This is a genomic window from Pseudomonas sp. NFX15 (genome assembly GCF_049132105.1).
Classification (GTDB): Bacteria; Pseudomonadota; Gammaproteobacteria; order Pseudomonadales; family Pseudomonadaceae; genus Aquipseudomonas.
Genome location: NZ_JAFMPV010000010.1, coordinates 115,343 through 172,211, shown reverse-complemented (window position 1 = coordinate 172,211; position 56,869 = coordinate 115,343). Strand labels below are relative to the sequence as shown.

At 60.2% G+C, this 56,869-nt stretch carries 53 protein-coding genes and 3 pseudogenes (2 of these 56 cut by a window edge); 36 read left to right on the top strand and 20 right to left on the bottom strand.

The window, feature by feature from the left end:
* A protein-coding gene (gene clpA, locus J1D76_RS13680) for an ATP-dependent Clp protease ATP-binding subunit ClpA (RefSeq protein WP_421138808.1) crosses the window boundary here: on the bottom strand, nt 1-1,521 show its 5' portion. The gene continues 750 nt to the left of window position 1, outside the view; the window shows 1,521 of its 2,271 coding nt (coding positions 1-1,521); the start codon lies at nt 1,519-1,521; its stop codon lies off the left edge, out of view.
* A gap of 30 nt (nt 1,522-1,551) precedes the next feature.
* Nucleotides 1,552-1,935 carry an ATP-dependent Clp protease adapter ClpS gene (gene clpS / locus J1D76_RS13675; RefSeq protein WP_421138807.1) on the bottom strand — a complete coding sequence of 128 codons (384 nt, stop codon included), beginning with the start codon at nt 1,933-1,935 and terminating at the stop codon, nt 1,552-1,554.
* Between the two features lie 223 nt (nt 1,936-2,158).
* Here clpS and cspD point away from each other — a divergent pair, with 223 nt between their 5' ends.
* A complete protein-coding gene (gene cspD / locus J1D76_RS13670) occupies nt 2,159-2,413 on the top strand; it encodes a cold shock domain-containing protein CspD (protein ID WP_421138806.1) in 255 nt (84 codons plus the stop codon).
* Between the two features lie 79 nt (nt 2,414-2,492).
* Here cspD and icd read toward each other — a convergent pair whose 3' ends face one another.
* Nucleotides 2,493-3,749 carry an NADP-dependent isocitrate dehydrogenase gene (gene icd / locus J1D76_RS13665; protein ID WP_421138805.1) on the bottom strand — a complete coding sequence of 419 codons (1,257 nt, stop codon included), beginning with the start codon at nt 3,747-3,749 and terminating at the stop codon, nt 2,493-2,495.
* Between the two features lie 493 nt (nt 3,750-4,242).
* Between icd and J1D76_RS13660 the strand changes: the two genes are divergently transcribed.
* The 24 genes from J1D76_RS13660 to J1D76_RS13545 all read left to right on the top strand — a co-directional run bounded on the left by J1D76_RS13660 (nt 4,243) and on the right by J1D76_RS13545 (nt 32,120).
* A complete protein-coding gene (locus J1D76_RS13660) occupies nt 4,243-6,468 on the top strand; it encodes an NADP-dependent isocitrate dehydrogenase (RefSeq protein ID WP_421138804.1) in 2,226 nt (741 codons plus the stop codon).
* Nucleotides 6,469-6,790: 322 nt separating this feature from the next.
* A complete protein-coding gene (locus tag J1D76_RS13655; RefSeq protein ID WP_421138803.1) occupies nt 6,791-7,237 on the top strand; it encodes an NUDIX hydrolase in 447 nt (148 codons plus the stop codon).
* A gap of 59 nt (nt 7,238-7,296) precedes the next feature.
* Nucleotides 7,297-8,430 (top strand): tRNA 2-thiouridine(34) synthase MnmA, encoded by a 1,134-nt coding sequence (gene mnmA / locus J1D76_RS13650; protein ID WP_008062013.1) that lies wholly within the window; start codon nt 7,297-7,299, stop codon nt 8,428-8,430.
* On the top strand, nt 8,427-9,050 hold the full coding sequence (hflD, locus tag J1D76_RS13645; RefSeq protein WP_421138802.1) for a high frequency lysogenization protein HflD: 624 nt from the start codon (nt 8,427-8,429) through the stop codon (nt 9,048-9,050). The genes mnmA and hflD overlap by 4 nt, the downstream gene beginning before the upstream one ends.
* A gap of 124 nt (nt 9,051-9,174) precedes the next feature.
* Nucleotides 9,175-10,545 carry an adenylosuccinate lyase gene (gene purB / locus J1D76_RS13640; RefSeq protein ID WP_421138801.1) on the top strand — a complete coding sequence of 457 codons (1,371 nt, stop codon included), beginning with the start codon at nt 9,175-9,177 and terminating at the stop codon, nt 10,543-10,545.
* An 86-nt stretch (nt 10,546-10,631) separates the two neighbouring features.
* Complete coding sequence (locus tag J1D76_RS13635; protein ID WP_421138800.1) at nt 10,632-11,804, top strand: JmjC domain-containing protein; 1,173 nt, start codon at nt 10,632-10,634, stop codon at nt 11,802-11,804.
* Nucleotides 11,794-12,222 carry a GNAT family N-acetyltransferase gene (locus J1D76_RS13630; protein WP_421138799.1) on the top strand — a complete coding sequence of 143 codons (429 nt, stop codon included), beginning with the start codon at nt 11,794-11,796 and terminating at the stop codon, nt 12,220-12,222. Before J1D76_RS13635 ends, J1D76_RS13630 begins: the two co-directional genes overlap by 11 nt.
* A gap of 139 nt (nt 12,223-12,361) precedes the next feature.
* On the top strand, nt 12,362-13,123 hold the full coding sequence (locus J1D76_RS13625; protein ID WP_421138798.1) for a secretin N-terminal domain-containing protein: 762 nt from the start codon (nt 12,362-12,364) through the stop codon (nt 13,121-13,123).
* Nucleotides 13,124-13,599: 476 nt separating this feature from the next.
* A complete protein-coding gene (gene aceA / locus J1D76_RS13620; protein WP_095079283.1) occupies nt 13,600-14,925 on the top strand; it encodes an isocitrate lyase in 1,326 nt (441 codons plus the stop codon).
* Nucleotides 14,926-15,538: 613 nt separating this feature from the next.
* Nucleotides 15,539-15,952, top strand: coding sequence for an NADH-quinone oxidoreductase subunit A (locus tag J1D76_RS13615; protein WP_003223812.1), 414 nt, complete (start codon nt 15,539-15,541; stop codon nt 15,950-15,952).
* A 10-nt stretch (nt 15,953-15,962) separates the two neighbouring features.
* On the top strand, nt 15,963-16,637 hold the full coding sequence (locus J1D76_RS13610; RefSeq protein WP_046037844.1) for a NuoB/complex I 20 kDa subunit family protein: 675 nt from the start codon (nt 15,963-15,965) through the stop codon (nt 16,635-16,637).
* 72 nt (nt 16,638-16,709) lie between these two features.
* Complete coding sequence (nuoC, locus tag J1D76_RS13605) at nt 16,710-18,494, top strand: NADH-quinone oxidoreductase subunit C/D (protein ID WP_421138797.1); 1,785 nt, start codon at nt 16,710-16,712, stop codon at nt 18,492-18,494.
* Between the two features lie 2 nt (nt 18,495-18,496).
* Entirely contained in the window at nt 18,497-18,994 is a 498-nt protein-coding gene (gene nuoE / locus J1D76_RS13600) for an NADH-quinone oxidoreductase subunit NuoE (protein ID WP_008053447.1), read from the top strand.
* A complete protein-coding gene (nuoF, locus tag J1D76_RS13595) occupies nt 18,991-20,346 on the top strand; it encodes an NADH-quinone oxidoreductase subunit NuoF (RefSeq protein ID WP_421138796.1) in 1,356 nt (451 codons plus the stop codon). The genes nuoE and nuoF overlap by 4 nt, the downstream gene beginning before the upstream one ends.
* Nucleotides 20,347-20,483: 137 nt before the next feature.
* Entirely contained in the window at nt 20,484-23,198 is a 2,715-nt protein-coding gene (gene nuoG, locus J1D76_RS13590; protein WP_421138795.1) for an NADH-quinone oxidoreductase subunit NuoG, read from the top strand.
* A complete protein-coding gene (gene nuoH / locus J1D76_RS13585; RefSeq protein ID WP_421138794.1) occupies nt 23,195-24,202 on the top strand; it encodes an NADH-quinone oxidoreductase subunit NuoH in 1,008 nt (335 codons plus the stop codon). The genes nuoG and nuoH overlap by 4 nt, the downstream gene beginning before the upstream one ends.
* Nucleotides 24,203-24,214: 12 nt before the next feature.
* On the top strand, nt 24,215-24,760 hold the full coding sequence (gene nuoI / locus J1D76_RS13580) for an NADH-quinone oxidoreductase subunit NuoI (protein ID WP_201190678.1): 546 nt from the start codon (nt 24,215-24,217) through the stop codon (nt 24,758-24,760).
* Between the two features lie 9 nt (nt 24,761-24,769).
* A complete protein-coding gene (gene nuoJ, locus J1D76_RS13575) occupies nt 24,770-25,273 on the top strand; it encodes an NADH-quinone oxidoreductase subunit J (RefSeq protein WP_103395473.1) in 504 nt (167 codons plus the stop codon).
* Nucleotides 25,274-25,275: 2 nt separating this feature from the next.
* Nucleotides 25,276-25,584, top strand: a complete 309-nt coding sequence (gene nuoK, locus J1D76_RS13570; protein WP_007946416.1) for an NADH-quinone oxidoreductase subunit NuoK — start codon at nt 25,276-25,278, stop codon at nt 25,582-25,584.
* The gene (gene nuoL, locus J1D76_RS13565; protein WP_421138793.1) at nt 25,581-27,434 is read left to right on the top strand and encodes an NADH-quinone oxidoreductase subunit L; all 1,854 of its coding nucleotides are present in this window, start codon (nt 25,581-25,583) and stop codon (nt 27,432-27,434) included. The genes nuoK and nuoL overlap by 4 nt, the downstream gene beginning before the upstream one ends.
* Before the next feature lie 39 nt (nt 27,435-27,473).
* Complete coding sequence (gene nuoM, locus J1D76_RS13560; RefSeq protein ID WP_421138792.1) at nt 27,474-29,006, top strand: NADH-quinone oxidoreductase subunit M; 1,533 nt, start codon at nt 27,474-27,476, stop codon at nt 29,004-29,006.
* A 7-nt stretch (nt 29,007-29,013) separates the two neighbouring features.
* Nucleotides 29,014-30,477, top strand: a complete 1,464-nt coding sequence (nuoN, locus tag J1D76_RS13555) for an NADH-quinone oxidoreductase subunit NuoN (RefSeq protein WP_421138791.1) — start codon at nt 29,014-29,016, stop codon at nt 30,475-30,477.
* Nucleotides 30,478-30,823: 346 nt separating this feature from the next.
* The gene (locus J1D76_RS13550) at nt 30,824-31,600 is read left to right on the top strand and encodes an SDR family oxidoreductase (RefSeq protein WP_421138790.1); all 777 of its coding nucleotides are present in this window, start codon (nt 30,824-30,826) and stop codon (nt 31,598-31,600) included.
* A gap of 22 nt (nt 31,601-31,622) precedes the next feature.
* Nucleotides 31,623-32,120, top strand: coding sequence for an SRPBCC family protein (locus J1D76_RS13545; protein WP_421138789.1), 498 nt, complete (start codon nt 31,623-31,625; stop codon nt 32,118-32,120).
* 454 nt (nt 32,121-32,574) lie between these two features.
* On the opposite strand, the gene J1D76_RS13540 is transcribed toward J1D76_RS13545, so the two are convergent.
* The 10 genes from J1D76_RS13540 to J1D76_RS13495 form a co-directional block, all read right to left on the bottom strand.
* Nucleotides 32,575-33,009, bottom strand: coding sequence for a nuclear transport factor 2 family protein (locus tag J1D76_RS13540; protein ID WP_421138788.1), 435 nt, complete (start codon nt 33,007-33,009; stop codon nt 32,575-32,577).
* Nucleotides 33,006-33,395, bottom strand: coding sequence for a nuclear transport factor 2 family protein (locus tag J1D76_RS13535; protein WP_421138787.1), 390 nt, complete (start codon nt 33,393-33,395; stop codon nt 33,006-33,008). Before J1D76_RS13535 ends, J1D76_RS13540 begins: the two co-directional genes overlap by 4 nt.
* The gene (locus tag J1D76_RS13530) at nt 33,396-34,598 is read right to left on the bottom strand and encodes an acetyl-CoA C-acyltransferase (protein WP_421138786.1); all 1,203 of its coding nucleotides are present in this window, start codon (nt 34,596-34,598) and stop codon (nt 33,396-33,398) included. It lies immediately after the preceding gene.
* 29 nt (nt 34,599-34,627) lie between these two features.
* Nucleotides 34,628-35,086, bottom strand: coding sequence for a MaoC family dehydratase (locus J1D76_RS13525; protein WP_421138785.1), 459 nt, complete (start codon nt 35,084-35,086; stop codon nt 34,628-34,630).
* Between the two features lie 2 nt (nt 35,087-35,088).
* Nucleotides 35,089-35,871 (bottom strand): SDR family oxidoreductase, encoded by a 783-nt coding sequence (locus J1D76_RS13520; protein ID WP_421138784.1) that lies wholly within the window; start codon nt 35,869-35,871, stop codon nt 35,089-35,091.
* Between the two features lie 13 nt (nt 35,872-35,884).
* A complete protein-coding gene (locus J1D76_RS13515) occupies nt 35,885-37,078 on the bottom strand; it encodes an acyl-CoA dehydrogenase family protein (protein WP_421138783.1) in 1,194 nt (397 codons plus the stop codon).
* Complete coding sequence (locus J1D76_RS13510) at nt 37,075-38,247, bottom strand: acyl-CoA dehydrogenase family protein (protein ID WP_421138782.1); 1,173 nt, start codon at nt 38,245-38,247, stop codon at nt 37,075-37,077. The genes J1D76_RS13515 and J1D76_RS13510 overlap by 4 nt, the downstream gene beginning before the upstream one ends.
* 149 nt (nt 38,248-38,396) lie before the next feature.
* A complete protein-coding gene (locus tag J1D76_RS13505) occupies nt 38,397-39,806 on the bottom strand; it encodes an ArnT family glycosyltransferase (protein WP_421138781.1) in 1,410 nt (469 codons plus the stop codon).
* Nucleotides 39,807-39,809: 3 nt separating this feature from the next.
* Entirely contained in the window at nt 39,810-40,088 is a 279-nt protein-coding gene (locus tag J1D76_RS13500; RefSeq protein WP_421138780.1) for a lipid-A-disaccharide synthase N-terminal domain-containing protein, read from the bottom strand.
* Nucleotides 40,085-40,825: a glycosyltransferase family 2 protein gene (locus J1D76_RS13495; protein ID WP_421138779.1), complete on the bottom strand. Its 741-nt coding sequence runs from the start codon at nt 40,823-40,825 to the stop codon at nt 40,085-40,087. Before J1D76_RS13495 ends, J1D76_RS13500 begins: the two co-directional genes overlap by 4 nt.
* Nucleotides 40,826-41,132: 307 nt before the next feature.
* On the opposite strand from J1D76_RS13495, the gene J1D76_RS13490 reads away from it, so the two are divergent.
* Nucleotides 41,133-41,777 (top strand): YceH family protein, encoded by a 645-nt coding sequence (locus J1D76_RS13490; RefSeq protein ID WP_421138778.1) that lies wholly within the window; start codon nt 41,133-41,135, stop codon nt 41,775-41,777.
* Between the two features lie 180 nt (nt 41,778-41,957).
* On the opposite strand, the gene J1D76_RS13485 is transcribed toward J1D76_RS13490, so the two are convergent.
* Entirely contained in the window at nt 41,958-42,776 is an 819-nt protein-coding gene (locus tag J1D76_RS13485) for a shikimate 5-dehydrogenase (protein WP_421138777.1), read from the bottom strand.
* A 246-nt stretch (nt 42,777-43,022) separates the two neighbouring features.
* Between J1D76_RS13485 and J1D76_RS13480 the strand changes: the two genes are divergently transcribed.
* The 3 genes from J1D76_RS13480 to J1D76_RS13470 all read left to right on the top strand — a co-directional run bounded on the left by J1D76_RS13480 (nt 43,023) and on the right by J1D76_RS13470 (nt 44,116).
* Nucleotides 43,023-43,382, top strand: a complete 360-nt coding sequence (locus J1D76_RS13480; protein WP_421138776.1) for a hypothetical protein — start codon at nt 43,023-43,025, stop codon at nt 43,380-43,382.
* A 232-nt stretch (nt 43,383-43,614) separates the two neighbouring features.
* Nucleotides 43,615-43,809 (top strand): hypothetical protein, encoded by a 195-nt coding sequence (locus tag J1D76_RS13475; RefSeq protein WP_007976845.1) that lies wholly within the window; start codon nt 43,615-43,617, stop codon nt 43,807-43,809.
* Nucleotides 43,810-43,924: 115 nt separating this feature from the next.
* Entirely contained in the window at nt 43,925-44,116 is a 192-nt protein-coding gene (locus J1D76_RS13470; protein ID WP_421138775.1) for a hypothetical protein, read from the top strand.
* Here J1D76_RS13470 and J1D76_RS13465 read toward each other — a convergent pair.
* The gene (locus J1D76_RS13465) at nt 44,113-45,174 is read right to left on the bottom strand and encodes an AI-2E family transporter (RefSeq protein ID WP_421138774.1); all 1,062 of its coding nucleotides are present in this window, start codon (nt 45,172-45,174) and stop codon (nt 44,113-44,115) included. The two genes, J1D76_RS13470 and J1D76_RS13465, sit on opposite strands and share 4 nt — an antisense overlap.
* A gap of 121 nt (nt 45,175-45,295) precedes the next feature.
* Between J1D76_RS13465 and J1D76_RS13460 the strand changes: the two are divergent.
* Nucleotides 45,296-45,482: pseudogene (locus tag J1D76_RS13460) on the top strand (U32 family peptidase); the annotation flags it as partial.
* Here J1D76_RS13460 and J1D76_RS13455 read toward each other — a convergent pair.
* Complete coding sequence (locus J1D76_RS13455; RefSeq protein ID WP_421138773.1) at nt 45,470-46,333, bottom strand: LysR family transcriptional regulator; 864 nt, start codon at nt 46,331-46,333, stop codon at nt 45,470-45,472. The pseudogene J1D76_RS13460 and the gene J1D76_RS13455 overlap by 13 nt on opposite strands.
* Before the next feature lie 95 nt (nt 46,334-46,428).
* Between J1D76_RS13455 and J1D76_RS13450 the strand changes: the two genes are divergently transcribed.
* Entirely contained in the window at nt 46,429-47,340 is a 912-nt protein-coding gene (locus J1D76_RS13450; protein ID WP_421138772.1) for a DMT family transporter, read from the top strand.
* Between the two features lie 147 nt (nt 47,341-47,487).
* On the opposite strand, the gene J1D76_RS13445 is transcribed toward J1D76_RS13450, so the two are convergent.
* A complete protein-coding gene (locus tag J1D76_RS13445; protein WP_150715864.1) occupies nt 47,488-48,198 on the bottom strand; it encodes a FadR/GntR family transcriptional regulator in 711 nt (236 codons plus the stop codon).
* A gap of 280 nt (nt 48,199-48,478) precedes the next feature.
* Here J1D76_RS13445 and J1D76_RS13440 point away from each other — a divergent pair, with 280 nt between their 5' ends.
* From J1D76_RS13440 to ampC, 3 genes are all read left to right on the top strand, one after another.
* The gene (locus J1D76_RS13440; protein ID WP_421138771.1) at nt 48,479-49,825 is read left to right on the top strand and encodes an MFS transporter; all 1,347 of its coding nucleotides are present in this window, start codon (nt 48,479-48,481) and stop codon (nt 49,823-49,825) included.
* 12 nt (nt 49,826-49,837) lie between these two features.
* Complete coding sequence (gene gudD, locus J1D76_RS13435; protein WP_421138770.1) at nt 49,838-51,181, top strand: glucarate dehydratase; 1,344 nt, start codon at nt 49,838-49,840, stop codon at nt 51,179-51,181.
* Nucleotides 51,182-51,323: 142 nt separating this feature from the next.
* A complete protein-coding gene (gene ampC, locus J1D76_RS13430) occupies nt 51,324-52,433 on the top strand; it encodes a class C beta-lactamase (RefSeq protein WP_421138838.1) in 1,110 nt (369 codons plus the stop codon).
* A gap of 188 nt (nt 52,434-52,621) precedes the next feature.
* Here ampC and J1D76_RS13425 read toward each other — a convergent pair whose 3' ends face one another.
* The gene (locus J1D76_RS13425) at nt 52,622-53,182 is read right to left on the bottom strand and encodes a DUF4174 domain-containing protein (protein WP_421138769.1); all 561 of its coding nucleotides are present in this window, start codon (nt 53,180-53,182) and stop codon (nt 52,622-52,624) included.
* Nucleotides 53,183-54,082: 900 nt separating this feature from the next.
* Here J1D76_RS13425 and J1D76_RS13420 point away from each other — a divergent pair.
* Together J1D76_RS13420 and J1D76_RS13415 are read left to right on the top strand one after the other, a co-directional pair.
* Nucleotides 54,083-54,797 (top strand): annotated as a pseudogene (locus J1D76_RS13420) (sensor histidine kinase); the annotation flags it as partial.
* Nucleotides 54,798-54,919: 122 nt separating this feature from the next.
* Complete coding sequence (locus J1D76_RS13415) at nt 54,920-55,276, top strand: AbrB/MazE/SpoVT family DNA-binding domain-containing protein (protein ID WP_421138768.1); 357 nt, start codon at nt 54,920-54,922, stop codon at nt 55,274-55,276.
* A gap of 178 nt (nt 55,277-55,454) precedes the next feature.
* Here J1D76_RS13415 and J1D76_RS13410 read toward each other — a convergent pair.
* Together J1D76_RS13410 and J1D76_RS13405 are read right to left on the bottom strand one after the other, a co-directional pair.
* A pseudogene (locus J1D76_RS13410) lies at nt 55,455-55,783 on the bottom strand (hypothetical protein).
* A 741-nt stretch (nt 55,784-56,524) separates the two neighbouring features.
* Nucleotides 56,525-56,869: the final stretch of a thiolase family protein gene (locus tag J1D76_RS13405; protein WP_421138767.1), read on the bottom strand. It continues 837 nt past the right edge of the window; 345 of the gene's 1,182 nt are visible here — the last part of the coding sequence; its start codon lies off the right edge, out of view; its stop codon occupies nt 56,525-56,527.

Sequence of the window (56,869 nt, the reverse complement as noted above, 5' to 3'; positions counted from 1 at the left end):
TTCGGTTTTACCGACCCCGGTCGGCCCGGCGAACAGGAACGAACCGACAGGCTTGTCAGGCGACTTGAGGCCGGCACGGGACAGCTTGATCGCAGTTGCCAGTGAATCGATCGCGGCATCCTGGCCAAACACCGTCAATTTCAGGTCTCGCTCAAGATTACGCAGTAGCTCTTTATCGGAACTGGTGACGTGCTTAGGCGGAATCCGCGCAATTTTCGCGACGATGTCCTCGACCTGCGGCACCTCGATGCGTTTGACGCGCTTTTCGACCGGTTGCAGGCGCTGGTAGGCACCCGCCTCGTCGATAACATCGATGGCCTTGTCCGGCATGTGCCGATCATTGATGTAACGCGAGGCCAGCTCAGCCGCTGCGCGCAGGGCCTCATCGCTGTACTCGATGTTGTGATGGCTCTCGAACCGACCTTTCAGGCCGCGCAGAATGCCAATGGTGTCTTCTACCGAAGGCTCCGACACATCGACCTTCTGGAAGCGCCGGGCCAAGGCACGGTCCTTCTCGAAAATCCCCCGGAACTCCTGGAACGTAGTCGATCCGATGCAACGGATATCACCCGAGGACAGCAACGGCTTGAGCAGGTTCGAGGCATCCATGACACCGCCCGACGCAGCACCTGCACCGATGATGGTGTGGATTTCGTCGATGAACAGGATCGCCTGCGGACGTTTTTTCAGTTCATTGAGCAACGCCTTGAAGCGTTTCTCGAAATCGCCGCGGTATTTGGTACCGGCCAGCAAGGCACCCAGGTCGAGGGAATACACCACGCTGTTGGCCAGCAGGTCCGGCACCTGGTTATCGACGATGCGCTTGGCCAGGCCTTCGGCAATCGCGGTTTTACCCACGCCCGCCTCGCCCACCAGCAGCGGATTGTTTTTGCGGCGGCGCGCCAGGATCTGCGCAACGCGCTCGACTTCCAGTTCGCGGCCTACCAATGGATCGATTCGACCCTGGCGCGCAAGTTCGTTGAGATTGCTGGCATAAGCATCCAGCGGATTGCCTGAAGAAGAAGACTCACCGCCCTCGTCGTCCTGCATATCTTGCTCACCTTCAGAGTGATCGCCGTGCCCTGGCACCTTGGAAATGCCGTGGGCGATGTAGTTGACGACATCAATACGGGCAACGCTCTGCTGTTTCAGCAGGAACACTGCCTGACTCTCTTGCTCACTGAAGATCGCGACCAGCACGTTGGCGCCAGTCACTTCGCGTTTGCCCGAGCTCTGTACGTGGAACACAGCACGCTGCAGTACACGCTGGAAGCCCAGGGTTGGCTGGGTTTCGCGATCCTCGTCGTGTACGGGGATCAATGGCGTGGTGGAGTCGATGAACTCCTGCAGGTCATGCTTGAGTTTGTCGAGGTTTGCGCCGCACGCACGCAATACGGTGGCGGCAGCCTCATTATCCAATAGGGCCAGCAAGAGGTGTTCGACGGTCATGAACTCATGACGTTTCGAACGGGCTTCCTTGAAGGCAAGATTGAGGGTGACTTCGAGCTCGCGGTTTAACATAGCTTCACCTCATACCCAAGTGGTCGGCGATTAACCGTCCTTCTCGATTTCACAGAGTAGCGGATGCTGGCTTTCCCTGGCGTACTGGTTGACCTGCATGGCCTTGGTCTCGGCGATGTCGCGGGTAAACACTCCACATACTGCCCGTCCTTCTGTATGGACGGCCAGCATGACCTTGGTCGCCAGCTCGCGATTCAGGTTAAAAAACACCTCGAGCACTTCGACGACGAAATCCATCGGTGTGTAGTCATCGTTGAACAAAACCACCTTGTACATCGGCGGCGCCTGAAGTGCAGGCTTTGCCTCCTGAACAGCAATGCCTGCCGAATCGTCGTCGTGTACCTCCGGGCGATCTTTCTGGAGAGTCGGGCGATCCTGATTGAATGTTAGTCGAATCTGGCTGATTGCATGCATGGAAAGAAAGGTTCGTCAGTTGTTCAAATACATGGTGGGGACGGCTATCAGCGTTTTCAACTCCGACTGCCGGGTCAGCTTGACTATCGGCAAAACGGTGTTACAACCAATAGAGCCCACAGTGGGTAAAAAAGGTCCGCGGAGTCAATCTTATTTACAGATTCGACTGCGGATGAACTGGATGATACTCCAGTGATGGAGTCTGTTGCAGAGGGAGTTGGGTATGGCAGTCGGCAAGGTGAAGTGGTTCAACAATGCCAAGGGTTACGGTTTCATCAACGAGGAAGGCAAGACAGAAGATCTGTTTGCTCACTACTCGGCCATCAAAATGGAAGGTTATAAAACCCTGAAAGCCGGGCAAGCTGTCGTATTCGATATCATCCAGGGACCTAAAGGCCTGCACGCGGTCAACATCGGCGACCCTGTAGATGGCTCGAATACCGTGACACTTGCCGAGCAACAGACCGTGACGGCCTGATACCGCCACGTCACCCAGCCATAAAAAAACCGCCTGGCTCAACTTGTTGATCCAGGCGGTTTTTGTGTGCCTGCGTTATTTACATATGCGAGATCAGCGCGTCACCGAAGCCGGAAGACGACACCAGCTTCGCGCCATCCATTAGACGCTCGAAGTCATAGGTCACGGTCTTGGCGGAAATTGCGCCGTTGGTGCCCTTGATGATCAGGTCGGCCGCTTCGGTCCAGCCCATGTGGCGCAGCATCATTTCCGCGGACAGGATCAGCGAGCCCGGGTTGACCTGGTCCTTGCCGGCGTACTTCGGCGCGGTACCGTGGGTGGCTTCGAACATGGCCACGGTGTCGGACAGGTTGGCACCTGGCGCAATACCGATGCCGCCCACTTCCGCCGCCAGGGCGTCGGACAGGTAGTCGCCGTTCAGGTTCAGGGTCGCGATCACATCGTATTCGGCCGGGCGCAGCAGGATCTGCTGGAGCATGGCGTCGGCGATGGCGTCCTTGACGATGACGTTCTTGCCGGTTTTCGGGTTCTTGAACTGCATCCACGGACCGCCATCGAGCAGGGTCGCGCCGAACTCTTCAGCCGCCACTTCGTAGGCCCATTCCTTGAAGGCACCTTCGGTGAACTTCATGATGTTGCCTTTGTGCACGATGGTCAGCGAGTCGCGATCGTTGTCGACCACATATTGCAGGGCCTTGCGCGCCAGGCGCTTGGTGCCTTGCAGGGAGACCGGCTTGACGCCAATACCGCAGTTCTCGTCGAAACGGATCTTGGTTACGCCCATTTCTTCTTTCAGGAACTTGATGACCTTGGTGGCTTCCGGCGTACCCGCCTTCCACTCGATGCCGGCGTAGATGTCTTCGGAGTTCTCGCGGAAGATCGTCATGTCGACGTCGCCTGGCTTCTTGACCGGGCTAGGCACGCCTTCGAACCAGCGCACCGGGCGCAGGCAGACGTAGAGGTCAAGTTGCTGACGCAGGGCCACGTTCAGCGAACGAATGCCACCACCGACCGGAGTGGTCAGCGGGCCCTTGATGGAAACCACGTAATCCTTGACCGCGTCCAGGGTTTCCTGAGGCAGCCAGGTGTCCTGATCGTAAACCTGAGTCGCTTTTTCCCCAGCGTACACTTCCATCCAGGAAATCTTGCGTTCGCCACCGTAGGCCTTCTTAACAGCAGCATCGACAACCCTGATCATGACCGGGCTGATGTCGACGCCAATGCCGTCGCCTTCGATGAAGGGGATGATCGGGTTATTAGGAACATTGAGAGAATGGTCTGCATTGACGGTGATTTTGTCGCCGACGGCTGGAACCTGAATCTTCTTGTAACCCATGCTGAACTCCATTGATTGGATTGAACATCTGGCTTGGTTCGAGCGTAACCCAGTTGAATCGGCGCGCAAACCCTATGTTCCATCCATCTGCTGCAAAGCCTTGCAACCCGCGCGCTACAGGCCTGAAAGCAAAGGGAAAAGTGCCAAACTCAAGCACGACGGACGACCTTGCGCCCGGCGCGTCCCTGCGACCTTTAGACCAATGGACGAATCTGGATGCATATGAACCATCGGCAGATTGCCAGCTACCTATGTATAATGCCGCCGCTGACTAAAGGGTCACGTCAGGTCGAACCGCTCTACGACGAGCATTTCCGCCAGTTACGCCGGTCTGTTACCGCATCCCGGCTACTTGACACCCTACTGATGCACCCAACATCACAGCAACGAAACCTCGATATTCGGCTCATGGATGACTTTGAACGAACGCGCTTACCCGGCGCACTCGAGTTTCTGCGCCCGCTTTAGCAAAGAAGAGAGAGTTAATCCGAATATGCCCACCCGCTCGAAGATCATCTATACCTTCACCGACGAAGCCCCAGCCCTCGCCACCTATTCTCTGTTGCCTATCATCGAGGCCTATACCGCTTCGGCCGATATCGCCGTTGAAACCCGCGATATCTCTCTTGCAGGGCGCATCCTGGCCAGCTTCCCCGAGCAACTGGGTGACAAAGCCGTAGCCGACCACCTCGCCGAACTGGGCGCCCTGGCCGTTACGCCTGAAGCCAACATCATCAAGCTGCCGAACATCAGCGCCTCGGTTCCGCAACTGCAAGCCGCGATCAAAGAACTGCAAGCCCAGGGTTACAACCTTCCGGACTACCCGGAAACCGTAATCTGCGACGCCGACAAAGAAGCCAAGTCGCGCTACGACAAGATCAAGGGCAGCGCCGTGAACCCGGTCCTGCGTGAAGGCAACTCCGACCGCCGCGCGCCATTGTCGGTCAAGAACTACGCACGCAAGCACCCGCACAAGATGGGCGCCTGGGCCAAGGACTCCAAGTCCCACGTTGCGCACATGAGCACCGGCGATTTCTACGGCAGCGAAAAAGCCGCCCTGATCGACGCCGCTGACGCCGTGAAAATCGAACTGATCGCTCAAGACGGTACCGCTACCGTCCTGAAAGAAAAGACCAGCGTACAAGCCGGTGAGATCCTCGATTGCGCGGTCATGAGCAAAAACGCCCTGCGCAGCTTCATTGCCGCTGAAATCGAAAGCGCCAAGGCACAAGGCGTGCTGCTGTCGGTTCACCTGAAAGCGACCATGATGAAGGTCTCCGACCCAATCATGTTCGGCCAGATCGTTGCCGAGTTCTACAAGGATGCACTGGCCAAGCACGCTGACGTGCTGGCCCAGATCGGCTTCAACCTGAACAACGGCATCGGCGACCTGTACGCTCGTATCAAGGCCTTGCCGGCCGAGCAGCAAGCCGCGATCGAAGCCGACATCCAGGCGGTCTACGCCGTTCGTCCTTCCCTGGCGATGGTCAACTCCGACAAAGGCATCACCAACCTGCACGTGCCGAGCGACGTGATCGTCGACGCCTCGATGCCGGCCATGATCCGTGACTCCGGCAAAATGTGGGGCACCGACGGCCAGTTGCACGACACCAAGGCCGTGATCCCGGATCGCTGCTACGCGACCATCTACCAGGCTGTGATCGAAGACTGCAAAGCCAACGGCGCGTTCGATCCAACCACCATGGGCAGCGTGCCGAATGTCGGCCTGATGGCGAAGAAAGCCGAAGAGTACGGCTCCCACGACAAGACCTTCCAGATCAAGGCTGACGGCGTTGTTCGCGTCACCGACAGCAAGGGCAACCTGCTGATGGAACAGGCTGTTGAAGCCGGCGACATCTTCCGCATGTGCCAGACCAAAGATGCGCCGATCCAGGACTGGGTCAAACTGGCCGTCAACCGCGCTCGCGCAAGCTCGACCCCAGCGATTTTCTGGCTGGACCCGATGCGCGCCCACGACGGCGTGGTGATCGAGAAGGTTCAGGCTTACCTGAAGGATTACGACACCGCCGGCCTGGACATCCAGATCATGGCTCCGGTCGACGCCATGAAGTACACCCTGCAGCGCACCCGCGACGGTAAGGACACCATCTCGGTGACCGGCAACGTACTGCGCGACTACCTGACCGACCTGTTCCCGATCATGGAACTGGGCACCAGCGCCAAGATGCTGTCGATCGTGCCGCTGATGAACGGCGGTGGCCTGTTCGAAACCGGCGCTGGCGGTTCGGCGCCCAAGCACGTTCAACAACTGTTGGAAGAAAACTTCCTGCGTTGGGATTCGCTGGGTGAATTCCTGGCTCTGGCCGCGTCCCTGGAACACCTGGGCGTGACCTACAACAATCCGAAGGCGCTGGTTCTGGCCAAGACCCTGGACCAGGCCACCGGCCAGTTCCTGGACAACAACAAGTCGCCATCGCGCAAAGTCGGCAACATCGACAACCGCGGCAGCCACTTCTACCTGGCGCTGTACTGGGCTCAAGCCCTGGCCGCCCAGACCGAAGACGCTGCACTGCAAGCGCAGTTCGCGACCCTGGCCAAGACCCTGACCGAGAACGAGGCAACCATCGTTGCCGAGCTCAACGCCGTGCAGGGCAAGCCAGTGGACATCGGCGGTTACTACCACGCCGACGCCGAGCTGATCAGCAAGGCCATGCGCCCAAGCGCAACCTTCAACGCGGCGGTTGCTGCGCTGGTTTAAGGTTGTTAGGGAACATCACACACCCCGGCCCTGTGCCGGGGTTTGTGTTTCTGGCCCAAGCAAGCAATCCTGTAGGAGCTGGCTTGCCAGCGAAGGCAATTTATCATTCAAAGCCTTCATTGACTGACCCACCGCCTTCGCTGGCAAGCCAGCTCCTACAATAACCGGGTCGCACGACCATCCTTGTGGCGACGCATACCCTGTAGGAGCCGGCTTGCCGGCGAATCCGATCTCGAGCCATGCATCGACCTTTCGAACGCCTTCGCTGGCAAGCCAGCCCCTACAGGGGGCGGGTGTCAATATTCTATATTGAGGACACTTCATGGACTGGAAACCCCACATCACCGTTGCCACCATCGTCGAAGACAACGGCCGCTTCCTGATGGTCGAGGAACTCAAGCACGGGCGCGTGGTGCTCAACCAGCCCGCCGGTCACCTCGATCCGCATGAAACCCTGACCGAAGCCGCCGTTCGCGAAACCCTCGAGGAAACCGGTTGGGACGTCGAAGCGACCGGCGTCTTGGGCATTTATCTCTACACCGCCCCCAGCAACGGCGTGACCTATCAACGGGTGTGCTTTATCGCCAAGGCACTCAAACATAACCCCGACTATCAACTGGACGACGGCATCGTCGGTGCCAAGTGGTTGACCCGCGAGGAATTAATCGAGCAGCGCGACAACTGGCGCAGCGAGCTGATCATCCGTTGCATCGACGATTACCTGGAAGGCCACCGCTTCGGTCTGGAACTGATCCGCCCTTCTCTTTAGCCTTGAGGCCGTGAGCCTGATAGAATCGCGTCCTTTTTCAAGACACTCATTGAATCCCTATGCGTGATCCAGCCCCTTCTGACACACAAAAGAAGCGCGTCATTGTCGGCATGTCCGGCGGCGTGGACTCTTCCGTTTCTGCCCTCCTGCTGATCGAGCAGGGTTATGAGGTGGAAGGCCTGTTCATGAAGAACTGGGAAGAAGACGATGGAACGGAATATTGCACCGCCATGGACGACCTGGCGGATGCGCAAGCCGTGTGCGACAAGATTGGCATCAAGCTGCACACCGCCAACTTCGCCGCCGAGTACTGGGACAACGTGTTCGAGCACTTCCTGGCCGAATACAAGGCCGGACGCACGCCGAACCCGGACATCCTGTGCAACCGCGAAATCAAGTTCAAGGCGTTCCTCGACTACGCTATGATGCTGGGCGCCGACCTGATCGCCACCGGCCACTACGTGCGTCGTCGCGACATCGATGGCCGCACCGAACTGCTCAAGGGCCTGGACCCGAACAAGGACCAGAGCTACTTCCTGCACGCTGTCGGCGGCGAGCAGATCGCCAAGACCCTGTTCCCGGTCGGCGAACTGGAAAAACCGCAAGTGCGCGCCATCGCCGAGAAATACGAGCTGGCGACCGCGAAGAAAAAGGATTCCACCGGAATCTGCTTTATCGGCGAGCGCCGCTTCAGCGACTTCCTCAAGCAGTACCTGCCGGCGCAACCGGGCGAGATCAAGACCACCGAAGGTGAAATCATCGGCCGCCACCATGGCCTGATGTACCACACCATCGGTCAGCGTCAGGGCCTGGGCATTGGCGGCCTGAAAGATGCCAGCGATGAGCCGTGGTACGTGCTGATCAAGGACCTGGAGCACAACGAGCTGATCGTTGGCCAGGGTAATGATCACCCGTGGCTGTTCTCCCGCGCCCTGCTCGCTTCGGACATCTATTGGGTCAACCCGATCGACCTGAGCCAGCCGCGCCGGCTGACCGCCAAGGTCCGTTATCGCCAGGGCGACCAGCCCTGCACCCTGGAAAAAACCGCGACCGGTTACCGCGCGACCTTCGATGACCCGCAACGCGCAGTCACTCCGGGCCAGTCCGTGGTGTTCTACGACGGTGAAATCTGCCTCGGTGGCGGCGTGATCGAAGTCGCAGAGCCATGGACGAGCAAGGGCCAGGCCCAATGAACCCGATTCAGGAGCAACTCACGGCACTGGGCGGCGTGTTCCTCGCCGCGGTGCTGGTGGACAGGATTGCCAAAACCGGCCAGACCAACGAGGCCGGCCTGACCTGCATGCTCGGCAGCCTGCTGATTCGCGACCCCAAGGACACACTGGAAGTCTACGGCGGCGACGACATCAACTTGCGCGAAGGCTATCGCGCCCTGGTCGGCGCCCTCGAGCGCGATCCGAGCGCCCTGCAGCGTGAACCGCTGCGTTATGCCTTGGCGATGCTCGGCCTTGAGCGTCAACTGGCCAAGCGCAACGACATGCTCGACGTGATCGGCAAGCGCTTGCCGCAGATTCAGTCCCAGGTCGAACACTTCGGCCCGGCGCACGAAAACGTGATCGCAGCCTGCGGCGCCTTGTACCAGGAAACCTTGAGCACGCTGCGCCAACGCATCCAGGTGCACGGTGACATGCGCAACCTGCAGCAACCAAGCAACGCTTCGAAAATTCGTGCCTTGCTGCTGGCCGGCATCCGTTCGGCGCGCCTGTGGCGCCAGTTGGGCGGTCATCGCTGGCAGTTGGTGATGAGCCGTCGAAAATTGCTCAAAGAGCTTTACCCCTTGATGCGCAACGAATAACTCGCATCGACAGCACCGAACTCAGCAATACGCGTAATACGCCGGTCAGTTGGCGACGGACCGGCGGATTTTTTCATGTATGATACGCGCCCCATTTCGTTGCCCGACTGTCCGAGAACACCCCATGCAGCTCTCTTCGCTCACTGCGGTTTCCCCTGTTGACGGCCGCTACGCCGGCAAAACCCAGGCCCTGCGCCCAATTTTCAGCGAGTACGGCCTGATCCGAGCCCGTGTTCTGGTTGAAGTGCGTTGGCTCCAGCGCCTGGCCGCTCACCCTGCCATCAGCGAAGTGCCGGCGTTTTCCGCCGAAGCCAACGCTGTGTTGAACACCCTGGCGGAAAACTTCTCTCTGGAGCACGCCGAGCGCGTCAAAGAGATCGAGCGCACCACCAACCACGACGTCAAGGCCATCGAATACCTGCTCAAAGAGCAAGCGGCCAAGCTGCCGGAACTGGCCAAGGTCAGCGAATTCATCCACTTTGCCTGCACCAGCGAGGACATCAACAACCTGTCCCACGCGCTGATGCTGCGCGAAGGCCGTGATGACGTGATGCTGCCGCTGATGCGCCAGACCGCCAATGCCATCCGCGAACTGGCCATCCGCTTCGCCGACGTGCCGATGCTGTCGCGCACCCACGGCCAACCGGCCTCGCCGACCACCCTGGGCAAAGAACTGGCGAACGTGGTTTACCGCCTCGAGCGCCAGATCGCTCAGGTCGCTGCCGTTTCGCTGCTGGGCAAGATCAACGGCGCTGTCGGCAACTACAACGCTCACCTGTCGGCCTACCCTGAGATCGACTGGGAAGCCAACGCCCGCGCCTTCATCGAAGACGAGCTGGGTCTGGGCTTCAACCCGTACACCACGCAAATCGAGCCGCACGACTACATCGCCGAGCTGTTCGACGCGATCGCTCGCTTCAACACCATCCTGATCGACTTCGACCGTGACATTTGGGGCTACATCTCCCTGGGTTACTTCAAGCAGCGCACCATCGCGGGTGAAATCGGTTCGTCGACCATGCCGCACAAGGTCAACCCGATCGACTTCGAAAACTCCGAAGGCAACCTGGGTATCGCCAACGCACTGTTCCAGCACCTGGCGAGCAAACTGCCAATCTCCCGCTGGCAGCGCGACCTGACCGACTCCACCGTATTGCGTAACCTCGGTGTCGGCTTCGCCCACAGCGTGATCGCGTACGAAGCCAGCCTCAAGGGCATCAGCAAGCTTGAGCTCAACGAGCAGAAGATTGCCGCCGACCTGGACGCCTGCTGGGAAGTCTTGGCCGAGCCGATCCAGACCGTGATGCGCCGCTACAACATCGAAAACCCGTACGAAAAACTGAAAGAATTGACCCGCGGCAAGGGCATCAGCCCTGAAGCGTTGCAGACTTTCATTGACGGCCTGGACATGCCAGCCGCCGCCAAGGCTGAGCTGAAACTGCTCACCCCGGCCAACTACATCGGCAACGCTGTAGAACAAGCCAAACGCATCTGATCGATCGCTAGACCCTTTGAAGACGCCCGGCCGCGCCGGGCGTTTTTATTCCCGTCTGAAAAGTGCATTTTTTCAATAGGTTACACATGAATCCTGACATTCCTCTTCAACTTCTGGGCGGCATCACGGCACGGGAATTCCTGCGCGACTACTGGCAGAAAAAACCCCTGCTGATCCGCCAGGCGATTCCTGATTTCGAGAGCCCGATCGACGCTGACGAACTGGCCGGCCTGGCGCTGGAAGAAGAAGTCGAATCGCGCCTGATCATCGAGAACGGGGAGCGTCCGTGGGAGCTGCGTCGCGGCCCGTTCGCCGAAGATGAATTCAGCAAGCTGCCTGAACGTGACTGGACCCTGCTGGTTCAAGCCGTGGACCAGTTCGTACCGGAAGTCAGCGAGCTGCTGGACAATTTCCGCTTCCTGCCGAGCTGGCGCATCGACGACGTGATGATCAGCTACGCCGCGCCGGGTGGCAGCGTCGGTCCGCACTTCGACAACTACGACGTGTTCCTGCTGCAAGGCCACGGCAAGCGCAACTGGAAGATCGGCCAGATGTGCAACACCGAGAGCCCGCTGTTGGCCCACGCCGACCTGCGCATCCTCGCTGATTTCGAAGCCACCGACGAATGGGTGCTGGAACCGGGCGACATGCTCTACCTGCCGCCGCGCCTGGCCCACTGCGGCGTGGCCGTCGATGACTGCCTGACCTACTCGGTCGGCTTCCGTGCGCCGAGCGCCGCCGAAGTGCTGACCCACTTCACCGACTTCCTCAGCCAGTTCCTGACGGACGAAGAGCGCTACACCGATGCCGACGCGGTGCCGGCAGCCGATCCTCACCAGATCCAGCGCGACGCACTCGACCGCCTCAAGGGCCTGCTGGCCGAGCACATGAGCGACGAGCGCCTGCTGCTGACCTGGTTCGGCCAGTTCATGACCGAGCCACGCTACCCGGAACTGGTGGTTGGCCCGGAAGACGTCGAAGAAGGCGATGTCATGAACGAGCTGGAGCAAGGTGCGATCCTGATCCGCAACCCGAGCGCTCGCCTGGCGTGGTCCGAAGTCGACGACGACCTGCTGCTGTTCGCCAGCGGCCAGAGCCGTTACCTGCCGGGCAAGCTGCGCGAACTGCTGAAGATGATCTGCTCCGCTGACGCGCTGCACGCCGACAACCTCGGCGAGTGGCTGAACGATGAAGACGGCCGCAGCCTGCTGTGCGAACTGGTCAAGCAAGGAAGCCTGGGGTTTGCCGATGACGAATAAAATTCGCGTGCGTGTCGCCGACTGGCAGAAAGACAACGCCGAGATCCGGCGCATTCGTGAAACGGTGTTCGTGGCCGAGCAATCGGTTCCGCCAGAATTGGAATGGGATGCCGATGATGTTGATGCCGTGCATTTCCTCGCGTACGAAGGCGATTTTCCAATTGGTACCGCCCGCCTGCTGCCCGACGGCCACGTCGGCCGGGTGTCGGTGCTCAAGGACTGGCGCGGCTTGAAAGTCGGCGATGCGCTGATGCAAGCGGTGATTGGAGAGGCCGAAGCGCGCGGCCTGAAGCAGCAAATGCTCAGCGCCCAGGTTCAGGCCACGGCGTTCTATGAGCGCCTGGGTTTCAGCCTGGTCAGCGAGGAGTTCCTGGAAGCCGGGATTCCGCATGTCGACATGGTCCGCCATTCGGCCTGATACCAAAGCAATAGGCAGCACCCTAAAACGCCCCGACATCGCACGATGCCGGGGCGTTTTGCTGTCTACGATTCAACTAGCGGCACACAAGGCCGACAAACTGGCAATATCAAGCCTCTAGAACGCGGAGAAAACGGACATGTCCCTACGCACCCTGCTCACCACCCTGCTGCTCGGCTGCAGTGTTTCGGTGATGGCAGCCACGGAAATCGTGCCCCTCAAATACCACACCAGTGCCGACCTGCTGCCAGTGGCGCAGGATTTCGTCGGCAAGGACGGCCAGGTCAGCGCCTACGGTAGCCAGCTGATCGTCAACGCCGATCAACGCAAGATCGACGAACTTAAAGCCCTTCTCTCGCAACTCGACACCGCCCCCAAACGCCTGCTGATCACCGTCGACACCCGCGACAGCAACGGTCAGGGCGACCAGGGTTACTCGGTCAACGGCGCCAAGCCCAGCCAGACGCACATCATCAGCTACAACACCGACAGCCGCGACGGCGGCACACAACAAGTCCAGGCCAGCGAAGGCACCCCGGCGCTGATCCAGGTCGGCCAGAGCGTACCGATCACCAGCAGCCAGACCGATTCCTACGGCGGTTACAGCAGCGAAACCCAATACCGCAACGTCACCCAGGGTTTCTACGTCACCGCAAACGTCACCGGCGACATCGTTCACTTGTCGATTAGCACCAACCGTGACCGCATGAGCCAGGAACGTCCCGATGTAGTGAACGTGCAAAGCACCGACACAACCGTCACCGGGCACCTGGGCGAATGGATCCTGCTGGCGGGCATGAACGGCCAGACCCAGGCCGACAAACAGGGCCAGACCCATAGCTACTCGACCCAGAGCCGCAACGACATGACGTTGCGGGTGAAAGTCGACACTTTGGACTAAAGCCCCGAAAACTGACCGGCGAGTCGTATTAGACCAAAGATGTAGTGCTCGAAAAAAAGCACTACAAAACGTTTGACGAGGCAAAAAAGCAAAGGCATGATGGCCTCGCTCCCGCTAATCAGGGGCCCTGGCAAGGGCCTTCGAGGCGATGTTCGCAACTTACCCCCGCGAACCGCTTCGTGTCTGTACCGCCCACAAGGTGTGTTTGACGAGGTTGTCGACTGGAACGAAGTTGTCCCGAGGGACGGAAGCGTAATTAGGTAACCCGGCACCACACTGATGTTCGTACTACGGCCCACGACGCCCGAATGCGCCCGCAGTTCGCCTTTACCTGCTCACTTCCCCTCGAGCCCATCGTTCATCTTGTCGCCCTCCCCGCCGAATCCGACTTGACCATCAAAGCTTCTGGTCAGCGAGCGCAGGAATTTTCCACCGCAGAACAACTTTTCATAAAGACGCGACGAGGTTTATCTCCCATGGCACTGACACGCGAACAGCAAATTGCAGCCCTCGAAAAAGACTGGGCTGAAAACCCGCGCTGGAAAGGCGTGACACGCACTTACTCCGCTGCTGACGTCGTCCGCCTGCGTGGCTCGGTTCAACCAGAGCACACCTTTGCAAAAATGGGCGCCGAGAAGCTGTGGAACCTGGTCACCCAGGGTGCCAAGCCGGCCTTCCGTCCTGAGAAAGATTTCGTCAACTGCATGGGCGCCCTGACCGGCGGCCAGGCTGTGCAACAAGTCAAAGCCGGTATCCAGGCAATCTACCTGTCGGGCTGGCAAGTGGCTGCGGACAACAACTCCGCCGAATCGATGTACCCGGACCAGTCGCTGTACCCGGTGGACTCGGTTCCGACCGTGGTCAAGCGCATCAACAACGCGTTCCGTCGCGCTGACCAGATCCAGTGGAAAGCCGGCAAGAACCCGGGCGACGCTGGCTACATCGACTACTTCGCGCCAATCGTGGCTGACGCCGAAGCCGGTTTCGGCGGCGTACTGAACGCCTACGAGCTGATGAAGAGCATGATCGAAGCAGGCGCCGCCGGCGTTCACTTCGAAGACCAACTGGCTTCCGTGAAGAAATGCGGCCACATGGGCGGCAAGGTACTGGTTCCGACCCAGGAAGCCGTACAGAAGCTGACCGCTGCTCGTCTGGCGGCCGACGTTGCCGGTACGCCGACCATCATCCTGGCCCGTACCGACGCCAACGCCGCTGACCTGCTGACTTCGGACTGCGACCCGTACGACCAGCCATTCGTCACTGGCGAACGTACCCAGGAAGGCTTCTACAAAGTGCGCGCAGGCCTGGACCAGGCCATCGCCCGCGGCCTGGCTTACGCTCCGTACGCCGACCTGATCTGGTGCGAAACCGCCAAGCCAGACCTGGACGAGGCTCGTCGTTTCGCCGAAGCGATCAAAAAGGAATACCCGGACCAACTGCTGTCGTACAACTGCTCGCCTTCCTTCAACTGGAAGAAAAACCTGGACGACGCGACCATCGCCAAGTTCCAGCGCGAACTGTCCGCCATGGGTTACAAGCACCAGTTCATCACCCTGGCCGGCATTCACAACATGTGGCACAGCATGTTCAACCTGGCGCACGACTACGCCCGCAACGACATGACTGCCTACGTGAAGCTGCAAGAGCAGGAATTCGCTGACGCTGCCAAGGGTTACACCTTCGTGGCTCACCAGCAGGAAGTGGGCACCGGCTACTTCGACGACATGACCACCGTGATCCAGGGTGGCTCGTCCTCGGTAACCGCGCTGACCGGTTCGACTGAAGAAGAACAGTTCCACTGATCTGCTTCGCTTGAGTAAACGGCCGTTGCGGACCGATTAGAAACCGCAACGCCGCAAATCTGACGCCCCGACTGGTTCGGGGCGTTTTTTTGTCTGCGATTCCAGCTCACTTGTAGGAGCTGGCTTGCCAGCGAAGAGGCCCGAAAGCCATGCATTGAATGATCGAACGCCTTCGCTAGCAAGCCAGCTCCTACAAGGTTGCATTTCGGCCAAAAACCCTGATCCGGAGTGCCTCGACGCCAGAAAAATCCGCCAAAACGCGCCCAGCCGCAACTTGCTGTAACGGGCATATAAGGCAACTTCCCGCGCACTTGCCCGTTAAACAGTTTAAAAATGCCGTCAAATAATATTGATTATCATTTACTAGTAACTACTTTCATTACAGCGTCCACAAAACATAATTGACGAAATGCCGGCTAATGCCCAAGGAGCAAGGCCTGCAGGGGTTTTCACACGCGCTATGTCCTTATTCCCACAAATAATTTCGCTATAGGAATTTTACTTGCCGGGTGTTTAGCCATAAAATCAGCGGGATTGATTGCTGCGACATATCGTCACTGCGTTGTTACTTTTCAAGCTCAGAGACCTTTGCTCTCTGTTAAGGATTACCAGCATGCCCGAAGCGACAGGACTCATGGCCCACAACTGGGGCTTTGCCATTTTCCTTCTAGGCGTCGTCGGCCTCTGTGCCTTCATGCTGGGCGTGTCCAGCCTCCTCGGGTCAAAAGCCTGGGGCCGCAGCAAAAACGAACCGTTCGAGTCTGGCATGCTACCTACAGGTGGCGCCCGCTTGCGGCTCTCAGCCAAATTCTATCTGGTCGCGATGCTCTTCGTGATCTTCGATATCGAAGCCCTCTTTCTCTTTGCATGGTCTGTGTCCGTCCGCGAAAGCGGCTGGACCGGATTCGTCGAAGCTCTCGTTTTCATAGCAATTCTGTTGGCAGGCCTTGTCTACCTATTCCGAGTGGGCGCCCTTGACTGGGCTCCGGAAGCTCGGCGCAAGCGGCAAGCGAAGCTGAAACAATGAGGCTTTGGCAATGCAATACAATCTCACCAGGATCGACCCCGATGCTCCTAACGAGCAGTATCCGATTGGCCAACGGGAAACCGTTTCCGATCCGTTAGAAGATCAAGTCCACAAAAACATTTTCATGGGCAAGCTCGAAGACGTGCTTAACGGCACGATCAACTGGGGCCGAAAGAACTCCCTGTGGCCGTATAACTTCGGTCTTTCGTGCTGCTATGTGGAAATGACCACCGCCTTCACGGCGCCTCACGACATCGCGCGCTTTGGCGCCGAGGTTATCCGGGCATCGCCGCGTCAGGCGGATTTCATGGTTATCGCCGGTACCTGCTTCATCAAGATGGCGCCGATCATCCAGCGTCTCTACGAGCAAATGCTCGAACCTAAATGGGTGATTTCCATGGGTTCGTGCGCCAACTCCGGTGGCATGTACGACATCTACTCTGTCGTTCAAGGGGTGGACAAGTTCCTGCCCGTGGACGTCTACGTGCCTGGCTGCCCGCCCCGTCCTGAAGCTTTCCTGCAAGGCTTGATGCTGTTGCAAGAGTCGATTGGACAGGAGCGTCGTCCGCTTTCCTGGGTCGTGGGTGATCAAGGCGTCTACCGCGCCGAGATGCCTTCGGAGAAGGAAAAGCGCCGCGAACAGCGAATCGCAGTCACCAACCTGCGCAGCCCCGACGAAGTCTGATCCAGATCTGCTTCTTATATAGAACGAGACACTGGCTTCATTCTTTACGTTGACCGAAAGCGATAAATAACCATGACTACAGGCAGTGCTCTGTACATCCCGCCCTACAAGGCAGACGACCAGGATGTGGTCGTCGAACTGAACAATCGTTTTGGCCCGGACGCGTTCACCGCCCAGCCTACCCGCACCGGCATGCCGGTGCTTTGGGTTGCCCGCGCCAAACTCGTCGAAGTCCTCAGCTTCCTGCGTAACCTGCCCAAGCCGTACGTCATGCTCTATGACCTGCACGGCGTGGACGAGCGTCTGCGCACCAAGCGTCAAGGGCTGCCGAGCGGCGCCGACTTCTCTGTGTTCTACCACTTGATGTCGATCGAACGTAACAGCGACGTCATGATCAAGGTGGCCCTGTCCGAGAGCGACCTCAGCCTTCCAACCGTGACCGGTATCTGGCCAAACGCCAACTGGTACGAGCGTGAAGTCTGGGACATGTACGGCATCGACTTCAAAGGCCACCCGCACCTGACGCGCATCATGATGCCGCCGACCTGGGAAGGTCACCCGCTGCGCAAGGATTTCCCGGCCCGTGCGACCGAGTTCGACCCGTTCACCCTGAACCTGGCCAAGCAGCAGCTCGAAGAAGAATCTGCGCGCTTCAAGCCGGAAGACTGGGGCATGAAGCGCTCCGGCCCGAACGAGGACTACATGTTCCTCAACCTCGGCCCGAACCACCCTTCGGCGCACGGTGCGTTCCGCATCATCCTGCAGCTGGACGGTGAAGAGATCGTCGACTGCGTACCCGACGTCGGCTACCACCACCGTGGTGCCGAGAAGATGGCCGAGCGTCAGTCCTGGCATAGTTTCATCCCGTACACCGACCGTATCGACTACCTCGGCGGCGTGATGAACAACCTGCCATACGTGCTCTCGGTCGAGAAGCTGGCCGGCATCAAGGTGCCCGAGAAGGTCGACGTCATCCGCATCATGATGGCCGAGTTCTTCCGGATCACCAGCCACCTGCTGTTCCTGGGCACCTACATCCAGGACGTCGGCGCCATGACCCCGGTGTTCTTCACCTTCACCGACCGCCAGAAGGCGTACACGGTGATCGAAGCCATTACCGGTTTCCGCCTGCACCCGGCCTGGTACCGCATCGGCGGTGTCGCCCACGACCTGCCGCGCGGCTGGGAAAAACTGGTGAAAGACTTCGTCGAGTGGATGCCAAAGCGTCTGGACGAATACCAGAAAGCCGCCCTGGACAACAGCATCCTGCGTGGCCGGACCATCGGCGTCGCTGCCTACAACACCAAAGAGGCCCTGGAATGGGGCGTCACCGGTGCCGGCCTGCGTTCGACCGGTTGCGATTTCGACCTGCGTAAAGCGCGTCCGTACTCGGGCTACGAGAATTTCGAGTTCGAAGTGCCGCTGGCTGCCAATGGCGATGCCTACGACCGCTGCATCGTGCGTGTGGAAGAGATGCGCCAGAGCATCAAGATCATCGACCAGTGCCTGCGCAACATGCCGGAAGGCCCGTACAAGGCGGATCATCCGCTGACCACGCCGCCGCCGAAAGAGCGCACCCTGCAGCACATCGAAACCTTGATCACGCACTTCCTGCAAGTTTCGTGGGGCCCGGTCATGCCGGCCAACGAATCCTTCCAGATGATCGAAGCGACCAAGGGCATCAACAGTTATTACCTGACGAGCGATGGCGGCACCATGAGCTACCGCACCCGGATTCGTACCCCAAGCTTCCCGCACTTGCAGCAGATCCCTTCGGTGATCAAAGGCAGCATGGTCGCGGACTTGATTGCGTACCTGGGTAGTATCGATTTCGTTATGGCCGACGTGGACCGCTAAGCATGAACAGCACGCTTATCCAGACAGACCGTTTCACCTTGAGTGAAACCGAGCGCTCGGCCATCGAGCACGAGTTGCATCACTACGAAGACCCGCGCGCGGCGTCGATCGAAGCCCTGAAGATCGTCCAGAAGGAACGTGGCTGGGTGCCGGACGGCGCTTTGTACGCTATCGGCGAGATCCTCGGCATCCCGGCCAGCGACGTTGAAGGCGTGGCCACGTTCTACAGCCAGATCTTCCGTCAGCCGGTGGGCCGTCACATCATTCGCGTCTGCGACAGCATGGTCTGCTACATCGGCGGCCACGAGTCCGTGGTCAGCGAAATCCAGAGCAAGCTGGGCATTGGCCTGGGCCAGACCACCACCGATGGTCGTTTCACCCTGCTGCCGGTCTGCTGCCTCGGCAACTGCGACAAGGCGCCGGCGTTGATGATCGACGACGACACCTTCGGTGATGTGCAGCCAGCCGGCGTTGCCAAACTGCTCGAGGGCTACGTATGACCCTGACTTCCTTTGGTCCAGCCAACCGCATCAAGCGTTCGGCCGAGACTCACCCGCTCACCTGGCGCCTGCGTGACGACGGCGAAGCCGTCTGGCTCGACGAGTACCAGGCCAAGAATGGTTACGCTGCTGCGCGCAAGGCGTTCGCCGACATGGCCCAGGACGACATCGTCCAGACCGTGAAGGATTCCGGCCTCAAGGGTCGCGGCGGTGCAGGCTTCCCCACGGGCGTGAAGTGGGGCCTGATGCCCAAGGACGAATCGATCAACATCCGCTACCTGCTGTGCAACGCGGATGAAATGGAGCCGAACACCTGGAAAGACCGCATGCTGATGGAGCAACTGCCCCATCTGCTGATCGAAGGCATGCTGATCAGTGCTCGCGCGCTGAAAACTTACCGTGGCTACATCTTCCTGCGTGGCGAATACACCACCGCCGCCAAGCACCTCAACCGTGCCGTGGAAGAAGCCAAGGCTGCTGGCCTTTTGGGCAAGAACATCCTCGGTTCGGGTTTTGATTTCGAGCTGTTCGTCCACACCGGTGCCGGGCGTTACATCTGCGGTGAAGAAACCGCACTGATCAACTCCCTCGAAGGCCGCCGCGCCAACCCGCGCTCCAAGCCGCCCTTCCCTGCCGCCGTGGGCGTGTGGGGCAAGCCGACTTGCGTGAACAACGTCGAGACCCTGTGCAACGTGCCGGCGATCATTGCCGACGGCGTGGACTGGTACAAATCGTTGGCCCGCGAAGGCAGCGAAGACATGGGCACCAAGCTCATGGGCTTCTCCGGCAAAGTGAAGAACCCTGGCCTGTGGGAACTGCCATTCGGCGTGACCGCTCGCGAGTTGTTCGAAGACTACGCCGGCGGCATGCGCGACGGTTACAAGCTCAAGGCCTGGCAACCGGGCGGTGCCGGTACCGGCTTCCTGTTGCCGGAACACCTGGACGCACAAATGTATGCCGGCGGCATCGCCAAAGTGGGCACCCGCATGGGGACCGGCCTGGCCATGGCGGTGGACGACAGCGTCAACATGGTGTCGCTGCTGCGCAACATGGAACAGTTCTTCTCTCGCGAATCCTGCGGTTTCTGCACCCCTTGCCGCGATGGCTTGCCATGGAGCGTCAAGCTCTTGATGGCCATCGAGAACGGTGAAGGCCAGCCAGGCGACATCGAGACCCTGCTGGGTCTGGTCGGTTTCCTCGGCCCAGGCAAAACCTTCTGTGCTCACGCACCGGGCGCCGTGGAGCCGTTGGGCAGTGCCATCAAATACTTCCGTCCAGAGTTCGAAGCCGGTATCGCGCCTGTCAGCGCCGCCGTCCCGCCCCTGGCAAGGCCGATCGTTATCGGCGCGTAAATGCTTAAAAAAAGCGAAGGGTCCGTGCTCTTCGCTTTTCGTGTGATGACGCCTTTACCGGCTGTGTTGATTCACGCGAATAACAAGATTCCATTAGCCACGCCCGCTGACACCGGGCCAACGAAGAACTTTGAACCATGGCCACTATCCACGTAGACGGCAAAGCGCTCGAAGTCGATGGGGCAGACAACCTGTTACAGGCATGTCTGTCTCTGGGCCTCGATATTCCGTATTTCTGCTGGCACCCTGCCCTGGGCAGCGTTGGCGCTTGCCGCCAGTGCGCGGTCAAGCAGTACACCGACGAGAACGACACTCGTGGTCGTATCGTCATGTCCTGCATGACCCCTGCCACCGACAACACCTGGATCTCCATCGAAGATGAAGAATCCAAGGCGTTCCGCGCCAGTGTTGTCGAATGGCTGATGACCAACCACCCTCACGACTGCCCGGTCTGTGAAGAAGGCGGTCACTGCCACCTGCAAGACATGACGGTAATGACCGGCCACAACGAGCGCCGTTACCGCTTCACCAAGCGTACCCACCAGAACCAGCAACTGGGCCCGTTCATTTCCCACGAGATGAACCGCTGCATCGCTTGCTACCGCTGCGTGCGCTTCTATAAAGACTACGCTGGCGGCACCGACCTGGGTGTGTTCGGCGCCCACGACAACGTTTACTTCGGTCGCGTTGAAGACGGCACCCTGGAAAGCGAGTTTTCCGGCAACCTCACCGAGGTCTGCCCGACCGGTGTGTTCACCGACAAGACTCACTCCGAGCGCTACAACCGCAAGTGGGACATGCAGTTCTCGCCGAGCATCTGCCATGGTTGCTCCAGCGGTTGCAACATCTCCCCGGGCGAACGTTACGGCGAACTGCGTCGCATCGAAAACCGTTTCAACGGTTCGGTGAACCAGTACTTCCTGTGCGACCGTGGCCGTTTCGGCTACGGCTACGTCAACCGCGAAGACCGTCCGCGTCAGCCACTGCTGGCAAACGGTACCAAGCTGAGCCTCGACGACGCGCTGGACAACGCCGCTGAGCTGCTGCGCGGTCGCAACATCGTCGGTATCGGTTCGCCACGCGCCAGCCTCGAGAGCAATTACGCGTTGCGCGAACTGGTCGGTGCCGAGCACTTCTACTCGGGTATCGAAGCTAGCGAACTGGAACGCATCCGCCTGGTCCTGCAAGTGCTCAAAGACAGCCCGCTGCCAGTGCCGAACATGCGCGACATCGAAGACCACGACGCCGTGTTCGTCCTCGGTGAAGACCTGACCCAGACCGCTGCCCGCATGGCCCTGTCCCTGCGCCAGTCGGTCAAGGGCAAGGCTGAAGACATGGCCGACGCCATGCGCGTCCAGCCTTGGCTCGACGCCGCGGTGAAGAACATCGGCCAGCACGCGCTGAACCCGCTGTTCATTGCCAGCCTGGCTGAGACCAAGCTCGACGACATCGCCGAAGAGTGCGTTCACGCCGCTCCAGACGACCTCGCCCGCATCGGTTTCGCCGTGGCTCACGCCCTCGACGCCAGCGCACCGGCCGTCGAAGGCCTGGACGCTGAAGCCGTTGAGCTGGCCAAGCGCATCGCCGACGCCTTGCTCGCGGCCAAGCGCCCACTGATCATCGCCGGTACTTCCCTGGGCTCCAAAGCCTTGATCGAAGCCGCCGCGAACATCGCCAAAGCCTTGAAGCTGCGCGAGAAGAACGGTTCCATCAGCCTGATCGTGCCAGAGGCCAACAGCCTCGGCCTGGCCATGCTCGGTGGCGAATCGGTCGACGCCGCATTGCAAGCCGTGATCGACGGTAAAGCCGACGCCATCGTCGTGCTGGAAAACGATCTGTACACCCGCACTGACAAAGCCAAAGTCGACGCTGCGCTGGCCGCGACGAAAGTGCTGATTGTTGCCGATCACCAGAAAACCGCCACCAGCGACCGCGCCAACCTCGTTCTGCCAGCGGCCAGCTTCGCTGAAGGCGACGGTACCCTGGTCAGCCAGGAAGGTCGCGCCCAGCGCTTCTTCCAAGTCTTCGATCCGAAGTACATGGACGCGAGCATCCTGGTTCACGAAGGCTGGCGCTGGCTGCATGCCCTGCGCGCGACCCTGCTAAACCAGCCGATCGACTGGACCCAACTGGACCACGTCACTGCGGCCGTTGCTTCCAGCACGTCGATCCTGAACCGCATTGTCGACGCCGCACCGTCCGCCGCGTTCCGCATCAAGGGCATGAAACTGGCGCGCGAACCGCTGCGCTACTCCGGTCGTACCGCCATGCGCGCCGACATCAGCGTGCACGAACCGCGTACCCCGCAAGACAAGGACACCGCGTTCGCCTTCTCGATGGAAGGTTACTCGGGCTCGGCTGAACCACGTCAGCAAGTGCCATTCGCCTGGTCCCCGGGCTGGAACTCGCCGCAAGCCTGGAACAAGTTCCAGGACGAAGTCGGTGGTCACATCCGCGCTGGCGACCCGGGCACCCGCCTGATCGAAAGCACCGGTGACTCGCTGAACTGGTTCGCCAGCGTTCCGCGCGCGTTCAACCCGGCGCCGGGCACCTGGCAGGTCGTGCCGTTCTTCCACCTGTTCGGCAGCGAAGAGAACTCTTCGAAAGCCGCTCCGGTCCAGGAACGCATTCCAGCGGCCTACGTCGCTTTGGCCAAATCCGAAGCCGACCGCCTGGGCGTCAACGACGGTGCCCTGCTCAGCTTGAGCGTTGCCGGCCAGACCCTGCGTCTGCCGCTGCGCATCAACGAAGAGCTGGGTGCCGGCATGGTTGCACTGCCTGCGGGCATCGCCGGCATTCCGCCAGCGATCGCAGGCTTTTCCGTTGATGATCTGCAGGAGGCAGCTCAATGACCTGGTTCACTCCTGAAGTGATCGACATCATCATCGCGGTCCTCAAGGCCGTGGTGATTCTGCTCGCCGTGGTGGTTTGCGGCGCACTGCTGAGCTGGGTCGAGCGTCGTTTGCTCGCCCTCTGGCAGGACCGTTACGGTCCGAACCGCGTCGGCCCGTTCGGCGCGTTCCAGATCGCGGCCGACATGATCAAGATGTTCTTCAAGGAAGACTGGACGCCTCCATTCGCCGACAAGATGATCTTCACCCTGGCACCGGTCGTCGCCATGAGCGCCCTGCTGATTGCCTTCGCGATCATCCCGATCACCCCGACCTGGGGCGTGGCGGACCTGAACATCGGCATCCTGTTCTTCTTCGCCATGGCCGGCCTGTCGGTCTACGCGGTGTTGTTCGCCGGTTGGTCGAGTAACAACAAGTTCGCCCTGCTGGGCAGCTTGCGGGCCTCGGCGCAAACCGTGTCGTACGAAGTGTTCATGGGCCTGTCGCTGATGGGTATCGTGATCCAGGTCGGCTCGTTCAACATGCGCGACATCGTTGATTACCAGGCCCAGCACCTGTGGTTCATCATTCCGCAGATCTTCGGTTTCCTGACCTTCTTCATCGCTGGCGTCGCCGTGACTCACCGTCACCCGTTCGACCAGCCGGAAGCGGAGCAGGAACTGGCCGACGGTTACCACATTGAATACGCCGGCATGAAATGGGGCATGTTCTTCGTCGGCGAGTACATCGGCATCGTGCTGATCTCGGCGCTGCTGGTGACCCTGTTCTTCGGTGGCTGGCACGGTCCGTTCGGCATCCTGCCGCAGATCCCGTTCATCTGGTTCGCACTCAAAACCGCGTTCTTCATCATGATCTTCATCCTGCTGCGCGCTTCGATCCCGCGCCCACGGTATGACCAAGTGATGGATTTCAGCTGGAAGTTCTGCTTGCCGCTGACCCTCGTCAACATGCTGGTGACCGCTGCGATCGTGTTGCTCAACACGCCCGCCGTCGCGGCTCAGTGAGGATAGAGAATCATGAAGTACATATTTGACATCGTGCATGGCCTCTACACCCAGCTTCGCAGCCTGGTGATGATCTTCGGCCACGCCTTCCGCAAGCGCGACACGCTGCAGTACCCGGAAGAACCGGTCTACCTGCCGCCGCGCTACCGTGGCCGTATCGTCCTGACCCGCGACCCCGACGGTGAAGAGCGTTGTGTAGCGTGCAACCTGTGCGCCGTGGCGTGCCCGGTCGGTTGCATCTCGCTGCAGAAAGCTGAAACCGAAGACGGTCGCTGGTACCCGGACTTCTTCCGCATCAACTTCTCGCGCTGCATTTTCTGCGGCCTCTGCGAGGAAGCCTGCCCGACCACCGCAATCCAGCTGACGCCGGATTTCGAAATGGCCGAGTTCAAACGTCAGGACCTGGTGTACGAGAAAGAAGATCTGCTGATCTCCGGCCCCGGCAAAAACCCTGATTACAACTTCTATCGTGTTGCAGGTATGGCGATTGCCGGTAAGCCCAAAGGCGCCGCGCAGAATGAAGCCGAACCGATCAACGTGAAGAGCTTGCTGCCTTAAGGAAGAAAGATGGAATTCGCTTTCTATTTCGCATCGGGTATCGCTGTGGTGTCCACGCTTCGCGTGATCACCAACACCAACCCTGTGCACGCCCTGCTCTACCTGATCATTTCGCTGATCGCCGTGGCCATGACGTTCTTCGCCCTCGGCGCACCGTTTGCCGGTGTCCTGGAAGTGATCGCCTACGCTGGCGCCATCATGGTGCTGTTCGTGTTCGTGGTGATGATGCTCAACCTTGGCCCGGCCTCGGTTCAGCAAGAGCGCGTCTGGCTCAAGCCCGGAATATGGGGCGGCCCGGTGCTGCTCGCCGCACTGCTGCTGGTGGAACTGCTGTACGTGCTGTTCTCCCACCAGAGCGGCCAGGCCGTCGGCCACACCACCGTAGACGCCAAGGCCGTGGGCATCAGCCTGTTCGGTCCTTACCTGCTGGTGGTCGAACTCGCCTCGATGCTGCTGCTCGCCGCAGCCGTCACGGCGTTCCATTTGGGCCGTAACGAAGCCAAGGAGCAATGACGATGCCTGCTATCCCCATGGAGCATGGTCTGGCAGTCGCCGGCATCCTGTTCTGCCTCGGTCTGGTCGGCCTGATGGTCCGCCGCAACATCCTTTTCGTGCTGATGAGCCTGGAGGTCATGATGAATGCCTCCGCGTTGGCGTTCATCGTTGCCGGTAGCCGCTGGGCGCAGCCGGATGGACAAATCATGTTCATCCTGGTGATCAGCCTGGCAGCCGCCGAGGCCAGCATTGGCCTGGCGATCCTGCTGCAACTGTATCGCCGCTTCCACACGCTCGATATCGACGCTGCCAGTGAGATGCGCGGATGAACATGATCTTTCTGACTTTCGTATTTCCCCTGATCGGGTTTTTACTGCTGTCTTTCTCCCGCGGACGCTTCTCGGAAAACCTCTCGGCACTGATCGGCGTCGGCTCCATCGGCCTGTCCGCCGTGGTCGCGGCCTACGTGATCTGGCAATTCAATGTCGCGCCTCCCGAGGGTGGTCACTACACCCTGGTGCTGTGGCAGTGGATGGCGGTCGAAGGCTTCACGCCTGACTTCGCCCTGTACATCGACGGCCTGTCGATCACCATGCTCGGCGTAGTCGTTGGCGTTGGCTTCCTGATCCACCTGTTCGCGTCCTGGTACATGCGCGGTGAAGACGGCTACTCGCGTTTCTTCGCGTACACCAACCTGTTTATCGCCAGCATGCTGTTCCTGGTGCTGGGCGATAACCTGTTGTTCCTGTACTTCGGCTGGGAAGGCGTGGGCCTGTGCTCGTACCTGTTGATCGGTTTCTACTACAGCAACCGCAACAACGGTAACGCGGCACTGAAAGCCTTCATCGTGACCCGTATCGGCGACGTGTTCATGGCCATCGGCCTGTTCATCCTGTTCGCTCAACTGGGCACGCTGAACATCCAGGAACTGCTGGTGCTGGCACCGCAGAAATTCCAGTCCGGTGATACCTGGATGGTCCTGGCGACCCTGATGCTGCTGGGCGGCGCTGTCGGTAAATCCGCGCAATTACCGCTGCAAACCTGGCTGGCGGACGCGATGGCCGGTCCTACCCCGGTTTCGGCTCTGATCCACGCTGCAACCATGGTGACCGCGGGCGTCTACCTGATCGCCCGTACCCACGGCCTGTTCACCCTGGCGCCGGAAATCCTGCATTTGGTGGGCATTGTCGGCGGCGTGACCCTGGTTCTCGCAGGCTTCGCCGCCCTGGTCCAGACCGACATCAAGCGTATCCTCGCCTATTCGACCATGAGCCAGATCGGCTACATGTTCCTGGCCCTGGGCGTCGGTGCCTGGGACGGCGCGATCTTCCACCTGATGACCCACGCCTTCTTCAAGGCCCTCCTGTTCCTTGCTTCCGGTGCGGTGATCGTTGCCTGCCACCACGAGCAGAACATCTTCAAGATGGGCGGCCTGTGGAAAAAGCTGCCACTGGCCTACGCCAGCTTCATCGTTGGCGGCGCGGCCCTGGCGGCCCTGCCTTTGGTGACCGCAGGTTTCTACTCCAAGGACGAAATCCTCTGGGAAGCCTTCGCCAGCGGCAACCACGGCCTGCTGTATGCCGGTCTGGTCGGTGCGTTCATGACCTCGCTGTACACCTTCCGCCTGATCTTCATCACGTTCCACGGTGAAGCGAAGACCGAAGCCCACGCCGGTCACGGCATTGCCCACTGGCTGCCACTGTCGGTGCTGATCGTATTGTCCACCGCCATCGGCGCGATGATCGTTCCACCGCTGCACGGTGTGCTGCCGGAAAGCGTCGGCCATGCCGGCGGCGAAGCCAAGCACAGCCTGGAAATCGCCTCCGGCGCCATCGCCCTGGCCGGTATCCTGCTGGCCGCGCTGCTGTTCCTCGGCAAGCGTCGCTTCGTGACAGCCATTGCCAACAGCGGCATCGGCCGTTTCCTGTCGGCCTGGTGGTTCGCTGCCTGGGGCTTCGACTGGATCTACGACAAACTGTTCGTCAAGCCTTACCTGGCGATCAGCCACATCCTGCGCAAAGACCCGCTGGACCAGACCATCGGTCTGATCCCGCGTATGGCCAAAGGCGGTCACACCGCCCTGAGCCGTACCGAGACCGGTCAACTGCGTTGGTACGCCGCCTCGATGGCTGCTGGTGCCGTGTTGGTGATCGGCGCCGTCGTGCTGGTAGCGGTCTGATATGAACCTTGCGAATTTGCGAAAGGAAACGAACCCGTCATGATTCTGCCTTGGCTAATCCTGATTCCCTTCATCGGCGGCCTGCTGTGCTGGATGGGTGAGCGCTTCGGCGCCACCCTCCCCCGCTGGATTGCGCTGTTGACCATGACCCTGGAACTCGCCCTCGGCCTCTGGCTGTGGGCCCACGGTGATTATTCATTTGCGCCGGCACCGGGTGCCGCTCCGACCTGGTCGCTTGAGTTCAAGCACCTGTGGATCGAGCGCTTCGGCATCAACGTGCACCTGGCCCTCGACGGCCTGTCGCTGTTGATGATCCTGCTGACCGGCCTGTTGGGTGTGCTGTCGGTACTCTGCTCGTGGAAAGAGATCCAGCGTCACGTGGGCTTCTTCCACCTGAACCTGATGTGGATCCTGGGCGGCGTTGTCGGCGTGTTCCTCGCCCTCGACCTGTTCATGTTCTTCTTCTTCTGGGAAATGATGCTGGTGCCGATGTACTTCCTCATCGCGCTCTGGGGTCACAGTTCTTCGGACGGCAAGAAAACCCGGATCTACGCGGCGACCAAGTTCTTCATCTTCACTCAGGCGTCCGGCCTGATCATGCTGGTGGCGATCCTCGGTCTGGTCCTGGTCAACTTCAACAACACCGGCGTGATCACCTTCAACTACGCCGACCTGTTGAAGACCAAGATGTCGATGACCACCGAGTACATCCTGATGCTCGGCTTCTTCATCGCCTTCGCGGTCAAGCTGCCCGTCGTACCGTTCCACTCCTGGTTGCCTGATGCTCACGCCCAGGCACCGACCGCAGGTTCCGTCGACCTGGCCGGTATCTTGCTGAAAACCGCTGCCTACGGCCTGCTGCGTTTCGCCCTGCCGCTGTTCCCGAATGCCTCGGCCGAGTTCGCGCCGATCGCCATGACCCTGGGTCTGATCGGGATTTTCTACGGTGCGTTCCTGGCCTTCGCGCAAACCGACATCAAGCGTCTGATTGCCTTCTCGTCCGTTTCCCACATGGGTTTCGTCCTGATCGGCATCTACTCCGGCAGCCAACTGGCGCTGCAAGGCGCGGTGATGCAGATGCTGGCTCACGGCCTGTCGGCCGCGGCACTGTTTATCCTCAGTGGTCAGTTGTACGAGCGCACCCACACCCGCGACATGCGTGAAATGGGTGGCCTGTGGTCGAAGATTGCTTACCTGCCGGCCATCAGCCTGTTCTTCGCCGCCGCGTCGCTGGGCTTGCCGGGCACCGGTAACTTCGTCGGTGAGTTCCTGATCCTGATCGGCACCTTCGCCGCGGCACCCTGGGTCACCGTGATTGCCACGACCGGCCTGGTCTTCGGTTCGGTGTACTCGCTGATCATGATCCACCGTGCCTACTTCGGCCCGTCCAAGTCGGACGCGGTGCTGCATGGCATGGACGGTCGCGAACTGATCATGGTGGTCGGTCTGGCCGCACTGCTGATCTACATCGGCGTGTACCCGCAACCGTTCCTCGATACCTCTGCCGCGACGATGCATGGCGTGCAGCAGTGGCTCGGCACCGCCTTCACTCAACTCGCTTCGGCCCGGTAAGAGCGCTATGGAATTCACGACTCAACACTTTATCGCGCTAGCGCCGCTGTTGATTACCAGCCTCACCATTGTCGTGGTGATGCTGGCAATCGCCTGGCGCCGCAACCACTCGCAGACCTTCCTGATTTCCGTGGCAGGTCTGAACCTGGCTTTGCTGTCGATCCTGCCGGCCCTGAAAGTCGCGCCCCTGGCCGTGACTCCATTGCTGCAAATCGACACCTTTGCCTGCCTGTACATGGCGCTGATCCTGGTCGCCACCCTCGCCTGTGTAACCCTCGCCCACGCCTACCTCGGTGATGGCGGTTCGGGTTACCCGGGCAACCGTGAAGAACTGTACCTGCTGATCCTGATGGCCGCCGCCGGTGGCCTGGTCCTGGTCAGCGCGCAGCACCTGGCCGGGTTGTTCATCGGTCTGGAACTGCTGTCGGTACCGGTCTACGGTCTGGTGGCCTACGCCTTCTTCAACAAGCGTTCGCTGGAAGCCGGCATCAAGTACATGGTGCTGTCGGCCGCTGGCTCGGCGTTCCTGTTGTTCGGTATGGCGCTGCTCTACGCCGACTCCGGCTCCCTGAGCTTCAGCGGTATCGGTCACGCCCTGGCGGCCACCGGCCTGCCAAGCTCGCTGGCACAACTGGGCCTGGGCATGATGCTGATCGGCCTGGCGTTCAAGCTTTCGCTGGTACCGTTCCACCTCTGGACCCCGGACGTTTACGAAGGTGCTCCGGCGCCGGTCGCCGCGTTCCTGGCCACCGCTTCGAAAGTGGCCGTGTTTGCCGTGATGGTGCGCCTGTTCCAGATCTCCCCTGCGGCAAGCAGCGGCGTGCTGAGCAACGTTCTGACCATCATCGCCATCGCGTCGATCCTGTTCGGTAACCTGCTGGCCCTGACACAGAGCAACCTCAAGCGTCTGCTGGGTTACTCGTCCATCGCTCACTTCGGCTACCTGCTGATCGCCCTGGTAGCGAGCAAGGGTCTGGCCGTGGAAGCCATCGGCGTGTACCTGGTCACCTACGTGATCACCAGCCTCGGCGCCTTCGGCGTGATCACCCTGATGTCCTCGCCGTACAACGGCCGTGACGCGGATGCCCTGTACGAATACCGCGGCCTGTTCTGGCGCCGTCCGTACCTGACCGCCGTGCTGACCGTGATGATGCTGTCCCTGGCCGGTATCCCGCTGACCGCGGGTTTCATTGGCAAGTTCTACATTATCGCTACCGGTGTCGAATCCCATCAGTGGTGGCTGGTTGCTTCGCTGGTCCTGGGCAGCGCCATCGGCGTGTTCTACTACCTGCGCGTCATGGTCACCCTGTACCTGATCGAACCGAACCTGCGTCGTCACGATGCGCAACTGCACTGGGAGCAACGTGCAGGCGGCGTGATGCTGCTGGCCATCGCTCTGGTCGCATTTTTCCTGGGTGTCTACCCACAACCATTGCTGACCCTGGTTCACCAGTCGGGGCTGGTGGGTTGATCGCGTAGCGACACTCGGTAGAAAACAGAAACGGCACCTTCGGGTGCCGTTTTTGCTTTCTGGCCGTTATTGGGCCGGCATTGCTGACCTCATCTATGCATATTGCCTTTCTGGACGCCTTCGCTGGCCAGCCAGCTCCCACAGTTTTCCCGGTTGTTTGCCAATGTTGAGTACGCCGATAACCCTGCTCGCGAAGGGGTCGGCACATTCAACATCCTTGTCGCCAGGTACACCGCCTTCACGAGCAGGCTCGCTCACCGAGGTTCCTAGTCTTATCGGACGTTGGATTACAGGGACCACGGACCTAGCATCGACCACATTCCCGAGCGACAAAAAGAGATTTCCCATGCTTGATCCGATGGACTTTCGCGGCAAAGTGGTACTGGTGACCGGTGGTGGCAAAGGTGTGGGCCGTGGCATCAGCCAGCGCTTCCTCGACTGCGGCGCCGAGGTGGTGATTTGCGGTCGCGAAGCGCCGCCAACCTTGCCTGCCAGTGGCGGGCGTGGGGCGCTGTTCGTGCCTTGCGACCTGCGCGATGTCGAGCAATCCGGGCGGTTGATCGCACAGATCGTCGAGCGCTTCGGTCGCCTCGATGTACTGGTGAACAACGCCGGCGGCTCGCCGAATGCCGACGCCGCCACAGCCTCGCCGCGCTTCAGCGAAGCAATCATTCGCTTGAACCTGATCGCGCCCCTGAACCTCTGCCAGCAGGCGAATCAGGTGATGCAGGGCCAGGCTGACGGCGGTGCAATCATCAACATTTGCAGTGTCAGTGCCACCCGTTCTTCCCCGGGCACCGCGGCGTATGGCGCGGCGAAGGCCGGGCTGCTGAACCTGACCACCTCGCTGGCGGTGGAGTGGGCGCCGAAGGTGCGGGTCAACGCGGTGACCGCCGGGCTGATTCTCACCGAGCAGGCAGCTCTGCATTATGGTGACGATGCCGGTATTGCCCGGGTGGCGGCAACCATTGCGCTGCAACGCCTGGCGACCCCTGAGGACATTGGCGATACCTGTCTGTACCTGGCCTCGAGCCTGGCCCGGTATGTCAGCGGCGCGGACATCGCGGTGCATGGCGCGGGCGAGCGTCCGGCGTTTCTTGACGCTGCGCAATCCCACTCATAAAAACCCATAAAGGAGCATCAGCATGCCCGCCATTGCCAGCCACAGCGTTCATCTTGACCTCACACCCAGCGCCGCCTGGGCCAAACTGCGTGACTTGAGCCTGGCCCCGCACTATGTGCCGGGCCTTACCGGTTGCCAGTTTAATCCAGGCAGCACGGAAGGCCTCAGCGCCAGTCGACGGGTGTTTCGCAAGGGCGGTCAGTACCTGGATGAAAGCGTGATGCAATGGCAAGAAGGTATCGGCTTCCGATTGATGCTGCATAAAGACAGCAACGGCTCGCCCTTCCCGTTTCGTGAAGCGAGCTTCAGCTACGCCTTGCAACCGGAGGGGAATGCCACGCGCATTACCCTGCAAATGAACTACAGCCTGCGCGGCGGCCGGCTGATGGAGTGGCTGTTGGCGAAGGCTTTCAATAAGGTCGTGCGCCAGATTGCCGAGAACCTCAAGGCCTACTACGAAACGGGGCGGACGCAGAATCCGGATTTGGCGGTGAGCACATCCAGCATTGATGTTGCCTGACACGCCGCCTTCGCTGGCAAGCCTACGGGGGATTGGGGAGACTCACGATCCTGGTAACACCACAAAAACTGTAGGAGCTGGCTTGCCAGCGAAGAGGTCGGCACATCCAGCATTGATGTTGCCTGACACACCGCCTTCGCTGGCAAGCCAGCTCCTACAGGGGATTGGGGATGTTCACGATGTTGGGGACACCACAAAAAACTGTAGGAGCTGGCTTGCCAGCGAAGAGGTCGGCACATCCAGCATTGATGTTGCCTGACACACCGCTTTCGCTGGCAAGCCAGCTCCTACAGGGAATTGGGGATGTTCACGATACTGGCGACACCACAAAAAACTGTAGGAGCTGGCTTGCCAGCGAAGAGGTCGGCATATCCAGCATTAATGTTGCCTGACACACCGCCTTCGCTGGCAAGCCAGCTCCAATTACAGGGGTCGCCTTTGGGGTGGATGGCCTTCAGGAACGCGCCACTTGCGAGTGGGCGGCAAAACGGGTGGCAATGATTTTCCATTGGCCGCCGATACGCTGGTAACGGTCCTGATAGAACCCACCCAATTGCCGCGTCGCCCCGCTCTCGCCATCCAGGTTGAAATACCACAGGGCCCATCGGCCCTCGGCTTCATGTTCGCTGAGCACCTCGATTTCCGGGTTGGCGCCGTGGTGCAAGTCGATCACCCGCTCATGGCAGGCCAGTTCGCGGTACAGCGTGACAAAACTGTCGCGCTCACGAAAGATCCCCAGCGGCCCGTAATCGATCAACACCTCACCCTCGGCAAAGCACTCGGCAATCACCTCGACCTGCTTCAGATCGCAGGCATTGAGGTAGCGATGCTTGAGCTGGCGAATGTCCTCCAGCGCTTCAAGGCGGGCAATCCGCTGTTCGAGGTTCATGCTTCACCTCGCGCGGTTACGTTAACTTCACTCCAGAAGGCCTTCATCGAACGGATCTTGCCGTCCGCATTGAACTCCATCACATCGATCACATGCAGCGAACACGGTTGCCCGCCCCACTGCATGTCGACCCGGAACGGCATCGCACCACAACCGTTGAGCGTCGCGCGCACCGGGCCGGTCTGGGTTGCGGAGACTTTCATCGCCCCCAGCCCCTCACGGTAAAAGCGCGCAATGGCGTCGATGCCCTGCAACGGCGCGTGGCCGACCGGGTCTTCCACGCTAGCGTCATGGGCGTAGAGCGCAAGGATGCCGTCGATGTCGCTCGCATCCACCAGTTCCACGTAGCGCGCCATGGTTGCCTGGATCTGCTCTGCACTGATCATTCAGACCACCTCGAACAGCGCAGCAGCGCCCATGCCACCACCGATGCACATGCTCACCACCACGTAGCGCAAACCGCGACGCTGGCCTTCGACCAACGCGTGACCGACCATCCGCGCACCGGACATCCCGAACGGGTGCCCAATCGAAATCGCCCCGCCATTGACGTTCAAGCGCTCGTCCGCAATGCCCAGGGTGTCGCGGCAGTACAACACCTGACAGGCGAACGCCTCGTTCAATTCCCACAGGCCGATGTGGTCCATGGTCAAGCCGTGGCGCTTGAGCAGCTTGGGAATGGCGTAGATCGGGCCGATGCCCATCTCGTCGGAATTGCACCCGGCGACCGCCATGCCGCGATAGATCCCCAACGGTTCCAGGCCACGCTGCTCGGCCATCTTCGCGCTCATCAGCACCGACGCCGATGCACCGTCAGACAACTGCGAAGCATTGCCGGCGGTAATGAAACGGCCCTTTTCACTCCACTGGCCACCCGGCCACACCGGCTCCAGCGCCTTCAGGCTTTCGAGGGTGGTGTCGATGCGGTTGCATTCGTCGCGCAGCAAGGTGACGGTTTCATAACGGGTTTCGCCGGTGGCCTTGTCGACGATCATCTGACGGCTGGCCAGCGGCGCCAGTTCACGGTCGAAACGTCCGTTGCTCTGGGCCTGTGCGGTGCGCAGTTGGCTCTGGTAGCTGTATTCGTCCTGCTCGTCACGGGAAATGCCGTAGCGCGCGGAGACGATCTCGGCGGTCTCGATCATTGGGATATAGGCGTGCGGATCCAGCTCGATCACCGAAGTCGACTGATTGCGATAGAGGTTCTTGTGCTTGTTCTGCACCAGGGAAATCGACTCCAGGCCACCGGCCACAGCGATGTCGATTTCGTCGCACATGATGCCTTTGGCGGCCATGGCGATACTCATCAGGCCCGAAGAGCATTGGCGCTCGACGGCCATCCCTGCCACCGACGCCGGCAAGCCGCCGGCAATCGCGCAAAGACGTCCCAGGTTATAGGACTGCGTGCCCTGCTGCGCCGCGGCGCCGATGATCACGTCGTCCACTTCACCCGGCTCGATGCCGGCACGGCGCACGGCTTCGCGCACCACGTGGCCGCCCAGTTGCGGCGCTTCGGTGTCATTGAATGCACCGCGAAAGGCTTTGCCGATCGGCGTGCGGGCAGTCGAAACGATGACGGCTTCTTTCATGTTCAGTTCCTCGAAAATGCTGTTGGAGGTCAGGCCGGGTAATAGCGGCTGATGGTGTCGACCACGCAGCCGGGACGTTCCTCACCGTCGATCTCGACCGTGACGCGGATGGTCGCCTGCACGCCCCCCTTCACTTCCTCGACCGCGATCAATTGCGCGCTGCCGCGCACCCGCGAGCCGACGCGCACTACCGAAGGGAAACGCACCCGCTCGCAGCCGTAATTGACGCCCATGGCCAGGCCACGGACCTCGACGATCTGCGGCAGGAACAGGTTGACCAGCGACAGGCTCAGGTAGCCGTGAGCAATGCAGGCGCCAAACGGCCCACTGGCGGCCCTGAGCGGGTCGACGTGAATCCACTGGTGATCACCGGTGGCGTCGGCAAACCGGTCGATGCGCGCCTGCTCCAGCAACAGCCAGTCACTGACGCCGAGCGGTTCGCCGACGGCGTCGAACAAGGCCATCGGCGTGTCGAAAATTCGCGGCATGGTCACGCCCTCTGGCTCGACACCGACAACACTTCGCCGGTCATGTAGGAGCTGTAGTCGCTGGCCAGGAACATCATCACGTTGGCCACTTCCCAGACTTCGGCGGCGCGGCCGAACGCTTCGTTGGCCGCCAGTTGATCAAGCACCGCCTGGGGTGCGGATTTGCGCAGGAAATCGTGCAGGGCAATGCTCGGGCTGACCGCGTTGATGCGGATGCCGTAGTCCGCGGCTTCGACCGCTGCACAGCGGGTCAGCGCCATCACGCCGGCCTTGGCGGCGGCATAGTGCGCCTGCTCTTTCTGCGCGCGCCAGCCCAACACCGAGGCGTTGTTGACGATCACCCCGGCACGCCGTTCCATCATTTTCGGCAGCATGGCGCGGGTCATGCGCATGGTGCCGGTGAGGGTCACGTCGATGACCCGGTTCCACTCTTCATCGACCATGTCCACCAGCAGGCGCGAACCACCCAGCCCGGCGTTGTTGATCAGCACATCGACGCCTTGCAGGTCACGCTCGGCGCAGGCGATCAGCTGTTGCACCTGAGCTTCGTCGGCAACGTTGCAGACCTGGCCAAACACCTGTTGCAGCCCGGTGGTTTCGCGGATTTTCAGCACCGCTTCGGCCAGGCGGCCTTCGTGGATATCGCTGATCATCAACGCCCGGCAGCCTTCTTCGGCGGCACGCACCGCAGCGGAGAAACCAATCCCGGCACCCGCCGCCGCGGTGATCAGCACCGACTTGCCGCGCAGCAAACCGCGCCCTTCAACATATTGAGGTACAGACATGAACTCTCTCCTTTCAGGCGCGCGGACGCGGCTCTTTGGGCATGCCCAAGGCTCGCTCGGCGATGATGTTGCGCTGGATTTCATTGCTGCCGCCGTAGAGGGTGTCGGCGCGGCTGAACAGGTACAGCGACTGCAAGCGGGTCAATTGGTAAGGCGCGGCTTCGAGCAATTCCGCCTCGGCGCCGAGGACGTCCATGGCTAACTTGCCGAGGCTGGCGTGCCAGGTCGACCAGAACAATTTGTAGATGGTCGCCTCTTTGCGCAGCGATCCGTCCTGGCTGCCCGAGAGCATGCGCAGCGAGTTGTAGCGCATGATCCGCAGCCCGCTCCAGGCTTCGGCCAGGCGCTGGCGCAGGATCGGGTCGCGGTCGGCGCCGTTCGATTTGGCAATGGCGATGATTTCGTTGAGCTCGTTCTGAAACTGCATCTGCTGGCCGAGGGTCGACACACCGCGCTCGAAACCGAGCAGCGCCATGGCAATCCTCCAGCCATCACCCGGCGCGCCGATGATGTTGGCGGCGTCGGTGCGGGCATCGTCGAAGAACACTTCGTTGAATTCCGAGGTGCCGGTCAGTTGCTCGATCGGGCGTACGGTGATGTGCGCCTGGGCCATCGGCACCAGCAGGAACGACAGGCCACGATGGCCGACGCTGCCCGGTTCGGTGCGGACAATCACGAAACACCAGTCCGACTCGTGGGCCAGGGAGGTCCAGACTTTCTGCCCGTTGATCAGCCATTGGCCGGTGGCTTCATCCAGCGTGGCGCGGGTCTTGACGTTGGCCAGGTCGGAACCGGCGCCCGGCTCTGAATAGCCCTGGCACCAGAACGACGTACCGCTGACGATCCCTGGCAAAAAGCGCTGTTGTTGCTCGGCCGTACCGAACGCCGCGATGGTCGGCCCGGCCAGGCCTTCGCCAATATGCCCCATCCGACCGGGGCCGCCGGCGCGGGCGTATTCCTCGCTGAAGATCACCTGCTCGGTGATCGACAGTCCGCGCCCACCGTGCTCCGGCGCCCAGCCGACGCACGTCCAGCCGCCTTCGGCGAGCTTGCGTTCCCAGGCTTTGCGTTCCTCGGGAAACATGTGCTCGTCGCCCGGACCGCCGCGAAACCGCAGCGCTTCGAACTCACCGCAAAGGTTGGCGCTCATCCACTCGGCGACTTCCTGGCGGAAGCGTTCGTCCTGTTCGCTGAAACTGATTTTCATGGCTGCTCTCCCAGGATCACCGAAGCAATGCGCTCGCGATGCCAGGCCGGCAGCCCGAGGAAACTCTCGCTGGCGCGGGCACGTTTGAAGTAGAGGTGCGGGTCGTATTCCCAGGTAAAACCGACGCCACCGTGCAACTGGATCGATTCGCAGGCGCAGTGAAAATAGCTTTCCGAGCACTGCGCCTTGGCCAGCGCCGCCGCCAACGGCAGTTCGGCGGCGACCTGCGGATCACCCTGCGGATCGAGCACTTCCTGGGCGACGCACGCGGCGTAGTAACTGGCCGAACGCGCACATTCGACTTGCAACATCATGTCGGCGGCGCGGTGCTTGAGGGCTTGGAAACTGGCGATCGGGCGCCCGAACTGCTGGCGTTCCTGCATGTAGGCCACGCTGAGGTCGAGCACCTGTTGCGCACCGCCGGTTTGCTCGGCAGCCAGGCCGATGCAGGCCAGTTGCAGGACTTGCTCCAGATGCGGCCAACCTTGACCGAACTCGCCGAGCAGCGCGTCAGCTTCGAGGTACAAGCCCTTGAGCTGGATCCGCGCCTGGCGCCGGGTCTGGTCCATGGTCGGCAGCATCTGCCGTTCGATACCGGCCCGCACTGCGTTCACGGCAAACAGGCTGATGCCCGTTTCGCCAGTGGTTCCGGGTTGGCGGGCAGCGATGATCAACAGGTCGGCACCCTGGCCGTCAAGTACGTGCTTGAGCGTGCCGTCGAGGACAAAGCCATCGCCCTCGGCCACCACGGTTGCGTGGACATCGTCGGCTGACCAACCATTGGCGCTGCTGAAGGCCAGGGTCGCGGTCGTACTGCCGTCGGCAATCGACGGCAGCCAGCGCAGTTTCTGTTCATCGTTGGCGGCCAGCAACAGTGCCGGCGTGGCCATGCAGGCGGTGGCGAAAAACGGCGAGCACAGCAACCGCCGGCCCATCTGCTCCAGCAAAATCGCCAGTTCGACAAAGCCCAAGCCCAGGCCACCATAGGTTTCGGGGATATGAATCGCCGGCCAGTACATTTCCTGGCACAGGCGCTGCCAGAGGGCTTCGTCGAAACCCCGTTCGCTGACCATTGCCGCGCGCACGGCGGCAGAATCCGAGACATCGGCGAGGAAGCCCTCGGCCGATGCGCGGATCATTTCCTGTTCGTCGCTGAATGCAAACTCCATCGCGGCGCCTTCTGCTCGTTTGGTGGGGCGTGCGTGGCGCAACACCCCTTTGAGCATGAAGTTTGGCGCCGGCCGGACGCGGCAGAATCGTTAGCCTTGCCTAGTCCGAACGGGTGATGTCGTGGCGAGCGTGAGCGGCGCTCAGTCGTTCAGCGGCAGTCGCCCCCCATGCGCACGAGCAATGCGCCCCGCCCTGGTTTCAGGTACGGCTTGACCTCGCCCACCTGGCACGTCGCCAGGTTCTGCAGATCCGGCGCGACAGGCTCCTGCAGGAACAGCAGCCCTGCCGGGCGAGCGTCCGATTGCAACTGGGCCACGGTCAGTGGCGCCACCGGTCGGCCCATGTAGTAGACCAGGCGAATATCCGGCTCGCCGAGGGTGTACGCCTTCTGGCCCGGCTGCCCTTTCGCCAGCGTGGCCACCTGCTCAAGGCCACCGACCCGGTGCGACAGCACCCGCGCCTCGACGAACATGTAGAACACCACGAAGCCGGCCAGCATCACGTAGGGCACCACCGTCAGCACCGTGCGCCAGCGCCCCTTGAGGTCATCGAGCACCGCCGACCAATGCATCGCCAGCAGCAACGCCATCGACGGATAGACCGGCAACAGGTATTTGCCGTGTTTTTCCGTGAACAGGGAAAAAACCAGCAGCGGCAGCAGGCTGCAAATCAGCAACATGCCCGCCTCGCGGCGCGAGCGGATCATTGACCAGAACTGGCGTGGCTGCACAAAGGCAATCAACCAGAACGGGAAGAAATCCCCGGCCAAATACAGCAGGTACGCGTACCAGGCCTCGGCGCCCTGCCCGTCGATTTTCTTGACGATGTCTTCGCTGATGATCGACGCCCAGATGCCCCAGCCCTGGTTGACCGATACCGCCACGTACCAGGAACTGCCCAGCACCACGGCAATCAGCCAGCCCCAGCCGTCACACAGGTACGCTTTGGCACGCGCATCGCGGTAGATCAGGGCATAGGCCAGGATCGGCGCGGTCACCCACAACAGGCAGACCGGCCCCTTGGTCAGCAGCGCGCAACCCAGCAGTACATAACTGAGTCGACTCCACAGGACGCGGCCCTGATGGAAGATGAACTGCCAGGCCGCCAGCAAGGCGCCGAAGCACAGCAAGGTCAACAGCATCTCGATTTCCGAGCGCCGGGCAAACAGGCTGAAAGCACCGTTCGCAGCCAGGAACACCACGGCAAACAAGCCAACCTGACGTCCCGCCTGCCGGACGCCGTACGCGTAGGTGAGGATGCAGCACACAGCCGCGGCCAATGCCGACGGCAGGCGCACACTCCACTCGGTCAGGCTGCCCAGCACCGCCGTGGACACCAGGCCCGCCCAATAAAAAAACGGCGGCTTGGACAGGTACAAGTCGCCGTTCATGTAAGGCAGCAGCCAACTCCCCGCTTCGCGCATTTCGCGTACGGTAACGGCCCGACGGGCCTCGTTGACACTGAGGAAAGGTACGCTGCCCAGCCCCCAGAAAAACAGCAACGCAATCGCGATGGCCGCGAGTAGCGCAATGTTTCGGTTCGACAACGCTCCGTGCATTCCCTACTCCTTCAGGTGTTTGGTCTTAGCGATCAACTGCAAGTTACGAAAATAGACGAGAGAACCAAAGGCCTGGCCGGCAATGAACACCGGGTCTTCGCGGTAGATGGCATACGCCAGCAACAAGGTGCTGCCGACGATGCTCAGGTACCAGAAACTCACCGGGATCACGCTGCGTTTCTTGTACTCGCTGTACAGCCACTGGAGGATAAAGCGCCCGGTAAAGGCGATCTGCCCGACAAAACCGACGATCAGCCACAAGGCTTCGCGGGACAGATTCATCCTTCGATCTCCTGGGCAAGGGTGTTCAGCCGCGTGCGCTTGATCAGCCACCAGACGCCGAACAAATCGAGAATGCCGACCAGCGCACGGTCGAGATTGCCGTACTTGGAAACCCCCGCGGTGCGTGGCCGGTGGTTGACCGGGTGCACGATCATCCGTCCGTTGTGACGCTGGATCAGCGCCGGAATGAAACGGTGCATGTGGTCGAAGTACGGCAGGCGCAAGAAGGCTGCGCGTTCGATCAGCTTCAGGCCGCAGCCGGTGTCCGGCGTGGCGTCCTTGAGCAGGCGTCGACGCAGGTTGTTGGCGAACCGCGAGGCATAACGCTTGCTCGCGGTGTCGCGGCGGTTGACCCGGTGCCCGGCCACCAGTTGCACATCGGCCTGGCTCGGTTCACCGCGCACCAGCGCGAGCATGCCGGGGATGTCCGCCGGGTCGTTCTGGCCGTCGCCATCGAGGGTCGCCAGCCATTGGCCGCGGGCTTCGCGGGCGGCGTGGTACAGCGAAGTGCTCTGCCCCAGCGAACGTTCGTGATGAAGGATGCGCAGGGTGTCGAGGCCGTTGTGGCGGATCTGCCGCAGTTCCTGCAACGTCGCGTCGGTGCTGCCGTCGTCGACGACGATGATTTCGTAGGATTCATCGGCCAGTGCCACACGAATTTCCTCAAGCAGCGGCTTGAGGTTGTTCGCTTCGTTCTTGGCGGGAATCAGTACGGATACAAAAATGTCTTGGCTCATGGAGTCTCTCTCGCCTTTATCGAATTGCTTTTATCAGAGGCGAATGAAGGTGTAGTACACCGGCCGACTCGATGCAGGGTTCAGCTGTTCAGGGCGATACCGCCAACAATGCCCCGCCCCGGCGGTCACACTCGCGCGCGACCCCGCCTACGGTGCCCGGCCATTTGTAAAAAAGACGTTAATAATTCATGCACTTTTTGTCATCACTTCCCGGTCGGTGCAGCGAATTCTGTTGCGATTGACGCCTGCCCATCTAAAGTGCACCCACGTGCATGAAAAACATGAATCGGGCTAAGGACGCAGAACCATGAGCATTGAGCAAGAAACGACTGTCGATGAGCCACGCCTCAACACCACGGAAATCCGCATCCTGGGGTCGTTGATCGAGAAACAGGCCACCAGCCCGGAAACCTACCCCCTGACCCTCAATGCCCTGGTAACTGCCTGCAACCAGAAGACCAGCCGCGAGCCGGTGATGAACCTCACCCCTGGCCAGGTCGGCCAGAGCCTGCGCGCGCTCGAAGGGCGCGGCTTCGCCAAACTGGTGATGGGCAGTCGTGCCGACCGCTGGGAACACAAGGTCGACAAGGCACTGGAGTTGGTGCCGGCGCAGGTCATCCTGACCGGGTTGATGTTCCTGCGCGGCCCGCAGACCGTCAACGAACTGCTGACCCGAAGCGGCCGCATGCATGAGTTCGAGGATGCCGAACAGGTGGTGCATCAGTTAGAGCGCCTGATTGCTCGCGGTCTGGCGGTGCTGATCCCGCGTCAGGCCGGCCAGCGTGAAGACCGCTATACCCATGCCTTGGGCGACCCGGCGGACATCGAAGCGATTCTCGCGGCACGTCAAAACCCGGCCGAGCGCGGTGGCAGCGCGGTTTCAGTGGAGCGTATAGAAGAACTCGAAGCCCGCATCGCCACCCTGGAAGAACGCCTGGCCCGCCTCGAATAACCGCAAAAACCCTTGTAGGAGCTGGCTTGCCAGCAAAAACAGTCTGTCAGGCAACATCGATGCTGAATGGGCCGGCCTCTTCGCTGGCAAGCCAGCGCCTACAAGGTCCGTGCCACACACAGAAAAGCTTTGGGAGCTGGCTTGCCAGCGAAGGCAATCTGTCAGCCAACAAAAATTCTGCTAGCGGCGGGCAAACGCCACGGCTTTTTGAAATTGCTCATCCGTTGGCCGCACGCCGGTATAGAGCACGAACTGCTCCAGCGCCTGGATCGCGATCACTTCCAGGCCGGTGATGACCCGTTTGCCTTCGCGCCGCGCACGCACGATCAGTGGTGTTTCCGAGGGAATCGCCACCACATCGAAGACAGTGTCCGCTTTTTCAATCATTTCAGCCGCAAAAGCCAATTGATCGGCCTCCGCGCCGCCCGTCATGCCGACGGGGGTGACGTTGATCAATATCTGCGGGCGACGTGTCCCCAGTTCGGCCTGCCATTCATAACCCAGCGACTGCGCCAGCGCCTGCCCGGCGGACTCGTTGCGGGCGACAATCAAGCCATTGCCATAGCCGCCATCGCGCAAGGCGCTGGCCACGGCCTTGGCCATGCCGCCGCTGCCGCGCAGGGCGAAGGTCGAGTCCTTCGGCACCTGGTGTTTTTCCAGCAACTGGGCAACCGCAGTGTAGTCGGTGTTGTAGGCCTTGAGATGGCCGTCGGTATTGACGATGGTGTTGATCGATTGAATCGCCGCGGCCGATGCGTCGAGTTCGTCCACCAGGGCAATGCAGGCTTCCTTGAACGGCATCGACACGCCACACCCGCGAATCCGCAGCGCACGAATGCCGGCCACGGCGCCCGGCAAATCCTCGCTGGCAAAGGCCTTGTAATAAAAATTCAGCCCCAGTTGTTCATACAGATGATTGTGAAAACGCAGGCCAAAGTTCCCAGGACGCCCGGAAAGGGACATGCACAGCTGGGTGTCTTTGTTGGGGTTCATCTGCATGGAAAGCTCCTTCGAATGCACTTTTCAGATAGACGGGATTAGCCCCCCGTCGGGTTCTGTTCGATCATATAAGCCTGATGGCACGGGCTTTGGACAGGTTGGTAAGGAAGTCGGTACAGACCTTACACAAAATTTACCTAACGACCGTGCTGAATTTCGAAAAACCGCTGTCTTAGAGGTATCCCCGCGACAATCCTTGGGTCTATTGCAGACGCAAGCGCCGGGTTGAAGAACCGAGGAATTATCATGATCCGTAAAATCCCCACAGTAGCCTTGCTGATCGGCGCGATCGCTATCGCAGGTCAGGCGCAAGCCCATGGTGGTGGTAATGACGCGGCGGTATTTGGAGCGATCGTCGGTACGGCCATCGTCGGCTCGGCCCTGATCAACGCCAACCGGCCGGTATACGTCGCGCCGCAACCGGTCTACGCCCAACCGGCCCCGGTTTACTACGCGCCGCCACCGCCACCGGTTTACTACCAACCGGCCCCGGTCTACGTGCAGCAACCGATCTACTACCGCCCCGCGCCGGTTTACTACGGTCCGCCCCGTGGGTATTACGGCCCTCCCCATGGCTACTACGGCCCACGGTACGGTCACTACTGACGAATTCAAAAAGCCCCGCTGTCATGGCGGGGTTTTTTTTGCCTGTTTGTCGGTTGGGGTCTGGATAAATTTTGCCAAGGTCGCTCTTGGAACAATGAGCCCGGCTCAATGGAACAAGATTGACTCGACCGGATTCTGCCGTGCGGCATCAAATGGTCATATTTTTGTCATGACCGATCTGCAAGCTCGGTTCTGTCCGTCGAAAACAGTCGATAACAACAAGGACGACCACATGCCCACGCAAAACCCGCACCGCATCGTCGGTCTGTGTACCTCCAGCAAGGTCTACAACGCACTGACCGAACTCAAGCACCTGGAAGGTCATCGCAGCGCCAAGTTTCTTTCGCTGCTGACGCAGAACCTGGTGCGCAAGGGGCTGCTCAATGAGCAGGAAGTGGTGAACATGCTCGATCAGGTGGTCAACTGACCGACCAACGGTCATTTGCCCCCGTTGGCATCAATGACTACTATCGAAAACGTTGATTACCCGCCAAAGCACCGGGACCTTAAAGTAACTCCACAGATTGATGGAGGTACTTGTCATGTCCCAGGTTCAAATCATGTCCGTTATAGGTAGCGCCGTTCCCGCACAGCTCAGACAGCTGGGCATGCTGGCTTGCTGGTATCTGGTCCAGGACGGCGAGCAGATCAGCGGCCCGCTGACTTCGCTGCCCGCGGCCCAGGCGCTGTCGCAACGCCTGCGTACCGGCCAGTCTGGCAGGCTCAGCGCCTAAGGCAACTGCACCCGTGGTTTGGTTTCGATGAAAATGGCCCAGCTCGACATGAACAGGGCCGCGATCAGCGGACCGATGACGAAGCCGTTCAAGCCGAAAATCGCCAGGCCGCCGAGGGTCGAGATCAGGATCATGTAGTCCGGCATCTTGGTGTCCTTGCCCACCAGCAATGGCCGGAGCAGGTTGTCCACCAGCCCGATCACGAAAACCCCGAACAGCCCCAGCACCACGCCCTGCCAGATCGCTCCGGTCAGCAGGAAAAATGCCGCCACCGGCGCCCAGACGATACCCGCTCCTACTGCTGGCAGCAGCGACAGGAATGCCATCAATACCGCCCAGAGCAATACGCTGGGAATGTCCAGAAACCAGAAAATCCCGCCACCCAACGCGCCTTGCGTGATCGCCACCAGCAGGTTGCCCTTCACCGTGGCCCGCACGACGCGATTGAACTTGAGCTGCAATCGGCGTTTCTGCTGTTCCTGCAACGGCACCGCCGTGCGTATTTTGCGCGCCAACTCGGCACCGTCGCGCAGAAAGAAGAACAGCAGGTACAGCATGATGAAAAAACTGACGACAAACTCGAACGTGCCCTGGCCGAAACTGAACGCCTGGGTCGCCAACACCTGTCCGCCAGTCATCGCGCTTTTAACAATCTTTTCTCGCAGCCCGTTCAGCTCGCCCATGCCGAAGCGATCCAGCAGATGCTGGAAATACGGCGGCAGGCTGTGCTTGAACTGCGACACGTAGCCGGCGATGTCCAACTCGCCACTCTCGACGCTTTTGTAGAGCGCCGCGCCCTCCTGAACCAGCAGGACGCTGAGGATGATCACCGGCAGGATTGCAATCACCAGGCAGATGCTCAACGTGCACAGCGAGGTGAGGTTGCGTTCCCAGCCGAACTTCAGTTGCAGCCGGCGCTGCATTGGCGCGAAGACGATGCCGAGGATCACCGCCCAGAACACCGCGCCGTAAAACGGCAGCAAGATCCAGATGAACGCCACGCTCACCAGCGCCAGCACAACCGTCAGCGATCTATCGTGAAGCGTCGATTCGTTCATATCCGTTCCAGGTCAGCCCGTGGGAGCGAAAAGTGACGCCCTGAGGGTTAGTCCTCGGCGGCGCACGCGAGTGCCATCGGTTTGTTGATCAAGCATAGATCCAGGGCAATGAACCACTGCCCTTTCGGTGCAGGCCAATACGGTGAACTGGGCGAGTGTCGAGTTCTGGCAGGAGCAAGGCTTGAGCCGGATTATCCTCTCGCGGGAGTTGTTGCTTGAGGAAAGCCGAGATCCGCGGGCAGGTGCCGGCCATGGAGCTGGAGGTGTTTGTGCACGGCTTGTTTTGGTTTTTGTGTCAGGCGAATTCTTCGTGGAGCATTGCTACGAACGCTTCGCGCGCCGGGTGCACGCCGGCGTTTTCGTGCCAGTAGAACAGGCTCTCAATGGCCGTCAGTCCAGGAAACTCGAACGCCACACAACCGGCGCCCTTGGCGTACTGCTCGAAAACCCCTTTTGTCACCAGCGCCACGCCCGCCCCGGCGCTGACGCAACCGACAATCGCGCCATAGCTGGCCAGGCTGACAATCGGCAACGCCAACCCGTTGCGCAACAACCAATGTTCCATCGCCGCCCGGTACGGACAGCCCTGAGGCCAGAGGAACATGGTCTTGTCGTGCAGGTCGGCCACGTCGTGCAGCGGCCCGAGGGAGGTCGAGGCAATCAACAGCAATTCCTCGCGGTAGGTCGGCGTGCGCTTGAGATGTGCACGTTCGACGTCCACCGCGACAATCGCACCGTCGAGCTTGTGGTTGGCCGTGTCGTCGAGCAACTGCGCCCAAGTGCCGGTGGTCAGCTCCAGCGCCACCTGCGGGAAACGCTTGTGGAACTTCGCCAGCAATCGTGGCAAGCGCCCGGTGGCCGACGACTCGATGGCGCCGATACGCAGCGGGCCGGAGGGTTCGGCGCACGGATCGACCGCACGCTTGGCCTCGGCGGTCAGGGCGAGGATTTTCGAGGCGTAGACCAGGAAGGTTTGCCCCGACGGACTGATGCGCAGTCCTCGGCCTTCACGCAGAAACAACGCGACACCCAACTCGGCCTCGAGGGCCTTGATCCGGGCGGTGATGTTCGACGGCACGCAATGCAGCAGCTCGGCCGCACGGGCGATGCTGCCGACGTCGGCCACGGTCTTGAACATGCGAATCTGTGCCAGCTCCATACATCATCCAGAGTGAACGGTTGGCGCAGTATAAGTCAGTTGTGGCGAACGATGGGCTTTCTGATACTCGTAGCATCCACCACAGGTGCACGACCATGACGCCGCTCACACCCTCCCCCGTTTCTCCCTGGAAAATCATCCTGGCCATGGCGTTTGTCGTGGCGTGCTGGGGTTATTCCCCGACCGGCATCCATATCGGCCTGCGGGCCTACGACCCGGTGCACCTGGCACTCCTGCGCTTTTTGCTGGCCTCGGTGTTCATGGCGGTGGTCGCGCTGATCAAGGGCATTCGCCTGCCAAGCCTGCGCGACCTGCCGCTGATGTTCGGCCTGGGCTTCTTTGCCGTGAGCCTGCACCACGTGGCGATCAACTTTGGGCAACAGGGTGTCAGCGCCGGCGCCTCCAGCGTTCTGGCGCAGACCACGCCACTGTTCAGCACGCTGATTGCGCGCTTCGTGCTCAAGGATCACGTCAGCCTGTGGCGTTGGGGTTGCGTGCTGCTCGGGTTGCTCGGCGTGGTGATTGTGGTGGCGGGTGACCATGGCCTGGGCAGCATCGATGCCCATGGCTTGCTGATCCTGTTGGCGGCGGTGTCCTGGAGCCTCTACTTCGCCCTGCAAAAGCATCACACCGGGCGCTACGACGGGTTGACGCTGGTGTGTTACACGGTGTGGTCCGGGACGGCGCTGTTGTTGGTTTTCTTGCCCGGCCTGGCGGACCAATTCGCCCAGGCGCCGCTGCGCGTGCAGGTCGCCGTGTTCACCCTGGGGATTTTCCCCAGTGCCCTGGCGTATCTGGCCTGGGCCTATGTGCTGGCGCACGTTGACTTGAGCCGGGCGACGATGACCCTGTATCTGACACCGCCAACGGCGATGGTCATTGCGTCCAGTGCGCTCGGCGAGCGACCGACGCTGATGATCGTGATCGGTGGGCTGGTGGTGTTGGCGAGTGTGTTGGCGTTGAATCTGGAGCGGCGGGCTGTGGTTGCTCAGGCTGTCAGGGCCTGATTCAGGTTTTTCGCTGGCAGGTCTGGCGCTATCGCGGGCAAGCCCGCTCCCACAGGGTTTTAGGGTGCCGCAGTTCTTGAGTACAACCGCAGAACCTGTGGGAGCGTGGCTTGCCCGCGATGAACGATAACGCGGTATCACTGACCCTCAACTGGGCGCAAACCGGTCACGGCTGTTAGTCAGGTGCAACCACATCGCCGCCCGCGCCGCATCCGGGTCCTGGCGCTTGATGGCGTTGAGGATCGCCTCGTGTTCAAGGTTGGCCAACTGACCCAGCTTGCTCAAATCCACCGCGCCGCGCTCGGCGGCATTGACCCGGGTGCGCGGAATCATCGCATTGCCCAGGTGCTGCATGATCTCGGTGAAGCACAGGTTGCCGGTGGCTTCGGCGATCAACAGATGAAAGCGCCGGTCGGCTTCGACGCAGCTGTCGTTGTTGGCCAGCAGGCTTTGATAGTCGTCCAGCGCTTCACGCATCTGCAAGAGGTGCAGGTCGCTGCGACGGCTTGCCGCCAGCGCCGCCGCCTGGGTTTCCAGGCCCATGCGCAACTCCAGAATGCTGCGCACCCCCAGCGCCGTGTCGACATTCAGCCGCAGCCCCTGCTCCGGCGCGCGCTCGATCACGAACGTGCCAATGCCATGGCGGGTTTCCACCAGCCCCGAGGCCTGCAACTTCGAGATCGCCTCACGCACCACCGTGCGACTGACCCCGTGTTCCTGAACGATGGTGTTTTCCGAGGGCAACTTGTCGCCGGGCAACATCTGCCCGAGCAGGATGCGCTGGGTCAATTTCTCCACCAGGTCATGGGCCAGGTTATGGCTGCGCTTGCGAGCAGGTACTTCGAGGTCTTCTTGCATGAGGCTGTCCACCAATCAGGGCTATCGAATCGTAGCACCGCGCCTGGTGGGAATCCTGATAAATCTCGCCAAACTTGTATGACAACACTCAACTTAAAGCCCATTTCCAATCAAGAAACACTCCAACCAGCACTGAAAAAAGTATAAAAATCCTCCTTAAAAGCTCATTTTTGTTGAATCTGCGTGGTTGCGCAGTGAAAAAACGTAGTTGTATGATGTCTATCAACAACGCAGCACTCAGCTTCACCCCGCATAAAAATAACGAGTGGGAGAAAACGCAGTGAATACATCCATCTCCGGGATGCACGACAACGCCAATTCAGCGCTGAAGTCCGCCATCGCCAAAGTCAAACGCCACGTCTTGCCGCTGTTCGTCATCATGTTCATCGTCAATTACATCGATCGGGTGAACATCGGCTTCGTCCGCGCCCACATGGAACACGACCTGGGCATTGGCGCTGCCGCCTATGGCCTGGGTGCCGGACTGTTCTTCATCGGTTACGCGCTGTTCGAAGTGCCTTCCAACATCCTTCTGCAAAAAGTCGGCGCGCGCATCTGGCTGACCCGGATCATGCTGACCTGGGGCTTGGTGGCCGCATGCATGGCATTCATCCAGAACGAAACCCACTTCTACATCCTGCGTTTTCTGTTGGGTGTGGCCGAAGCGGGGTTCTTCCCCGGGGTGATCTACTACTTCACCCGCTGGTTGCCCGGTGTCGAGCGCGGCAAGGCGATCGCCATCTTTCTCAGTGGCTCGGCGATTGCCTCGCTGATCTCCGGCCCGCTGTCCGGGCTGCTCCTGCAAATCAGCGGCCTGGGCCTGCACGGCTGGCAGTGGATGTACTTCATCGAAGGCATGTTCTCGGTGGGGTTGTGCGTGTTCGTCTGGTTCTGGCTGGACTCCAAACCCCACGACGCCAAATGGCTGAGCCGCGAGGAACAGGACGCGCTGGTCAAGGCCATTGATGACGAACAACTGGCCCGGGAAGCGGCGACGCCGATCAAACCGTCACTGGGCAAGTTGCTCAAGGACCGCCAGATCATCCTGTTCTGCCTGATCTACTTCTTTATCCAGCTGACCATCTACGCCGCGACCTTCTGGCTGCCGAGCATCATCAAGAAGATGGGCGACCTGAGCGACGTCCAGGTCGGGTTGTTCAACTCGATTCCGTGGTTGCTGTCGATTGTCGGCATGTACGCCTTCGCGTCCCTGTCGGCCAAGTGGAAACACCAGCAGGCCTGGGTCGCCGCTGCGCTGCTGATTGCGGCCGCCGGGATGTTCATGTCCACCACCGGCGGGCCGGTGTTCGCGTTCGTTGCGATCTGCTTCGCAGCGCTGGGCTTCAAATCGGCCTCGTCACTGTTCTGGCCGATTCCCCAGGCCTACCTGGATGCACGCATTGCCGCTGGCGTCATCGCGTTGATCAACTCGGTGGGCAACCTCGGTGGCTTCGTTGCGCCGACCACCTTCGGCCTGCTGGAAGAGCGCACCGGTTCCATTCAGGGCGGGCTGTACGGCCTGGCCGCGACCTCGATCATCGCCGCCATCATCGTGTTTGCCGCCCGCAACAAACCCAAATCCGCGCCTGCCGTCGAATCGGCCAAAGCTGCGCCACGTCACGCCTGAAAGGATAAGAAAATGACCGCACAAGACATCGCCAAGGCCCCGATCATCACCAGCATGCAGATTGTTCCAGTGGCCGGCCACGATGGCATGCTGCTCAATCTGAGCGGCGCCCACGGCCCGTTTTTCACCCGCAATATCGTGATTCTCAAGGACAACGCCGGTCACACCGGCGTCGGCGAAGTGCCGGGGGGCGAGCGCATTCGCCAGACCCTCGAAGATGCGCGCAGCCTGGTGGTCGGCAGTCCGATTGGCACATATCAGAAGATCCTCAATCAGGTACGCCAGACCTTCGCCGACCGCGATGCCGGTGGCCGCGGTTTGCAGACTTTCGACCTGCGCATCACCATCCACGCCGTCACCGGCCTTGAAGCCGCCTTGCTCGATTTGCTCGGCCAGCACCTGGACGTGCCGGTGGCCGCCCTGCTCGGTGAAGGCCAACAGCGCGATGAAGTGAAGATGCTGGGTTATCTGTTTTATGTCGGCGACCGCAACGAAACCGACCTCGCCTACCGCAGCGAACCGGAAGCCGACAACGACTGGTTCCGCGTGCGCCACGAGCAAGCCATGACCGCCGACGCGGTGGTGCGGCTGGCCGAGGCGGCCCATGCCCGTTACGGCTTCAAGGACTTCAAACTCAAGGGCGGTGTGCTCAGCGGCGACGCCGAAATCGAAGCGGTCACCGCCCTCGCCGAACGTTTCCCCGATGCACGCATCACCCTCGACCCCAATGGTGCCTGGTCGCTGAAAGAAGCGATCCGTTTGTGCCGCGACCAGCACCGCATACTGGCCTATGCCGAAGACCCGTGCGGCGCGGAAAACGGTTATTCGGGACGCGAAGTCATGGCCGAGTTCCGCCGGGCCACGGGCCTGAAAACCGCAACCAACATGATCGCCACCGACTGGCGCGAGATGGGCCACGCGATCCAGTTGCAGTCGGTCGATATTCCGTTGGCCGACCCGCACTTCTGGACTATGCAAGGCTCGGTGCGCGTGGCGCAGATGTGCCACGAGTGGGGCCTGACCTGGGGTTCGCACTCCAACAACCACTTCGACATCTCCCTGGCGATGTTCACCCATGTCGCGGCGGCCGCGCCGGGCGAGATCACCGCCATCGACACCCACTGGATCTGGCAGGACGGCCAGCGCCTGACCAAGGCCCCACTGCAAATCGTCGACGGCTGCGTGCAGGTGCCGCAGAAACCGGGGCTGGGGGTGGAACTGGACATGGATCAGGTCGCCAAGGCCCACGAACTCTACAAAGGCATGGGCCTGGGCGCGCGGGATGACAGTGTGGCGATGCAGTTTTTGATTCCGGGCTGGAAGTTCGACAACAAGCGGCCGTGCCTGGTGCGTTGAATCAACGGTTGCGCGTGGCCGCCTGTTGGCGGCCGATTTTAAAAAGCGCTCGGAGCATGGCGCTTAAGCCCCTAAAATGACGCGCAACCGAATCAACGACGGATGAACCAACATGGACAGGCTGAATACCATCGCCGCTTGCATGGCGATATTCGCCGCAGGCCAGTGCGTGGCGCAGGATCAAATCGAGACAGTAGTGAACGCCGCTGTACAACCGGTGATGCAAGCCGAGGGTATTCAAGGCATGGCCGTGGCGGTCACCGTCAACGGCCAGGCGCATTACTTCAATTATGGCGTCGCCTCCAAAGACACCGGCAGCCGGGTGACCCAAGACACCCTGTTCGAAATCGGCTCCGTCAGCAAGACGTTTACCGCCACGCTCGCCGCTTATGCCCAGGCCACCGGCAAACTGTCACTCAACGACAACGCCAGCCAAGTGCTGCCGGCGTTGCGCGGCAGCGCGTTCGACCACATCAGCGTGTTGCAACTGGGCACCTACAGCGCCGGTGGTTTGCCGCTGCAATTCCCTGCTGAGGCTGACTCCGCCGACAAGATGCTCGGTTATTTCAAACAGTGGAAACCGCTCTATCCCGCCGGCAGCCAGCGCCTGTATTCAAACCCCAGCATCGGCCTGTTCGGCTACCTCGCCGCCCATAGCCTGGGCCAGCCGTTCGATGAGCTGATGGAGAAAACCCTGCTGCCGAAACTGGGTTTGCAACACACCTACCTGCACGTGCCCAAAGACCAGATGGCGCGTTACGCCCAAGGCTATGACAACGACGGCCATCCGGTGCGCGTCAACCCCGGGGCGCTGGATTCCGAGGCGTACGGGGTGAAGACCAGCGCTGCCGACCTGCTGGCCTATGTCAACGCCAATCTGAAACCCGCATCACTGGAACAGCCGTTGCAGCAAGCCATCGCCCTGACGCACAGCGGTTACTACACCGTTGGCGACTTGACCCAGGGCCTGGGCTGGGAGATGTACCGCTACCCGATCACCCAGGATCGTTTGCTCGACGGCAACTCCACGCCGATGGCCATTCAGGCGCATAAAGTGCAGTGGCTGAACCCGCCGCAAGCGCAGCCGCAGGACGTGCTGATCAACAAGACTGGCTCAACCGGTGGCTTCGGCGCCTACGTGGTGTTCGTGCCCTCGAAAGACATCGGCATTGTGATGCTGGCCAACAAAAACTATCCGAATGCGGAGCGGGTCAAGGTGGCTCATCGGATATTGAATGCGCTGGCGCAATAAGACGGCCTGGTAAGGGTGACGCCCCGTCACCCTTATGCGTTTGACACAAGATTCATCGGCGCAATGCATGCGCACTGGCGCGGCGAGCTTGCTCGGGAAGGCGTGGTGTCAGTCGACATTTGTATGTCCTGATACACCGCTTTCGCGAGCGAGCTTGCTCCTACAGGGTTGTGTTTATTGATGTTGAATTAATCGTCTGGTTGTTCTGCGGGTTTGGCCGGCTTGGCTGACTTGGCTGACTTGCCTGGTTTTGTGCCCTTGGTGCCCTTGGCCGCTGGCTCGGCTTCGGGAGCCGGCGTCACCACGGCCGCGGTAAATTCTTTCTCGGCGGCTGGCAGTTGATCAACGGCGCTGAAGATATCTTCCAGCTTGATCGTGTCCGACTGTTCAAGCTTCTTCTCGCCATCCTTGCCGACCAGGATCACCTTGGTCTTGGCGCCGGCACCCAATTTCAGCGAGCGGATCAGCGCCGCCGTGTCCTGTGGCCCCATGTCCTTGCCATCGCGTTGGCCCATCAGGTTGAGCACGGTGTAGAGCACCATGCTGCGGTCGGTGAAGCCCTTGCGATTGGCCGGTTCATCCAGCGACTTTTTCAGGCTGACCCACGTTGGATCGACAGTGCTTGGAGCGATGACAATCAGTGGCCTGGCCCTGCCCTTGTCCATGTCCAGCGGTGAGTCGCCATCAGCGGCGAACAAGGGGCCGGCAATCGCCAGCAAAGTAGCCAGGGTCAATGACCTGATGAGCATGCGCATCTCCTTTTGATATCCACGCTCTAATGATTGCGCATCGCGGCGATCGTTCCGGATGACGAACCGCAAATATGTTTCGCCTTGTCCCAAGCTTAGGTCAGGGCGGTCATTGCGCAACAGGTCGGGGAAATCTCAGGGCGCCCGGGAAACAGGCCTGGCGGATTGAGTCAGAATGCTTAATGCTACCACAGAGGTAGCTTGTAAAATTATTACCTATAAAATCAGCTACATACTGATCAATTCATCACCCAAATCCATCATTACGTAAAGTTTCATGAGAAAAAAGCTGAAATTCTTTACAACCCCGCGTCGGCGAATCCACGTCCTTTCGCATGGAAGACTCTGCCTGGCCTTTACAGGATTAAAATGCAAATGTCTCTGCCCCTTGGATGAGCATTTCCTCTACCAAACGCGTGCCCTGCGTGGTGGTGAGCATCTTCATTGGGCTCATTCCGGAAAGCGTTTTTTAGGTTTGGAAAGCCAACGCTTAGCTTTTTCACCGTCACCAAAAGCGCGAACGCCATAGCAGTGATGTGGATGACTCGGAACAATCGATCACTTTCGTGCACCGTGAGCTGCAGCTCACGTGCTAACCTCGAATTGAGCGTTTTAAGAGAAATGATCTGATTGCGCTCTATCCGATTTAGCACTCCAAGCTGGCAAAGGGCTTCAACTCTACTGGGAGAGAAACCAGCTTCAATAAGCTTGTGAATGTCTTCACCTGAGTCACTTAAAGGGATTCCAAGCAGCAGTTCCAGCCTAATCCGGTAAGTTATACCTCACTCCAAGCAAGCAACTGCTTGCAGCGGAGAAGGCTGGCCTGTTATTTCATGATCCTCAGCAAACTTGCACTTGTGACTGTGCGCTGCACATTGGCGGTCGCCAGTTGACGATCTTCGTCCTGCCATCGATGTGGCCTACCACTCGACGAAGGACCTTCTGGAACTGATCGGGGACATCCTCGATATATGCCCGCATCGAGTCCGGGCACCTGAGCCTGAATCCGGAACGGGTCAATCCAGAGGAATTCGTGGCGTCGGTGGCGCGTATCTTCGACGGCCTGGCCAGGCAGAAGGGGCAGGAACTGCAACTGGAACTCAACCCGGCCAACCCGACGATCGACGTGTTGCTCGATCCCTTGCGCTTCAAGCAGGTGTTGTCGAACCTGATTAGCAATGCCATCAAGTTCACCGAGCACGGCCAGATCAGGATAATTGTCGCCCTGCACCTGACCGGCGAAACTGATCAGGTTCAAATGCTCCTGCTGGTCGAAGCAAGTGGCCCGGCGATCAGCGATGAGGAACAGCAACGCCTGTTCGAACCTTTCGCCCAGGCTGGCAAGGCCGGACAGTTGGCCTGGGGCGGTGCCGGGCTTGTCCTGGTGATCCGCCGTAGCCTGTGCGAAATGATGAACGGCAGCCTGCAGTTGAGCAGCCAGCCGGGCGTCGGTACCCGGGTAAGGCTTTCATTGCCGTTACCCACACTGCCTCGCGAATCCAGGAAGCAAACAGCCGAGCCGCCCATCCACTGCGCCACGGTCCCATTGAATGTGCTGGTGGTCGACAACCACGCGGCCAATCGCCTGCTGATGTGCCAGCAACTGGAGCTCCTGGCCGTCGAAATTCATTAGAAATGAAACTGAATTCATTAAAAATGAAATCAGCCAACCATTGCCAGCCGTATTGCTAAACCCAAAAACGGCAGCATCGGCGCCTTTTATGAAAGGCCTACGTTGTGAAGCCACTGTGGATCCAACCGGTCGTCACCGGCAGTCATGGGTCGATTTCTGTCGGTCACGACCGGCACGAAGCGGCCATCAGCGGTCAGCATCAGGCTTCAACTGGCGAAGACATTGCGAGCATAATGAATCATGCCCGCCAAGACCAAAGTGTGAGTAACGTCATGACCGAAGCCCAGCGCTGGACAGTGAAATGCCAAGATCCTGCCGATGGAAGTGGCGACGTCATCATTGACTTGCCGCCGGACCTACTGGCCAGTTTAGGACTGAGCATCGGCGACGTACTGACCATTGAAGTGATCGGCGGCGCGATAGTTCTGACGCCGAAGTCGAGCGACTTAGCTACACCCTGAATCGTGCCGGCGCGCTTTACCTAATCTTCAAACGGGCAAATGCGAACGGCACATCTGAGCGGCGGCGTTTGGGCACTGATCCGGCGGCGAAAGTCCGTATGGGATGTGGACTCAACCGTTCGCGAGGGCAGCAATCGGCGAACAAGAGACTTGCTTGGCGCCTGCTGGGAAGCGTGACTTACATCGACTTGACCGATACCACTTCTACATAACGGAATTTTTTCCTGGCTGCTTTGGTGGCTTCCTGCTCTGCCAGCAGCGTACTCAGAGTATCGGCTTCATAGAGATCTTAAGCGTCGTTCCTTCAAACTCATTGCCCACACGGAGGGTCACCAGAAGCCTCGGGGTACAGGCTTTGGGGACCTTCTTTTTCGCCACCTTTGATAAGGGTACGGCAGCGACGTCCGGCTGGATTTCTTCCACGGGGGCGGTGCTAACCGGCGCAGATATTTCAGCATTGCCGAATAAAGCTTGGCGCATCTCTTCTTCGGTCCATTCTTCGTTCATGCAGCTTCTCAAGGGCCTGATCACTAAACCAGCGCAATTCTAACAGTTAGTCTTGGCGAAGCAGTTTCCAGCACTGGAATGTGTTCTGGGCGATAGTGATGGTGATTTTTCAGATGCTTCTACTGAACCTAATGCTGCTATGACGAGGCTTATAGGGCAATTATAGTCAGCGAGATAATTCAGGATATTCGGGAATGGCTCGTCGTCCACTTATGGCTGATTCTGTTGAAAAAGTCGGCAAGAGTCTGCGACGTCTGCCAGTGCTCCACTCGCGTAAAGATTCCCTTAAAGCCAGTAAGATTGACCGCCTATCCGCACTGCGGATGCAAAAACCAGCAATCCACCTTGACTAATTTCAGTCCGCATTCCCGGTGGGTCAGTTTTCAATCAGCGCCGACAGGCTGGATCGCCGCCACGCATCTTGGCGTTGCCGAGCCAGTGCGTCTGCTTGAATCGCTGGTATCATCATAGATTGCGGCGGGCTAGCGGTGCAGTGTCTGATCTTCAGGCGCTGGCTCCGAGCAAGGCTGGAAGTATGCCAAATGCACTCTGCAACCCAAGATGCTTGAGCAATTGACACCACAAGGTACTCACGCGAAATCAGCTGGATGCAACGCTTGCCCAATATTAACCTTGCAACGCATAGTTAGGTATTACCTGGAAAATCAACATATGCTTCACCTTTTAGGGACTTGATCCGCCAACGCTCCGCGTACCGAGCCGAGGGTGGCAGGCTGAACGTCAAACTGTCAGTAACAGTGCCCCTCCGGGAGCTCCCCCGCCTGTAGACACCACCGCTACTTGCGGATTGCCGCCGACCTGGCGGGCGCCCGACTCGCCCCATAGCTGCTGGCAGGCTTCATGTAAAAGCCCGAAACCTTGAAGTCGACCCCCTGACAGTTGGCCGCCGCCGGTATTGAGTGGCAACTCGCCGCTGAGCGAGATTCGTTTACCGCCCTCGACGAATCTGCCGCCTTCACCCTCAGGACAAAATCCCAACAACTCAATCCAGCACAATGCATTGAACGTGAATCCATCATAGAGCTGCGCCAGATCCACATCTGCCGGCTTCAGATCTGTCCTAGC

Excerpts from the sequence above, each read along its gene's own strand:
- J1D76_RS13450 (WP_421138772.1), top strand. The coding sequence starts at position 46,429 with ATGACGCCGCTCACACCCTCCCCCGTTTCTCCCTGGAAAATCATCCTG.
- J1D76_RS13655 (WP_421138803.1), top strand. The coding sequence starts at position 6,791 with ATGGACTGGAAACCCCACATCACCGTTGCCACCATCGTCGAAGACAAC.
- J1D76_RS13485 (WP_421138777.1), bottom strand. The coding sequence starts at position 42,776 with ATGCAGATGAACCCCAACAAAGACACCCAGCTGTGCATGTCCCTTTCC.
- nuoF (WP_421138796.1), top strand. The coding sequence starts at position 18,991 with ATGACCCTGACTTCCTTTGGTCCAGCCAACCGCATCAAGCGTTCGGCC.
- hflD (WP_421138802.1), top strand. The coding sequence starts at position 8,427 with ATGAACCCGATTCAGGAGCAACTCACGGCACTGGGCGGCGTGTTCCTC.
- cspD (WP_421138806.1), top strand. The coding sequence starts at position 2,159 with ATGGCAGTCGGCAAGGTGAAGTGGTTCAACAATGCCAAGGGTTACGGT.
- nuoL (WP_421138793.1), top strand. The coding sequence starts at position 25,581 with ATGAACATGATCTTTCTGACTTTCGTATTTCCCCTGATCGGGTTTTTA.
- J1D76_RS13535 (WP_421138787.1), bottom strand. The coding sequence starts at position 33,395 with ATGATCAGTGCAGAGCAGATCCAGGCAACCATGGCGCGCTACGTGGAA.
- J1D76_RS13550 (WP_421138790.1), top strand. The coding sequence starts at position 30,824 with ATGCTTGATCCGATGGACTTTCGCGGCAAAGTGGTACTGGTGACCGGT.
- J1D76_RS13515 (WP_421138783.1), bottom strand. The coding sequence starts at position 37,078 with ATGAAAATCAGTTTCAGCGAACAGGACGAACGCTTCCGCCAGGAAGTC.
- mnmA (WP_008062013.1), top strand. The coding sequence starts at position 7,297 with ATGCGTGATCCAGCCCCTTCTGACACACAAAAGAAGCGCGTCATTGTC.
- J1D76_RS13425 (WP_421138769.1), bottom strand. The coding sequence starts at position 53,182 with ATGCTCATCAGGTCATTGACCCTGGCTACTTTGCTGGCGATTGCCGGC.
- icd (WP_421138805.1), bottom strand. The coding sequence starts at position 3,749 with ATGGGTTACAAGAAGATTCAGGTTCCAGCCGTCGGCGACAAAATCACC.
- J1D76_RS13635 (WP_421138800.1), top strand. The coding sequence starts at position 10,632 with ATGAATCCTGACATTCCTCTTCAACTTCTGGGCGGCATCACGGCACGG.
- nuoI (WP_201190678.1), top strand. The coding sequence starts at position 24,215 with ATGAAGTACATATTTGACATCGTGCATGGCCTCTACACCCAGCTTCGC.
- J1D76_RS13455 (WP_421138773.1), bottom strand. The coding sequence starts at position 46,333 with ATGGAGCTGGCACAGATTCGCATGTTCAAGACCGTGGCCGACGTCGGC.
- J1D76_RS13610 (WP_046037844.1), top strand. The coding sequence starts at position 15,963 with ATGCAATACAATCTCACCAGGATCGACCCCGATGCTCCTAACGAGCAG.
- nuoC (WP_421138797.1), top strand. The coding sequence starts at position 16,710 with ATGACTACAGGCAGTGCTCTGTACATCCCGCCCTACAAGGCAGACGAC.
- J1D76_RS13530 (WP_421138786.1), bottom strand. The coding sequence starts at position 34,598 with ATGAAAGAAGCCGTCATCGTTTCGACTGCCCGCACGCCGATCGGCAAA.
- J1D76_RS13615 (WP_003223812.1), top strand. The coding sequence starts at position 15,539 with ATGCCCGAAGCGACAGGACTCATGGCCCACAACTGGGGCTTTGCCATT.
- nuoH (WP_421138794.1), top strand. The coding sequence starts at position 23,195 with ATGACCTGGTTCACTCCTGAAGTGATCGACATCATCATCGCGGTCCTC.
- J1D76_RS13445 (WP_150715864.1), bottom strand. The coding sequence starts at position 48,198 with ATGCAAGAAGACCTCGAAGTACCTGCTCGCAAGCGCAGCCATAACCTG.
- clpS (WP_421138807.1), bottom strand. The coding sequence starts at position 1,935 with ATGCATGCAATCAGCCAGATTCGACTAACATTCAATCAGGATCGCCCG.
- J1D76_RS13475 (WP_007976845.1), top strand. The coding sequence starts at position 43,615 with ATGCCCACGCAAAACCCGCACCGCATCGTCGGTCTGTGTACCTCCAGC.
- J1D76_RS13505 (WP_421138781.1), bottom strand. The coding sequence starts at position 39,806 with ATGCACGGAGCGTTGTCGAACCGAAACATTGCGCTACTCGCGGCCATC.
- nuoG (WP_421138795.1), top strand. The coding sequence starts at position 20,484 with ATGGCCACTATCCACGTAGACGGCAAAGCGCTCGAAGTCGATGGGGCA.
- J1D76_RS13660 (WP_421138804.1), top strand. The coding sequence starts at position 4,243 with ATGCCCACCCGCTCGAAGATCATCTATACCTTCACCGACGAAGCCCCA.
- J1D76_RS13525 (WP_421138785.1), bottom strand. The coding sequence starts at position 35,086 with ATGCCGCGAATTTTCGACACGCCGATGGCCTTGTTCGACGCCGTCGGC.
- J1D76_RS13490 (WP_421138778.1), top strand. The coding sequence starts at position 41,133 with ATGAGCATTGAGCAAGAAACGACTGTCGATGAGCCACGCCTCAACACC.
- J1D76_RS13510 (WP_421138782.1), bottom strand. The coding sequence starts at position 38,247 with ATGGAGTTTGCATTCAGCGACGAACAGGAAATGATCCGCGCATCGGCC.
- J1D76_RS13480 (WP_421138776.1), top strand. The coding sequence starts at position 43,023 with ATGATCCGTAAAATCCCCACAGTAGCCTTGCTGATCGGCGCGATCGCT.
- nuoE (WP_008053447.1), top strand. The coding sequence starts at position 18,497 with ATGAACAGCACGCTTATCCAGACAGACCGTTTCACCTTGAGTGAAACC.
- J1D76_RS13520 (WP_421138784.1), bottom strand. The coding sequence starts at position 35,871 with ATGTCTGTACCTCAATATGTTGAAGGGCGCGGTTTGCTGCGCGGCAAG.
- J1D76_RS13470 (WP_421138775.1), top strand. The coding sequence starts at position 43,925 with ATGTCCCAGGTTCAAATCATGTCCGTTATAGGTAGCGCCGTTCCCGCA.
- nuoN (WP_421138791.1), top strand. The coding sequence starts at position 29,014 with ATGGAATTCACGACTCAACACTTTATCGCGCTAGCGCCGCTGTTGATT.
- ampC (WP_421138838.1), top strand. The coding sequence starts at position 51,324 with ATGGCGATATTCGCCGCAGGCCAGTGCGTGGCGCAGGATCAAATCGAG.
- nuoJ (WP_103395473.1), top strand. The coding sequence starts at position 24,770 with ATGGAATTCGCTTTCTATTTCGCATCGGGTATCGCTGTGGTGTCCACG.
- nuoM (WP_421138792.1), top strand. The coding sequence starts at position 27,474 with ATGATTCTGCCTTGGCTAATCCTGATTCCCTTCATCGGCGGCCTGCTG.
- J1D76_RS13540 (WP_421138788.1), bottom strand. The coding sequence starts at position 33,009 with ATGAACCTCGAACAGCGGATTGCCCGCCTTGAAGCGCTGGAGGACATT.
- aceA (WP_095079283.1), top strand. The coding sequence starts at position 13,600 with ATGGCACTGACACGCGAACAGCAAATTGCAGCCCTCGAAAAAGACTGG.
- J1D76_RS13495 (WP_421138779.1), bottom strand. The coding sequence starts at position 40,825 with ATGAGCCAAGACATTTTTGTATCCGTACTGATTCCCGCCAAGAACGAA.
- J1D76_RS13465 (WP_421138774.1), bottom strand. The coding sequence starts at position 45,174 with ATGAACGAATCGACGCTTCACGATAGATCGCTGACGGTTGTGCTGGCG.
- nuoK (WP_007946416.1), top strand. The coding sequence starts at position 25,276 with ATGCCTGCTATCCCCATGGAGCATGGTCTGGCAGTCGCCGGCATCCTG.
- gudD (WP_421138770.1), top strand. The coding sequence starts at position 49,838 with ATGACCGCACAAGACATCGCCAAGGCCCCGATCATCACCAGCATGCAG.
- J1D76_RS13630 (WP_421138799.1), top strand. The coding sequence starts at position 11,794 with ATGACGAATAAAATTCGCGTGCGTGTCGCCGACTGGCAGAAAGACAAC.
- purB (WP_421138801.1), top strand. The coding sequence starts at position 9,175 with ATGCAGCTCTCTTCGCTCACTGCGGTTTCCCCTGTTGACGGCCGCTAC.
- J1D76_RS13500 (WP_421138780.1), bottom strand. The coding sequence starts at position 40,088 with ATGAATCTGTCCCGCGAAGCCTTGTGGCTGATCGTCGGTTTTGTCGGG.
- J1D76_RS13545 (WP_421138789.1), top strand. The coding sequence starts at position 31,623 with ATGCCCGCCATTGCCAGCCACAGCGTTCATCTTGACCTCACACCCAGC.
- J1D76_RS13625 (WP_421138798.1), top strand. The coding sequence starts at position 12,362 with ATGTCCCTACGCACCCTGCTCACCACCCTGCTGCTCGGCTGCAGTGTT.